The 57,671-nt window shown below is 65.6% G+C and carries 49 protein-coding genes (1 of these 49 cut by a window edge); 27 read left to right on the forward strand and 22 right to left on the reverse strand.

All coding sequences use genetic code 11. From position 1 onward, the window contains the following. The 7 genes from LMQ14_RS08660 to LMQ14_RS08690 all read left to right on the forward strand — a co-directional run. Positions 1–237, forward strand: the end of a protein-coding gene (locus LMQ14_RS08660) for a DUF937 domain-containing protein (RefSeq protein WP_267734342.1). The gene continues 294 nt to the left of window position 1, outside the view; 237 of the gene's 531 nt are visible here — the last part of the coding sequence; its start codon lies off the left edge, out of view; its stop codon occupies positions 235–237. 80 nt (positions 238–317) lie between these two features. After that, positions 318–923, forward strand: a complete 606-nt coding sequence (locus LMQ14_RS08665) for a LysM peptidoglycan-binding domain-containing protein (RefSeq protein ID WP_267734343.1) — start codon at positions 318–320, stop codon at positions 921–923. Positions 924–1,008: 85 nt separating this feature from the next. Next, positions 1,009–3,657, forward strand: coding sequence for a valine--tRNA ligase (locus tag LMQ14_RS08670; RefSeq protein ID WP_267734344.1), 2,649 nt, complete (start codon positions 1,009–1,011; stop codon positions 3,655–3,657). Next, a complete protein-coding gene (gene folC / locus LMQ14_RS08675; protein WP_267734345.1) occupies positions 3,654–5,099 on the forward strand; it encodes a bifunctional tetrahydrofolate synthase/dihydrofolate synthase in 1,446 nt (481 codons plus the stop codon). Before LMQ14_RS08670 ends, folC begins: the two co-directional genes overlap by 4 nt. Continuing rightward, on the forward strand, positions 5,096–5,479 hold the full coding sequence (locus tag LMQ14_RS08680; protein ID WP_267734346.1) for a DUF4233 domain-containing protein: 384 nt from the start codon (positions 5,096–5,098) through the stop codon (positions 5,477–5,479). The genes folC and LMQ14_RS08680 overlap by 4 nt, the downstream gene beginning before the upstream one ends. 29 nt (positions 5,480–5,508) lie before the next feature. After that, positions 5,509–5,919: a nucleoside-diphosphate kinase gene (ndk, locus tag LMQ14_RS08685; RefSeq protein ID WP_267734347.1), complete on the forward strand. Its 411-nt coding sequence runs from the start codon at positions 5,509–5,511 to the stop codon at positions 5,917–5,919. A 309-nt stretch (positions 5,920–6,228) separates the two neighbouring features. After that, entirely contained in the window at positions 6,229–9,036 is a 2,808-nt protein-coding gene (locus LMQ14_RS08690) for an Rne/Rng family ribonuclease (RefSeq protein WP_267734348.1), read from the forward strand. A gap of 7 nt (positions 9,037–9,043) precedes the next feature. On the opposite strand, the gene LMQ14_RS08695 is transcribed toward LMQ14_RS08690, so the two are convergent. After that, the gene (locus LMQ14_RS08695; RefSeq protein WP_267734349.1) at positions 9,044–10,381 is read right to left on the reverse strand and encodes a cation:dicarboxylate symporter family transporter; all 1,338 of its coding nucleotides are present in this window, start codon (positions 10,379–10,381) and stop codon (positions 9,044–9,046) included. A 312-nt stretch (positions 10,382–10,693) separates the two neighbouring features. On the opposite strand from LMQ14_RS08695, the gene rplU reads away from it, so the two are divergent. Genes rplU through proB form a run of 4 tightly spaced genes read left to right on the forward strand, consistent with a single transcriptional unit; the run spans position 10,694 to position 13,872 of the window. Further along, complete coding sequence (rplU, locus tag LMQ14_RS08700; protein ID WP_025736107.1) at positions 10,694–11,005, forward strand: 50S ribosomal protein L21; 312 nt, start codon at positions 10,694–10,696, stop codon at positions 11,003–11,005. A 15-nt stretch (positions 11,006–11,020) separates the two neighbouring features. Further along, positions 11,021–11,287, forward strand: a complete 267-nt coding sequence (gene rpmA, locus LMQ14_RS08705) for a 50S ribosomal protein L27 (RefSeq protein WP_267734350.1) — start codon at positions 11,021–11,023, stop codon at positions 11,285–11,287. Positions 11,288–11,329: 42 nt separating this feature from the next. Further along, on the forward strand, positions 11,330–12,772 hold the full coding sequence (gene obgE, locus LMQ14_RS08710) for a GTPase ObgE (RefSeq protein ID WP_267734351.1): 1,443 nt from the start codon (positions 11,330–11,332) through the stop codon (positions 12,770–12,772). Further along, complete coding sequence (gene proB / locus LMQ14_RS08715) at positions 12,769–13,872, forward strand: glutamate 5-kinase (protein ID WP_267734352.1); 1,104 nt, start codon at positions 12,769–12,771, stop codon at positions 13,870–13,872. The genes obgE and proB overlap by 4 nt, the downstream gene beginning before the upstream one ends. A 4-nt stretch (positions 13,873–13,876) precedes the next feature. Here the strand turns inward: proB and LMQ14_RS08720 are convergent, their stop codons facing one another. Further along, a complete protein-coding gene (locus LMQ14_RS08720) occupies positions 13,877–14,527 on the reverse strand; it encodes a TetR/AcrR family transcriptional regulator (protein ID WP_267734353.1) in 651 nt (216 codons plus the stop codon). Positions 14,528–14,629: 102 nt separating this feature from the next. On the opposite strand from LMQ14_RS08720, the gene LMQ14_RS08725 reads away from it, so the two are divergent. Then, the gene (locus tag LMQ14_RS08725; protein ID WP_267734354.1) at positions 14,630–15,898 is read left to right on the forward strand and encodes a cytochrome P450; all 1,269 of its coding nucleotides are present in this window, start codon (positions 14,630–14,632) and stop codon (positions 15,896–15,898) included. Positions 15,899–15,902: 4 nt separating this feature from the next. Here the strand turns inward: LMQ14_RS08725 and LMQ14_RS08730 are convergent, their stop codons facing one another. Together LMQ14_RS08730 and LMQ14_RS08735 are read right to left on the reverse strand one after the other, a co-directional pair. After that, complete coding sequence (locus LMQ14_RS08730) at positions 15,903–16,751, reverse strand: NAD-dependent protein deacetylase (RefSeq protein ID WP_267734355.1); 849 nt, start codon at positions 16,749–16,751, stop codon at positions 15,903–15,905. Positions 16,752–16,777: 26 nt separating this feature from the next. Further along, positions 16,778–18,703: a serine/threonine-protein kinase gene (locus LMQ14_RS08735; RefSeq protein WP_267734356.1), complete on the reverse strand. Its 1,926-nt coding sequence runs from the start codon at positions 18,701–18,703 to the stop codon at positions 16,778–16,780. A gap of 193 nt (positions 18,704–18,896) precedes the next feature. Here LMQ14_RS08735 and LMQ14_RS08740 point away from each other — a divergent pair, with 193 nt between their 5' ends. Further along, complete coding sequence (locus LMQ14_RS08740) at positions 18,897–20,387, forward strand: FAD-dependent oxidoreductase (protein ID WP_267734357.1); 1,491 nt, start codon at positions 18,897–18,899, stop codon at positions 20,385–20,387. Here LMQ14_RS08740 and LMQ14_RS08745 read toward each other — a convergent pair. Continuing rightward, positions 20,384–21,934: a CoA transferase gene (locus LMQ14_RS08745; RefSeq protein ID WP_267734358.1), complete on the reverse strand. Its 1,551-nt coding sequence runs from the start codon at positions 21,932–21,934 to the stop codon at positions 20,384–20,386. The two genes, LMQ14_RS08740 and LMQ14_RS08745, sit on opposite strands and share 4 nt — an antisense overlap. A gap of 250 nt (positions 21,935–22,184) precedes the next feature. Here LMQ14_RS08745 and LMQ14_RS08750 point away from each other — a divergent pair, with 250 nt between their 5' ends. Then, positions 22,185–23,372, forward strand: a complete 1,188-nt coding sequence (locus tag LMQ14_RS08750; RefSeq protein WP_267734359.1) for a PucR family transcriptional regulator — start codon at positions 22,185–22,187, stop codon at positions 23,370–23,372. A gap of 221 nt (positions 23,373–23,593) precedes the next feature. Here LMQ14_RS08750 and LMQ14_RS08755 read toward each other — a convergent pair whose 3' ends face one another. Both LMQ14_RS08755 and LMQ14_RS08760 read right to left on the reverse strand, forming a co-directional pair. Then, on the reverse strand, positions 23,594–23,920 hold the full coding sequence (locus tag LMQ14_RS08755) for a hypothetical protein (protein ID WP_267734360.1): 327 nt from the start codon (positions 23,918–23,920) through the stop codon (positions 23,594–23,596). Positions 23,921–24,042: 122 nt separating this feature from the next. After that, positions 24,043–24,540, reverse strand: coding sequence for a CHAP domain-containing protein (locus LMQ14_RS08760; protein ID WP_267734361.1), 498 nt, complete (start codon positions 24,538–24,540; stop codon positions 24,043–24,045). A gap of 227 nt (positions 24,541–24,767) precedes the next feature. Here LMQ14_RS08760 and LMQ14_RS08765 point away from each other — a divergent pair, with 227 nt between their 5' ends. Together LMQ14_RS08765 and LMQ14_RS08770 are read left to right on the forward strand one after the other, a co-directional pair. Then, the gene (locus LMQ14_RS08765) at positions 24,768–25,193 is read left to right on the forward strand and encodes a hypothetical protein (RefSeq protein WP_267734362.1); all 426 of its coding nucleotides are present in this window, start codon (positions 24,768–24,770) and stop codon (positions 25,191–25,193) included. Between the two features lie 80 nt (positions 25,194–25,273). Continuing rightward, complete coding sequence (locus LMQ14_RS08770; protein WP_267734363.1) at positions 25,274–27,316, forward strand: NAD(+) synthase; 2,043 nt, start codon at positions 25,274–25,276, stop codon at positions 27,314–27,316. Positions 27,317–27,410: 94 nt separating this feature from the next. Here LMQ14_RS08770 and LMQ14_RS08775 read toward each other — a convergent pair whose 3' ends face one another. From LMQ14_RS08775 to LMQ14_RS08800, 6 genes are all read right to left on the reverse strand, one after another. Then, positions 27,411–27,818: a hypothetical protein gene (locus LMQ14_RS08775; RefSeq protein ID WP_267734364.1), complete on the reverse strand. Its 408-nt coding sequence runs from the start codon at positions 27,816–27,818 to the stop codon at positions 27,411–27,413. A 126-nt stretch (positions 27,819–27,944) separates the two neighbouring features. Further along, entirely contained in the window at positions 27,945–28,490 is a 546-nt protein-coding gene (locus LMQ14_RS08780) for a YbhB/YbcL family Raf kinase inhibitor-like protein (protein ID WP_267734365.1), read from the reverse strand. Further along, a complete protein-coding gene (locus tag LMQ14_RS08785; RefSeq protein ID WP_267734366.1) occupies positions 28,490–29,050 on the reverse strand; it encodes a 3-isopropylmalate dehydratase in 561 nt (186 codons plus the stop codon). Before LMQ14_RS08785 ends, LMQ14_RS08780 begins: the two co-directional genes overlap by 1 nt. Continuing rightward, the gene (locus LMQ14_RS08790) at positions 29,047–30,294 is read right to left on the reverse strand and encodes a 3-isopropylmalate dehydratase large subunit (RefSeq protein WP_267734367.1); all 1,248 of its coding nucleotides are present in this window, start codon (positions 30,292–30,294) and stop codon (positions 29,047–29,049) included. The genes LMQ14_RS08785 and LMQ14_RS08790 overlap by 4 nt, the downstream gene beginning before the upstream one ends. Then, positions 30,285–31,169, reverse strand: a complete 885-nt coding sequence (locus tag LMQ14_RS08795; RefSeq protein WP_267734368.1) for an isocitrate lyase/PEP mutase family protein — start codon at positions 31,167–31,169, stop codon at positions 30,285–30,287. The genes LMQ14_RS08790 and LMQ14_RS08795 overlap by 10 nt, the downstream gene beginning before the upstream one ends. A gap of 10 nt (positions 31,170–31,179) precedes the next feature. Further along, positions 31,180–32,610 carry an MmgE/PrpD family protein gene (locus LMQ14_RS08800; RefSeq protein ID WP_267734369.1) on the reverse strand — a complete coding sequence of 477 codons (1,431 nt, stop codon included), beginning with the start codon at positions 32,608–32,610 and terminating at the stop codon, positions 31,180–31,182. A gap of 77 nt (positions 32,611–32,687) precedes the next feature. Between LMQ14_RS08800 and LMQ14_RS08805 the strand changes: the two genes are divergently transcribed. Further along, positions 32,688–33,506, forward strand: a complete 819-nt coding sequence (locus LMQ14_RS08805; protein ID WP_267734370.1) for a GntR family transcriptional regulator — start codon at positions 32,688–32,690, stop codon at positions 33,504–33,506. On the opposite strand, the gene LMQ14_RS08810 is transcribed toward LMQ14_RS08805, so the two are convergent. Both LMQ14_RS08810 and LMQ14_RS08815 read right to left on the reverse strand, forming a co-directional pair. Next, positions 33,503–34,108 (reverse strand): methyltransferase family protein, encoded by a 606-nt coding sequence (locus LMQ14_RS08810; protein ID WP_267734371.1) that lies wholly within the window; start codon positions 34,106–34,108, stop codon positions 33,503–33,505. The genes LMQ14_RS08805 and LMQ14_RS08810 overlap by 4 nt on opposite strands. After that, entirely contained in the window at positions 34,105–34,983 is an 879-nt protein-coding gene (locus tag LMQ14_RS08815; protein WP_267734372.1) for a ribokinase, read from the reverse strand. Before LMQ14_RS08815 ends, LMQ14_RS08810 begins: the two co-directional genes overlap by 4 nt. A 124-nt stretch (positions 34,984–35,107) precedes the next feature. Between LMQ14_RS08815 and LMQ14_RS08820 the strand changes: the two genes are divergently transcribed. Genes LMQ14_RS08820 through LMQ14_RS08840 form a run of 5 tightly spaced genes read left to right on the forward strand, consistent with a single transcriptional unit; the run spans position 35,108 to position 42,392 of the window. Then, positions 35,108–37,321, forward strand: coding sequence for an adenylate/guanylate cyclase domain-containing protein (locus LMQ14_RS08820; RefSeq protein WP_420714625.1), 2,214 nt, complete (start codon positions 35,108–35,110; stop codon positions 37,319–37,321). Beyond that, the gene (locus tag LMQ14_RS08825) at positions 37,321–38,724 is read left to right on the forward strand and encodes a mechanosensitive ion channel domain-containing protein (RefSeq protein ID WP_267734373.1); all 1,404 of its coding nucleotides are present in this window, start codon (positions 37,321–37,323) and stop codon (positions 38,722–38,724) included. Before LMQ14_RS08820 ends, LMQ14_RS08825 begins: the two co-directional genes overlap by 1 nt. A 58-nt stretch (positions 38,725–38,782) precedes the next feature. Beyond that, positions 38,783–40,030 carry a glutamate-5-semialdehyde dehydrogenase gene (locus LMQ14_RS08830; RefSeq protein ID WP_267734374.1) on the forward strand — a complete coding sequence of 416 codons (1,248 nt, stop codon included), beginning with the start codon at positions 38,783–38,785 and terminating at the stop codon, positions 40,028–40,030. Between the two features lie 38 nt (positions 40,031–40,068). Next, positions 40,069–40,944: an AAA family ATPase gene (locus tag LMQ14_RS08835; protein ID WP_267734375.1), complete on the forward strand. Its 876-nt coding sequence runs from the start codon at positions 40,069–40,071 to the stop codon at positions 40,942–40,944. Then, entirely contained in the window at positions 40,944–42,392 is a 1,449-nt protein-coding gene (locus tag LMQ14_RS08840) for a vWA domain-containing protein (RefSeq protein ID WP_267734376.1), read from the forward strand. The genes LMQ14_RS08835 and LMQ14_RS08840 overlap by 1 nt, the downstream gene beginning before the upstream one ends. On the opposite strand, the gene LMQ14_RS08845 is transcribed toward LMQ14_RS08840, so the two are convergent. Further along, positions 42,393–43,448: a class I SAM-dependent methyltransferase gene (locus LMQ14_RS08845; protein WP_267734377.1), complete on the reverse strand. Its 1,056-nt coding sequence runs from the start codon at positions 43,446–43,448 to the stop codon at positions 42,393–42,395. Between the two features lie 298 nt (positions 43,449–43,746). Here LMQ14_RS08845 and nadD point away from each other — a divergent pair, with 298 nt between their 5' ends. The 5 genes from nadD to LMQ14_RS08870 are packed head-to-tail and all read left to right on the forward strand — an operon-like array spanning position 43,747 to position 47,022. Further along, positions 43,747–44,397: a nicotinate-nucleotide adenylyltransferase gene (gene nadD / locus LMQ14_RS08850; RefSeq protein ID WP_267734378.1), complete on the forward strand. Its 651-nt coding sequence runs from the start codon at positions 43,747–43,749 to the stop codon at positions 44,395–44,397. Then, a complete protein-coding gene (gene rsfS, locus LMQ14_RS08855; RefSeq protein WP_267734379.1) occupies positions 44,394–44,783 on the forward strand; it encodes a ribosome silencing factor in 390 nt (129 codons plus the stop codon). Before nadD ends, rsfS begins: the two co-directional genes overlap by 4 nt. Then, positions 44,780–45,454 (forward strand): glucosyl-3-phosphoglycerate phosphatase, encoded by a 675-nt coding sequence (gpgP, locus tag LMQ14_RS08860; protein WP_267734380.1) that lies wholly within the window; start codon positions 44,780–44,782, stop codon positions 45,452–45,454. The genes rsfS and gpgP overlap by 4 nt, the downstream gene beginning before the upstream one ends. Continuing rightward, positions 45,444–46,181 (forward strand): diglucosylglycerate octanoyltransferase, encoded by a 738-nt coding sequence (octT, locus tag LMQ14_RS08865; RefSeq protein ID WP_267734381.1) that lies wholly within the window; start codon positions 45,444–45,446, stop codon positions 46,179–46,181. The genes gpgP and octT overlap by 11 nt, the downstream gene beginning before the upstream one ends. Positions 46,182–46,185: 4 nt before the next feature. After that, a complete protein-coding gene (locus tag LMQ14_RS08870; protein ID WP_267734382.1) occupies positions 46,186–47,022 on the forward strand; it encodes a DegV family protein in 837 nt (278 codons plus the stop codon). On the opposite strand, the gene LMQ14_RS08875 is transcribed toward LMQ14_RS08870, so the two are convergent. The 6 genes from LMQ14_RS08875 to LMQ14_RS08900 all read right to left on the reverse strand — a co-directional run bounded on the left by LMQ14_RS08875 (position 47,005) and on the right by LMQ14_RS08900 (position 57,648). Next, positions 47,005–49,938: an RND family transporter gene (locus LMQ14_RS08875; protein ID WP_267734383.1), complete on the reverse strand. Its 2,934-nt coding sequence runs from the start codon at positions 49,936–49,938 to the stop codon at positions 47,005–47,007. The genes LMQ14_RS08870 and LMQ14_RS08875 overlap by 18 nt on opposite strands. Further along, positions 49,935–50,363 (reverse strand): MmpS family transport accessory protein, encoded by a 429-nt coding sequence (locus LMQ14_RS08880; protein ID WP_267735418.1) that lies wholly within the window; start codon positions 50,361–50,363, stop codon positions 49,935–49,937. Before LMQ14_RS08880 ends, LMQ14_RS08875 begins: the two co-directional genes overlap by 4 nt. A gap of 200 nt (positions 50,364–50,563) precedes the next feature. Next, on the reverse strand, positions 50,564–51,622 hold the full coding sequence (locus LMQ14_RS08885; RefSeq protein WP_267734384.1) for a dihydrodipicolinate reductase: 1,059 nt from the start codon (positions 51,620–51,622) through the stop codon (positions 50,564–50,566). 73 nt (positions 51,623–51,695) lie between these two features. Further along, positions 51,696–53,453, reverse strand: coding sequence for an AMP-binding protein (locus tag LMQ14_RS08890; protein ID WP_267734385.1), 1,758 nt, complete (start codon positions 53,451–53,453; stop codon positions 51,696–51,698). A 10-nt stretch (positions 53,454–53,463) separates the two neighbouring features. Beyond that, positions 53,464–54,579: an acyltransferase PE gene (gene pe / locus LMQ14_RS08895; RefSeq protein WP_267734386.1), complete on the reverse strand. Its 1,116-nt coding sequence runs from the start codon at positions 54,577–54,579 to the stop codon at positions 53,464–53,466. 57 nt (positions 54,580–54,636) lie between these two features. Then, positions 54,637–57,648 (reverse strand): RND family transporter, encoded by a 3,012-nt coding sequence (locus LMQ14_RS08900; protein WP_267734387.1) that lies wholly within the window; start codon positions 57,646–57,648, stop codon positions 54,637–54,639. Between the last annotated feature and the right edge of the window lie 23 nt (positions 57,649–57,671).

The raw sequence follows: 57,671 nt of genomic DNA on the forward strand, positions 1-57,671 counted from the left end.
CAGCTGTTGCCGGTTGTGCTCCCGATTGTGCTGGCGTACATCGGAAAACAACTAACGGGCGGCTCAGCACCGCAGACGACGCAGGCGCAGTCCGGCGGCCTCGGCGAAGTTCTGGGCAGCATCCTGAGCGGCAGCAGCGGCGACAAGTCGCTGGGCAACATCCTGGGAAACGTGCTGAGCGGCAAAGGCGGCGCACTCGGCGACATCCTCGGTGGCCTGCTCGGCGGCAAGAAGTAGCCAACCGGCGCCCACTCATCGGGCACCGGCAAGCTAGTCCGGCGCCGGCACGCCGGACTAGATGACGAGAGGGAAATGCTATGTCAGACACGCTTACTGAAGGACAACAGCTGCAGCGGGGACAATCGCTGGCCTCCAGCAACGGGGCCTACACCCTGACGCTGCAAGACGACGGCAACCTGGTGCTGGCCGCGCGGGGTGAGGCGCTATGGGCGACCTCGACCAACGGCCAGGACGTGCAGCGCGCCGAAGTGCAGCGCGATGGGAACTTCGTCCTGTACACATCGGACAAGCCGGTTTGGCATACCGACACCAAGGGTAAAAAAGACGTCCGGCTGGTCCTTCAGGATGACTGCAACCTGGTGCTCTATGCCGCCGACGGACCGGCGTGGTCCAGCCACACCGAGACCGATGGTCCGCCACCTCCGCCGCCGGCCGCCGAGCCCGCCGCCGCGGATGTGACAAGCGACACGGCCGAGCCGGTCGCCGAGCCCGCCCCGGAGCCGGTGGCAGACGTCGCACCCGAGCCCGCGCCGCGCACGTACACCGTCGTCTCGGGCGACACGATGTGGGCGATCGCGGAGCGATTTTACGGTGACGGCAGCAAGTATCGGGTGATCGCAGAGGCCAGCGGCGTCGCCGATCCCGACCTGATCCACCCCGGCCAGGTGCTCACGATTCCCTGATCTCGGCTGCCAAACCGACACCGACCGATCACCCGCGTGTTCGGGCGCTTACACACGGGCCCGTCGCGGTTCCTAGAATTGACCGGTGACCGCCAGCCCCAGCTCTGCCGCCGACCTGCCCAAGTCGTGGGATCCCGGTGCGATGGAGACGGCGATCTACCGGAAGTGGGTGGATGCGGGTTACTTCAAGGCGGACCCGACCAGTTCCAAGCCCGGGTACTCGATTGTGCTGCCGCCGCCGAACGTCACGGGCAGCTTGCACATGGGCCACGCGCTGGAACACACGATGATGGACGCCCTGACCCGCCGCAAGCGCATGCAGGGCTACGAGGTGCTCTGGCAGCCGGGGATGGATCACGCCGGCATCGCGACTCAGAGCGTGGTGGAAAAGCAGCTCGCGGTCGACGGCAAGACCAAAGAGGATTTCGGTCGCGAGCTCTTCGTCGACAAGGTGTGGGACTGGAAGCATGAATCCGGCGGCGCCATCGGCGGCCAGATGCGGCGCCTCGGTGACGGGGTCGATTGGGACCGCGACCGGTTCACGATGGACGAGGGCCTCTCGCGCGCGGTGCGGACGATTTTCAAGCGGCTCTACGACGCCGGGCTGATCTATCAGGCCGAGCGACTGGTCAACTGGTCGCCGGTGCTGGAAACGGCAATCTCGGACCTCGAGGTCAATTACGTCGACGTCGAAGGCGAACTGGTGTCGTTCCGCTATGGCTCGCTGGACGACTCGCAACCGCACATCGTGGTGGCCACCACCCGGGTCGAGACGATGCTGGGTGACACCGCGGTCGCGGTGCACCCCGACGATGAGCGCTACCGCCACCTGGTCGGCACCACACTGCCGCACCCGTTCATCGATCGGCAGCTGATCATCGTCTCCGACGAGCACGTGGACCCCGAATTCGGTACCGGCGCCGTCAAAGTCACGCCCGCGCACGACCCGAACGACTTCGAGATCGGGCTGCGCCACGAGTTACCGATGATCTCGATCCTCGACACCAAGGGCCGGATCGTCGACACCGGAACACAATTCGACGGCATGGATCGCTTCGAAGCCCGCGTCGCGGTCCGTGAGGCCTTGGCGGCACAGGGCCGGGTGGTCGCCGAGAAGCGGCCCTACCTGCATAGCGTCGGGCACTCGGAGCGCAGCGGCGAACCGATCGAGCCCCGGCTGTCGCTGCAATGGTGGGTCAGGGTGGAATCACTGGCCAAGGCCGCCGGCGACGCGGTGCGTAACGGGGACACCGTGATTCACCCCGCGAGCCTGGAGCCGCGCTGGTTCGGCTGGGTCGACGACATGCACGACTGGTGCATCTCGCGACAGCTGTGGTGGGGCCACCGCATCCCGATCTGGTACGGGCCCGACGGCGAACAGGTGTGTGTCGGGCCGGATGAGACGCCGCCGGAGGGCTGGGAGCAAGACCCCGACGTGCTGGACACCTGGTTCTCGTCGGCGCTGTGGCCGTTCTCCACCCTGGGCTGGCCGTCGCGCACCGCGGATCTGGAGAAGTTTTATCCGACAAGCGTTTTGGTGACCGGATACGACATCCTGTTCTTCTGGGTGGCCCGGATGATGATGTTCGGCACGTTCGTCGGCGGCGACGACGCGATCACGCTTGACGGCAGCCGCGGCCCGCAGGTGCCGTTCACCGACGTCTTCCTGCACGGGCTCATCCGTGACGAATTCGGCCGCAAGATGAGTAAGTCCAAAGGCAACGTGATCGACCCGCTGGACTGGCTGGAGCTGTTCGGGGCCGATGCGTTGCGGTTCACCCTCGCGCGCGGCGCCAGTCCCGGCGGTGACCTTTCGATCGGCGAGGACGCCGTCCGGGCGTCACGCAACTTCGTGACCAAGCTGTTCAACGCGACCCGCTTCGCGTTGCTCAATGGCGCGCAGCTGGCGCCGCTGCCTCCGGTCGCCGAGCTGACCGATGCCGACCGGTGGATCCTGGGACGGTTGGAAGAGGTTCGCGCCGAGGTTGATTCGGCATTCGACAGCTACGAGTTCAGCCGGGCCTGCGAGGCGCTCTACCACTTCGCGTGGGACGAATTCTGCGACTGGTATGTCGAAGTGGCGAAGGTGCAGCTCGCCGACGGGCTCACCCAGACCACCGCGGTGCTAGCCGCGGGTCTCGACACACTGCTGCGGTTGCTCCAGCCGGTCATCCCGTTCGTCACCGAGGAGCTGTGGCAAGCGTTGACGGGCGAGGAGTCCCTGGTCATCGCCGAGTGGCCGAAGCCGTCGGGCATCAACCTGGATCCTGTTGCGGTGCAGCGTGTCAGCGATATGCAGCGACTGGTGACCGAGGTCCGCAGGTTCCGCAGCGACCAGGGCCTCGCCGACCGGCAGAAGGTGCCGGCCCGGTTGGCCGGCGTCGAGGACTGCGATCTGAACACTCAAGTGGCCGCGGTCACGTCGCTGGCGTGGCTCACCGCGCCGGGACCCGATTTCGGCGCGTCGGTGTCCCTGGAGGTTCGGTTGAGCGCCGGCACCGTCGTCGTCGAACTCGACACGTCGGGAACCATCGACGTCGCCGCCGAGCGCCGGCGCCTGGAAAAGGATCTGGCGGCTGCGCAGAAGGAATTGGCTTCCACCGCAGCCAAATTGGCCAACGCGGACTTCCTGGCCAAAGCGCCGGAACCGGTCGTCACCAAGATCCGCGATCGTCAGCGGCTGGCCCAAGAGGAAACCGAGCGCATCAACACCAGGCTGGCCGGGCTGCAATGACCGAAGAGCCCGACTGGCTCGACCATTCTGGGGCAACCAGTGTGGCTCCCACGCCGGACGAGATCGCGTCCCTGTTGCAGGTCGAGCATCTGCTGGACCAGCGCTGGCCCGAGACCAAAATCGAACCGAGCCTGACCCGGATCAGCGCCCTGATGGATCTCCTCGGCTCCCCGCAGCTCGGCTATCCGTCGATCCACGTCGCGGGCACCAACGGCAAGACCTCGGTGGTGCGCATGATCGACGCGCTGCTGACCGCGTTGCACCGGCGCACCGGCCGAACCACCAGCCCGCACCTGCAGTCGGCTGTCGAACGCATCGCGATCGACGGAAAGCCAATCAGCCCAGCGCAATACGTGTCGACCTACCTCGAGATCGAGCCGTTCGTGCAAATGATCGACGCGCAGTCGCAGGCCGCGGGCGGTCCGGCGATGAGCAAGTTCGAGGTGCTGACCGCGATGGCGTTCGCCGCTTTCGCCGACGCTCCCGTCGAGGTCGCCGTCGTCGAGGTCGGCATGGGCGGCCGATGGGATGCCACCAACGTGATCAACGCGCCCGTCGCGGTGATCACCCCGATCGGCATCGACCACGTGGAATACCTCGGCGAGGACATCGCCGGAATCGCGGGCGAGAAGGCGGGCATCATCACCAAGGCGCCGGACGGCGCGCCCGACACCGTCGCGATCATCGCACGGCAGGTCCCGGAGGCGATGGAAGTGATTCTGGCACAAACCGTTTCGGCCGACGCAGCCGTCGCGCGGGAGGATTCCGAGTTCGCGGTGCTGGGCCGTCAAATCGCGATCGGCGGACAGGTGCTGGAGCTGCAGGGCCTCGGCGGGGTGTACTCCGACGTGTACCTGCCACTGCACGGCGAACACCAGGCGCACAACGCGGTGGTGGCCCTCGCGGCGGTCGAGGCCTTCTTCGGCGCCGGTGCGCAGCGTCAGCTCGACGTCGAGGCGGTGCGGGCCGGTTTCGCCGCCGTCACCAGCCCCGGGCGGCTGGAGCGGATGCGCAGCGCCCCCACCGTTTTCATCGACGCCGCGCACAATCCGGCCGGAGCGGCCGCGCTGGCGCAGTCGCTGGACAGCGAATTCGACTTCCGATACCTGGTCGGGGTCCTGTCCGTGATGGCCGACAAGGACGTCGACGGCATCCTTGCCGCGCTGGAGCCGGCATTCGATTCGGTCGTCGTGACGCACAACGGGTCGCCGCGAGCGTTGGATGTCGAGTCACTGGCACTGGCCGCCCAGCAGCGGTTCGGGCCCGACCGGGTGCTGACCGCCGAAAACCTGCGCGACGCGATCGACGTCGCGACCGCGCTGGTCGACGACGCCGCCGCAGAGGGTGAGGCCGAGGAGTTTTCCGGCACCGGAATGGTGATCACCGGCTCGGTGGTCACCGCCGGAGCCGCGCGCACGTTGTTCGGTCGTGATCCGGAATGACCGATAGCGACCAGAACCCGCCGCCCGCCGACCCCTGGAAGAGCTTCCGGGGAGTGATGGCCGCGACGCTGATCTTGGAAGCGATCGTGGTGCTGCTGGCGATACCGGTGGTCGGCGCGGTCGGCGGCGGCCTTAACGGGGCATCGCTGAGCTATCTGATCGGGCTCGCGTTGCTGCTCATCCTGCTGTGTGGCGTCCAGGGCCGGCCCTGGGCGATTTGGGTGAACCTGAGCGTCCAGCTGGTCGTCCTCGCCGGGTTCGCGGTGTACTCGGGCGTGGGATTCATCGGTGTGCTGTTCGGCGGATTGTGGCTGCTGATCGCGTACTTTCGCGCTGAGGTCCGCCGACGACAGGAGCACGCGCAAACACCGCCGGGCTGAGTGCCGATTCGTTGGGTACGCTGACCGCCGTGACGGAACGGACCCTGGTACTGATCAAGCCCGACGGCGTCGAGCGGCGGCTGATCGGCGAGATCATCAGCCGCATCGAGCGCAAGGGCCTCACGTTCGTGGCGCTCGAACTGCGCAGCGTCACCACAGAGTTGGCCACCCAGCACTACGCCGAGCACGAGGGCAAGCCGTTCTTCGAGTCGCTGCTCGACTTCATCACGTCGGGGCCGGTCGTCGCGGCGATCGTCGAGGGACCGCGCGCGATTGCGGCGTTTCGGCAGCTCGCTGGCGGTACCGACCCGGTGGAAAAGGCCACTCCCGGCACAATCCGTGGCGATTTCGGCCTGGAAACGCAGCTGAATCTGGTGCACGGATCCGATTCGATCGATTCAGCAAAGCGCGAAATCGCGCTATGGTTTCCCGGCGCTTAGACCTCTAGCCCGCTGGGGGTTCCAGGTCAGGCTCGTTTGGGCCTACGGCGTGATGTGGGATACTGACTGCGGGTGAACGTCGCCGGACTGGCGTCGGACACCCGAATGAAGACTTAGACAAGCGCGACCATTGCCAGCTCGCGATGTAGCGCCGCATGTCAGGCCGACATTCAGCACGGCACCGAGTTGGTTCTAGCCGAGTCGCTCGGGGCAAGACCATCACAAGACCGGGAGAAGTGACCCGGGCACATAGCGAAGCCCTCGCGTGGCCGCGTCGATATGACGCGCCCGGGGGCTTGAGGAGAATACGTGGCAGACGGTGACCAAACTTCAGACCCTTCAAATGCGCCGGTCCAGGAAGACCTGCCGGACCGATTGAGAGTCCATTCCCTGGCGCGAGCGCTGGGAACCACCAGCAAGCGAGTGGTGGACGCGCTCAGCGCACTGGACGGACGAATCCGCAGCGCACATTCCGGCGTCGACTACGAGGACGCGATCCGGGTGCGTGATCTGCTGTCGCCCCGGCCGCCGGAGAACCTCGTGGCGTTCAGTAGCGCCGAAGCCGCCTCATCAGGTGAACCTGGGTCCCGGGTGAAGCTGGAGACCGCGATCGACCGCCCGGCCTACATGCCGCTGTTCGTGGCGCCGCAGCCGGTCGCGGCCGACGCCCCAACCCGCGCCGCCGACAGCTCCGACACCGACGCCGACGATTCCGATGACGGTGAGGACGACGACGAGGAGCAGGCCGATCGGCCGGCTAACCGCCGGCGCCGCCGCGGCCGGCGCGGACGTGGCCGTGGCCGCGGCGATCAGGGCGGATCCGACCAGGACGAGGACGGCGACGGCGAGCAGCGCGGCTCGAGATCCGCCGACTTGGATGACTCCGACGACGGCGACGACTCGGATGACTCCGACGATGGCGACTCCGATGACGGCTCGGCGGACGGCGCCACTCGGCGTCGTCGCAGGCGCCGTCGGCGCAAGTCGGGTTCGGCTGACGACAATGACGAGGCCTCGTCGCCCGACGATCCGCCGAATACCGTGGTGCACGAACGAGCACCGCGCGGCAAGGGCGGCTCCTCGGCGGACGGCGGCAGGAACAACGGCTCGAGCAATGCCGAGATCAAGGGCATCGATGGGTCGACGCGGCTAGAGGCCAAGCGGCAACGCCGCCGCGACGGGCGTGATGCCGGACGGCGCCGGCCGCCGGTGCTGACCGAGGCCGAATTCCTGGCGCGCCGCGAGGCGGTCGAGCGGGTCATGGTGGTGCGCGACCGGGTCCGCACGGAGCCGCCGCACCCGGGTGCCCGCTATACGCAGATCGCCGTGCTCGAGGACGGCATCGTCGTCGAGCATTTCGTGACGTCGGCTGCATCGGCGTCGCTGGTCGGCAACATCTACCTCGGCATCGTGCAGAACGTGCTGCCCTCGATGGAGGCGGCGTTCGTCGACATCGGCCGCGGCCGCAACGGCGTGCTGTACGCCGGCGAGGTCGACTGGGAAGCCGCGGGGCTGGGCGGTGCCGAGCGCAAGATCGAAAAGGCCCTCAAGCCCGGCGATTACGTCGTCGTCCAGGTCAGCAAGGACCCGGTCGGACACAAGGGCGCCCGGCTGACCACCCAGGTCTCCCTGGCCGGCCGGTACCTGGTTTATGTGCCGGGTGCGTCGTCGACCGGGATCAGCCGCAAGCTGCCCGACACCGAACGCCAGCGTCTCAAGGAGATCCTGCGTGAGGTGGTGCCGTCGAACGCCGGGGTGATCATCCGGACCGCGTCCGAGGGCGTCAAAGAGGACGACATCCGCCAGGACGTCACCCGCCTGCAGGAGCGCTGGGAAGAGATCGATGCCAAGGCGGGCGAGACCAAAGGGAAGGCTGCCGGCGCGGCGGTGGCGCTCTACGAAGAGCCCGACGTGTTGGTCAAGGTCATCCGCGACCTGTTCAACGAGGACTTCGCCGGGCTCATCGTCTCCGGCGACGAGGCGTGGAGCACCATCAACGACTACGTGAATTCGGTTGCGCCCGACCTGGTTTCGAAGCTGACCAAATACGATCCGCCCGCCGGAGCCGAAGGCCAACCCGGGCCGGACGTGTTCGCCGTGCATCGCATCGACGAGCAACTGGCCAAGGCGATGGAGCGCAAGGTGTGGCTGCCCTCGGGCGGCACCCTGGTCATCGACCGGACCGAGGCGATGACGATCGTCGACGTCAACACCGGCAAGTTCACCGGATCCGGGGGCAACCTCGAGCAGACGGTCACCAAGAACAATCTCGAGGCGGCCGAGGAGACCGTGCGCCAGCTCCGGCTGCGCGACATCGGCGGCATCGTGGTCATCGACTTCATCGATATGGTGCTCGAGTCCAACCGAGACCTGGTGCTGCGCCGGCTGACCGAGGCGCTGGCCCGCGACCGCACCCGTCATCAGGTTTCCGAGGTGACTTCGCTGGGCCTGGTGCAGCTGACCCGCAAGCGGCTGGGAACCGGTCTGATCGAGGCGTTCTCGACTACGTGCCCGAACTGTGGCGGGCGCGGGCTGCTGCTGCACGGTGACCCGGTCGACTCGGCCCCGGCGACCGGTCGCAAGTCCGAGTCCGGCGGCCGGCGTAGCAAGCGATCGAAGAAGAACCGATCCGAGGAACCCGCCGATCAGCCTGCCGTCGCCAAGGTGCCCGTCCACGCGCCGGGCGAACATCCGATGTTCAAGGCCATGGCCACCCGCGACAACGGCGACGCCGAGGATGCCGGCGAGGACACCATCGCCGAGGTCGACGAGCAGACCAAAATAGAGGGTCCCGCTGACCTGGACGCCGACCAGGATGCCTTCGAGGACGCCGAGGACGACGACACCGATCAGGACAGCGACGACGTCGACGAGGAGGACTCGGTGGACGAGGACCTCGACGATGACGACGAGGACCTCGACGACGACGATGATCTCGACGACGACGACGACGACGACGACGATGACGACGAGGATCTCGACCTCGACGACGAAGACCTCGATGACGACGAGGACTCCGACGACGAGAACGGCGAAGACTCCGGTGCAGATCTCGGACGCCCGCGCCGTCGACGCGCGGCCGGCCGGCCGGCCGGCCCGCCCATCCACGCGGACTAGCCAGCCGTCACGCGGCGGTGCGCTGCCGCGCGGCAGGCGGCTCTTCGTCGGGCTCGTCGATCATGGTCAGCTCGTCGAACGGATCGCGATCGTGCAGCACCGCGTCGACCTTGGCCCGATCGATGGTCTTGCTCCAGGTACCCACCAGGACCGTCGCGACCGCGTTGCCGGAAAAGTTGGTGATCGCACGGCCTTCCGACATGAAGCGGTCGACCCCGACCAGCAGCCCGGTGCCACCGAGCAGGTCGAGGCGATGCAGGCCTTCGGCCAATGTGGCCAGGCCCGCACCGCTGATGCCCGCGGCGCCCTTCGACGCGACCATCATGTACAGCAACAGCCAGAACTGGTCGCGCAAGCCCAGCGGATGGCCGAGCGCGTCGGCAATGAACAGCGTGGCCATGGTCAGATAGATCGCGGTGCCGTCGAGGTTGAACGAGTAGCCGATCGGCACCACCACCCCGACGGTGCCGCGTTCGACCCCCAGGTGTTCCATCTTGGCGATCAGTCGCGGTAGCGCCGGCTCCGAGGACGAGGTTGCGACGATCAGCAGGTATTCGCGGGCCAGGTAGCGCACCAGCCGGAAGATCGAAACTCCCGACACCACCCGCAGCAGCACGCCGAGCACGCCGAACACGAACACCGCGCAGGTCAGGTAGAACGCGCCGACCATCATCAGCAGGTTCGTGATCGCGCTCCAGCCCGTCGAGCCGACGACGTCGGCGATCGCGCCGAATGCCCCGAGCGGTGCCAGCCACAGGACTATCCCGAGCACCTGGAAAACCAGTTTCTGCAGGTGGCCGATGCCGACCAGGATCGGCTCGCCCGCGGCCCCCATCGACCGGATCGCGAAACCGACCAGCAGCGCGACAAATACCGACTGCAGCACGTTGCCGACGGTCAGCGCCGTCAACAGCGACGTGGGGACGATGTGGTGAATGAGATCGGTGAAGCCGTCGGTGTGTTCGACGTGTTCGACGGGTGGTGTGCTCAGTTCGAGGTCGGCGCCCGGTCGGTACAGGCCACTGCCCAGGCCCAGCAGGTTTCCGACGGCCAGCCCAAGCCCCAGCGCCACCGACGAGATCACCAGGAAGCAGCCGACCGCCAGCGCGCCGACCTTTCCGACGTTCTGGGCTTTACTCATGGCGCCGATGCCCAGCACGATCGTGCAGAAGACGATCGGCGCGATCATCATCTTCATCAGGCTGAGGAACATCGTGCCGAGCACCCCGACGCTCTTGCCGATCCCAGGGGCCGCCAGCCCGACGATCACGCCGGCCACGACGGCGGCGGCGACCGCGAAATACAGCCAGCGGGTGCGATCGATGCGCTTGTTGGCCGTCGGCATCGAAAGATTCTACGTGGACGGCTCGCTGTCGATAGTTAGCCAATAGGTAACAAATACCTGAATAGAGCGGTTCTTTACGTTGCCACGATCGGCCGCTCGGGGGAGCGGAGCAGGCCTGGTGCCCGTTGCGGGTCGCCCGGGTGCTGGTTTGACCCTGTAGCCGCTGGTCACGTACCCTTGGACAGTTGTCGTCAAGCCGGGCAGCTGACTTCGGCGGACGACAGGCGGGAAGATTATCCCGCTCCCCAGACCCACCACGCGCATCGCAGCTAGCACGCGCGCGGAAGACGTGAGGAAGAGGCAGGAGCAACGATGGCGACCTACGCAATCGTCAAAACCGGTGGCAAGCAGTACAAGGTCGCCGTCGGTGACGTGGTCAAGGTCGAGAAGCTCGAATCCGAGCCCGGCGCCAAGGTGTCGCTGCCGGTTGCGCTGGTTGTCGACGGTGCCACCGTCACTTCCGACGCGGCCGCGCTGGCCAAGGTCGCGGTGACCGGCGAGGTGCTCGAGCACACCAAGGGCCCGAAGATCCGTATCCACAAGTTCAAGAACAAGACCGGCTACCACAAGCGTCAGGGACACCGTCAGCAGCTGACGGTCCTGAAGGTCACCGGAATCAAGTAGCGGGAGGCGACAGACATGGCACACAAGAAGGGCGCTTCCAGCTCGCGCAACGGTCGCGACTCCAACGCTCAGCGGCTGGGCGTCAAGCGGTTCGGCGGCCAGGTTGTCAAGGCCGGCGAGATCATCGTCCGCCAGCGTGGCACCCACTTCCACCCCGGCGAGAACGTCGGCCGTGGCGGCGACGACACGTTGTTCGCCAAGGAAGCCGGCGCCGTCGAGTTCGGTGTCAAGCGCGGGCGTAAGACCGTCAACATCGTCGCGGCCGGGCAGACCACCGACTGAGGTCGCTGCGCCCGTGCACGCGGGTAGCTGAGAGGACCCCCGATGCCTCGGTTTGTCGATCGAGTCGTCATCCACGCCCGAGCGGGCTCCGGCGGTAACGGCTGCGCCTCGGTTCATCGCGAGAAGTTCAAGCCGCTCGGTGGCCCCGACGGCGGCAATGGCGGCCGTGGCGGCAGCATCGTCTTTGTCGTCGATCCCGCCGTACACACACTGCTGGATTACCATTTCCGTCCGCATGTCACCGCTCCCAATGGCAAGCAGGGGGCCGGCAGCAACCGCGACGGCGCTGCCGGTGCGGATCTGGAAGTCAAGGTCCCCGACGGCACCGTTGTCCTGGACGAGAACGGCCGGCTGCTAGCCGATTTGGTCGGGGTGGGGACCCGCTTCGAAGCCGCTGCCGGCGGCCGTGGCGGGCTGGGCAACGCGGCGCTCGCGTCCCGCGCGCGCAAGGCGCCCGGCTTTGCGCTGCTCGGCGAGCCCGGCCAGGCCCGCGACCTCACCCTCGAACTCAAAACCGTGGCGGACGCCGGGCTGGTCGGATTTCCGTCTGCGGGAAAGTCGTCGCTGGTATCGGTGATCTCGGCAGCCAAACCCAAGGTCGCCGATTACCCGTTCACCACGCTGGTCCCCAACCTCGGCGTCGTCTCGGCCGGCGAGCAGTCGTTCACCGTCGCCGACGTGCCCGGCTTGATCCCCGGCGCGTCCGAGGGCCGCGGCCTGGGGCTGGATTTTCTGCGGCACATCGAGCGGTGCGCGGTGCTGGTACACGTCGTCGACTGCGCCACCAACGATCCTGGCCGCGACCCGATCTCCGACATCGACGCGCTGGAAGCCGAACTCGCCGCCTACACGCCCACCCTGCAAGGGGACGCGGCGCTCGTCGACCTGGCCGAGCGGCCACGGGCGGTGGTGCTCAACAAGATTGACGTGCCGGAGGCGCGTGAGCTCGCCGAATTCGTCCGCGACGAGATCGCCGAGCGTGGCTGGCCGGTGTTTCTGGTGTCGACGGTGACCCGAGAAGGGTTGCAGCCGTTTATCTTTGGGCTCTGGAAGATGATTTCGGAGTACAACGCGGCGCAACCGGCGCCGGTAGCGCGACGCCCGGTGATCCGCCCGGTGCCCGTCGACGACAGCGGTTTCACCGTCGAGTCCGATGGCGAGGGCGGCTTCGTGGTAACCGGGGCGCGCCCCGAGCGGTGGATCGGTCAGACCAACTTCGACAACGACGAAGCGGTGGGCTATCTCGCCGACCGCCTCGCGCGTCTCGGAGTCGAGGAAGAGCTGCTGCGGCTGGGCGCACAACCCGGCTGCGCGGTGACCATCGGTGAGATGACATTCGACTGGGAGCCGCAAACCCCTGCCGGCGTTCAGGTTCCATTGACCGGCCGCGGCACCGACGCGCGGCTGGAACGCACCGAGCGCATCGGCGCCGACGAGCGCAAGGCCGCCCGGCGTCGGCGGCGCGAACGCGGTGACGAGCCGTGAGCGCTCATCGCGAAGCGATCCGAACCGCTCGCAGTCTGGTCGTCAAGATCGGGACCAACGCGCTGACCGCGCCGTCCGGCGTGTTCGACGGGAGCCGGCTGGCCGGGCTGGCCGATGCGATCGAGGGGCGCATGAAAGCGGGCACCGACGTCGTCATCGTGTCCTCGGGTGCCATCGCCGCCGGCATCGAGCCACTCGGATTGTCGCGTCGTCCAAAGGATTTGGCTACCAAGCAGGCTGCTGCAAGCGTAGGCCAGGTCGCGCTGGTGAACGCGTGGAGTGCGGCTTTCGCGCGCTATGGCCGCACCGTCGGGCAGGTGTTGCTGACCGCGCACGACATCTCGATGCGGGCCCAGCACACCAACGCCCAACGCACCCTGGACCGGTTGCGCGCGCTGCACGCGGTGGCGATCGTCAACGAGAACGACACGGTGGCCACCAACGAGATCCGGTTCGGCGACAACGACCGTCTTTCGGCGCTGGTGGCCCACCTGGTCGGCGCCGAGGCGCTGATACTGCTCTCCGACATCGACGGCCTCTACGACACCGATCCGCGAAAGTCCAAGGAGGCGAGGTTCATTCCCGAGGTGGCCGCATCGTCGGATCTCGTCGGTGTGGTGGCCGGCCCGGGCAGCGCGCTGGGCACCGGTGGCATGGCATCGAAGATGTCCTCGGCGCTACTGGCCGCCGACGCCGGGGTGCCGGTGCTGCTGGCCGCGGCAACGGACGCCGCGACGGCGCTCACCGACGCCGCGTCGGGCACGGTCTTCGCCGCCCGGCCCACGCGGATGTCGGCCCGCCGGTTCTGGCTGCGTTATGCCGCCGAGTCCACCGGCACCCTGAGCCTCGATGCGGGCGCGGTGCGCGCGGTGGTGCAGCAACGCCGCTCCCTGCTGGCCGCCGGCATCACCGCGGTGGCGGGCCGGTTCTACGGCGGCGACGTCGTCGAATTGCACGGACCGGACGCCACCATGGTGGCCCGCGGTGTGGTCGCCTATGACGCGGCCGAGCTCGCCACCATGATCGGCCGGTCGACCTCGGAGCTGCCCGACGAGCTGCGCCGGCCCGCGGTGCATGCCGACGACCTGGTCGCGGTCTGACGCCTCAGCCTGCCGACAGTGGCTTGAGATACAAAGTGGCCCAGATGATTTCGGCCAACGTCGTGGATAGCTCGGCATCGTAGGAGTCCGGCGCGCCCGGCAGATTCTGTTGGCATGCCCGCTCGGCCATCCAGGTCAGCGCGCTGGCCGTGGCGGCTGCCGGCAACTCCGGGCGGATGGAGCCGTCGGCCTGACCTTCTTCGATGACCCGGGTCGTCCGCCCGGTGATCGCGGTCAACAGATTGCCGTAGGTCGCGCCAACCACCGGGTCGTAGGCGGCCATCTCGTTCAGCGCGACGAGCACCGGCTGATGTCGGCGATAGCCGGCAACCAGGCCCGCCATCGCGGTCCGGACATCGTTCGGATCGCGGCGCCACGCCACGCTCCACCAGCGATCCGCGCTCTCGGCCAGATCGGCGAAGACCTGGCCGGCAAGCCGGCGCAACAGGTGACCCTTGTCCTCGAAGTAGATGTAGAAGCTGGCCCGCGAGATGCCGGCCTCAGTCGACAGCCGGTCCACGCTGAGCTCGGTGAAACTTGCCCCGCCACGCATCAACCGCTCGGTGGCGTCCAGCAGCTGGCGCTCTATCTCCTCGCGCCGCTGCTGGCGCACCTGCTCGCGCGTGGGCTGCGGTTTGCGCGTGACCGACGGCATTTGCCGAGCATAACCGACCGTTCAACATATTGACTAGACATACTGTCTAGGCATACTGTCGACGAAGTTCTCGACTGGCGGTCACGTGACGGAGGAGCAACGATGGCAGTGTTGGCCGGGCGGTCCAGCCGCCCCCGTGCGTATGACGCGATCGATCTCTCCTCGCGCGCGTTCTGGTCGACGACGGCAGCCGACCGGGAGCGCTCGTTCGCGGTGTTGCGGGCCGAGCGACCGGTGAGCTGGCATCCACCGGTCGAGGACTCCCTGATGCCGGATCCCGACGATCCCGGTTATTGGGCGGTCACCCGGCGCGCGGACATCGTCGCTGTCAGCCGCGATAGCGAGGTGTTCCTGTCCGGTAAGGGGGTGATGTTCGAAAGCATTCCGGTGGAGTTGCTTGAAGCATCGCAATCCTTCCTGGCGATGGACCCACCGCGGCACACCAAGTTGCGCAAGCTCGCTCACGCCGCATTCACGCCGCGGCAGGTGCGCCGGATCGAGGAGTCGATCCAGGCGAATGCCAAGGCGATCGTCGACGAGCTTCGCGACGCCGGCAGCGGGGCGGATTTCGTCGATCGCTGCGCCAAGGAGCTGCCCATCCGCACGCTGTCGGACATGGTGGGCATTCCGGATTCCGAGCGCGAGCGCATGGCACACGCCACGGACGCGTTGGTGTCCTGGGCCGACCCCGAATTCCTCAATGGGCGCCCCGCGCTGGAAGTCATCTTCGAACAGCAGATGTACCTACACCAGGTCGTCGGCGCGCTCGCCGCCGAACGCCGCGAGAAACCGGGCGACGATCTGATCAGCAGCCTGGTACATGCCGAAGTGGACGGCGACCGGCTGACCGATGCCGAGGTGGCGGCGTTCTTCGTATTGCTCTCGGTGGCGGGCAACGACACCACTCGACAGACCATGAGCCACACCATGAAAGCGCTTACCGACTTCCCGCGCCAAAGGGCTTGGCTGCTAGCCGATTACGAGAACAGGATCGGCGTGGCGGTCGAGGAGTTCGTTCGTTGGGCGACGCCTGTCATGACCTTCCGCCGCACGGCGGCAACCGATTTCGAGCTAGGTGGCCAGACCATCGCCGCGGGGGAGAAGGTGGTGATGTTCTATTCGTCGGGCAATTGGGACACCGAGGTGTTCCAACATCCGGATCACTTCGACCTGAGCCGCAGCCCCAATCCGCATGTCGGCTTCGGCGGGGGCGGATTGCATTTCTGCCTCGGTGCCCATGTGGCGCGCGCGCAACTGCGCGCGATCTTCGGTGAGCTGCTGCGTCAGCTGCCCGACATTCAGGCAACCGATGCGACGTACGTGGCGGGCAACTTCGTACACGCCGTGCGCAGCCTGCCCTGCACGTTCTAGCGCACTAGCGCAAGGCCAGCGGCGCCAGCTCGTCGGCGAGCAACACCAGCAATTCCGAGCACCCGCCGTCGAGTTTGACGTCGGCCAAGTCGTCGCCGCGGGTGTGGCCGCGGTTGACGATCGCGACCGGGATGCCGACTGCGGCGGCGTGCCGCACGAACCGGTAGCCGGAGAATACGGTCAGCGACGAGCCCGCGACCAGCAACGCCTCGGCCTCGTCGACCAGTGAAAATGCCTGTGCCACAGTATCTTTAGGCACACTCTCGCCGAAGTAGACGATATCGGGTTTGAGCATGCCGGCACAGCGCGGACAGTCCAGATAGTGAAATGACGTGGTATCGGTGACGACCGCGTCGGCGTCGGGGGCCACCGCCAGCCCGCCGATCGCCTCGGCGCGCTCGATGAATCCCGGGTTGAGTGCTTCGAGTTCCTCGGCAAACGCCGCGCGACTCAACGTGTGGCCGCAGCTCAGGCAGATCACCTGGGCGTACGTGCCGTGCAGATCGATCACGTTTGCACTGCCCGCCTTGGTGTGCAGCAGGTCGACGTTCTGGGTGATCACACCGCTCACCACCCCGGCGTGCTCCAGCGCGGCAAGCGCGCGATGGCCCGCATTCGGCCGCGTCGCCTCCATGTGCCGCCAGCCGACATGGTTGCGTGCCCAGTACCGCTGCCGGAACGCGGAATCCGAGGTGAACTGCTGGATAGTCATCGGGTTGCTCGGCGGCGAATCAGGGCCCCGGTAATCGGGAATGCCCGAATCGGTGGAAATCCCCGCTCCCGTGAGCACCGCGATCCGGCGTCCAGCCAACAGTGCAACCAGCTCCGGTGATTCGGGGCGGGCGGTGGTCACGTATTCGAGGGTACGGACTCGGCCGCTTAGTCGCCGGTGCGTTCGAATTTCACTTCTTCGTCGTAGGAACCGGCACAGCCGTTGCCCCCAGTTACGATTCGGTGTCCGCGGCCCGTTAATAGGGGGATCGGGTTTTGCGGCGGCTGCGGGAGCGGGTATTCCTGGTAAATCTTGGTCGGATTGGATCCGCCCGCGTCGCACGGCTTGGTGCCGTCAAAGTTGAACGTCCATTTCCCGTCCGCGAACGGGTAATTGGCGCCGTGGTGGTCGCTCATGCAGCGGTCGCCGGTACGAAGACAATCGGTCTCGATGGTGGCATCCCACGAAGTCGGTTTGGAGCTGGTGTCGAGCCGCCGTTTCGTGGCGTGGTAGTGACCGTGCCATGCCGCTGCGGGCGATGGAACGAGCGGTGCTTCGCTGGCCGGATCGGGGAGACTGTTCACGTCGACATCTCCGATCCGGATGAACGTCACGGTCCGCTCGGTTTCGCAGTCGTTGAAGCTCGACAGTGCGCGGTATTGGCCAGCCAGCGTGCCGTCCGGCCGCGTTTGCAGCGTGACAACGGTCCAGTAATCGTCGGGGAAGTCGCAACCTTTGAAGCCGGTGACCCCTGGTGGTGGCGATGTCGCTCGGCCTGCGGCGACTGCACGCCATTGCCCACCAACGTCGTCGAACACGAACGCCGACTGCAGGGTAGCTCCGCCCGTGGCCGTCGCCGTTGCCACACAGCCGGTGGGACGACATGCCGAACGGACCGACCACTGCCCACTGGACGGTGTTCCTCCGTCATCCAGCTTCCCGTGGGTGGCCGAAGGGGCGAAGTCGACGCGGTACACGCCGGTGAACGGCCCCGTGTTCGGCGCCGCGACGGGCTTCGGGTTGGCGGCCGGCTGGCTGGCGGGCCCGCTTCCCACGGTGAACACCACGACGACGGCGACGACGATCGCGGCGAGCACGACGGCCCCACCCGCCAAGGCGATCCGACGGTGCTTTCGGGTTCTTGGGTCACCGGCCGGCGATGCCGCCAGGGTGAGCTCGCTTGCGTGTTGGGTCGCGGCGAGGCTGGGGTCGGCGGCCTTGGTTGCGGCCTGCGTCGCGAAAGCTGCTGAAGCGTTTAGGTTTTGGGCGGGCCGTGCGATCGGGTCGGTGATGGCAGCGTTGGCGGCGGTGGCCAACTCGATGGTGGTGGCATACCGCTGATCGGGGTCTTTGGCCATCCCGTTGGCGATGACCGGGTCGAGCGTGGCAGGCACCTTGGGATCGGTGATCGACGGGCGTGGAGGCGGTTCCATGAAGTGCGCGGTGATTTGCTGTTCGGTGTTGTCTCCGGCGAACGGGGTGTCCCCGGTCAGGCACTCATACAGCACGCAGGCCAGCGCGTAGACGTCCGAGCGCGCGTCGACTTGGCCTGCCCGCAGCCGCTCGGGGGACATGTAGGGCCAGCTGCCGATGACGCCGCCGGTGCCGGTCATCCGGGTCTGGTCTGCGCCGCGGGCGATCCCGAAGTCAATCAGGTACGCGAAATCGTCCTCATCGAGCAAGATGTTGGACGGTTTGACGTCGCGGTGGACTAGTCCGATCTTGTGTGCGGCGTGCAGAGCTCGGGCCACCTGCTCGACGATGCGCACTGCCCGGGCCGGGTCCAGCGGGCCGTCACCGATGACCTGTTGCAGGTCGCGGCCCTCGATCAAGCGCATGTTCACAAATAGCCGGCCGTCGATTTCGCCGTAGTCATGAATCGGGACGACGTGGGGGCTGTTTAACTGCGCCGCCGCTTCGGCTTCTCGGCGGAAACGTTGCACGAATGTCTGGTCTTGAGCCAGCTGCGGCGGTAGCAACTTGATTGCGACGGTCCGGTTGGTCGAAGTGTCGTGTGCGCGCCACACTTCGCCCATGCCGCCGCGGCCCAACAACTCGATTAAGCGGTATCGGCCAAACGGAGTTCCGTCCATATCAGCCTCCTTGCGACACGGTCGAAAACACGATAGTTCGGGCGACAAGGTTTGCACATAGGAAACACAAATGTTTGTGCGTCACCCGCGGTACGCCAACGCGGCATCTGAGAGTAGTGGAGTAGTCGACTACTCATCCCCGCCAGCGCGGCGCAGCCAGATACTTGACGCCTCTGCATGGAAAGGCGGGCTGATGTCGGAATCCCAATACTCACGCGTGGAATCCTGCGACGTTTGCATCGTGGGAGCCGGCATCGCCGGGCTCAACGCCCTTTTCGCCGCGAGTCGATACCTGTCGCGGGACCAGAAGGTGATTCTGATCGATCGTCGGGCGCGCTTGGGCGGCATGTGGGTCGACGTGTATTCGTATGTCCGCCTGCATCAACCACACCCGATGTTCACCGCGGGCAACATCGAGTGGACCCTCGGCAAGGATCGCGGCTACTTGGCGACCAAGGGCGAGGTGCTCGACCATTTTGAGCACTGCGTCGACGTGATAAGGGAGCGCGTGCAAGTCGACGAGTACTTCGGCTGGGACTTCGAGTCGCACGAAGAAGCGGACGGAATCGTGCGGGCCACCTGTAGGGCGGTCGACGGCCGGGTACTCGTTGTCGCGGCCAAGCGTTTGATCAAAGCCTATGGCCTGGCAGTCACGCCGAACGAACCGCTGCAAATCTCCAGCGAGCGTGTCCATTCGGTGTCGCCCGACTACTGCGACGTCCGGACCGGTGACATCGGGGAAAGCAAAGCGCCAGTGTGGATTATCGGCGGCGGAAAAACCGCGATGGACACCGCGCACGCGCTGATCACCGCATGCCCCGGTCGCCAGGTAAACCTCGTCGCCGGCCGGGGAACATTCTTCTCCAGCCGCGACAAACTGTTGCCGAGCGGCGCCCGGCGGTGGTTGACGGGCCGAACGCTGAGCACCGTCGCCGCACAGCTGAATCGCCGGTTCGACGGCACGAACGAATCAGAGGTCCAAGATTGGTACCGCGCCACCTACGGCACGTTCTTGACTCCGCAATCGGACAACTTCGTCTTGGGAGTGCTGTCCGAGGCCGAGAACCGCACGATCTCTGCCGGCCTCAACGATGTCGTGATGGACTATCTCGAAGATGTAGTCGATCGCATGTGCACGACCGAGTTGTTATTCCGGAGCGGATCGACGAAGACGATCGAGCCGGGCAGCTGGGTCGTCAACTGCACGGGATACGTCCAGGTCACCGACGAACACCCGTACGAGCCGTACGTTTCACCCAGTGGCGCAGTCGTTTCGATCAATATGCGCTCGGCCGTGCTGCACTTGCCTGCGTTCATGGGGTACTTCCTGGGCCACCTGATGTTCTTGGACAAACTCAGGGAGATTCCGCTCTACGAAGTCGACTGGCAGGAACTGAGGCGCGAATCGCCGATGGCATTTCCGTACGTGCTTTTCGCGCTCGTCCAGCACAACCTCAGCCTGATCTACGACAACGTCCCGAGTGCCGTGTTCAAGGAGAACGGCCTTGATTTCGATCATTGGTTCCCGTTACCGCGCCGCCTGTCGGGTGTGGCGCGATTCGTGCTCACGCACCGCCGGGAACGTGAGCGCCAGCGCCGTGTTCTTGACACGGTGCGGGAGCGATTCCAAATCCGTTGCGGCCCAATAAGTGAGCAGCGCATGCCCAGCGGGCATGCGGTTTAGCCCGCTTTACGGGCTTCTTCCACCAGCTTCATCAACAGCGGTGATGCCAAGCTTAGCCCGCCGCCGCCGTCGCCGCGGTCCTCGATGCCATAACAAGGCACCAATCCACGGATCAGGTTGTCGCGGGCCATCTTCGAAGGGTAGTGCGGTACCTCGGCAGCCTCATCGGAGGTCGCGATTGGTGACCATCCCGCGGTGTCTGGGGTGGTGCCTGGCCAGTTTGAGGTGCGCTCGGCGAACGAGGGAGTGTGGCTGAACATCACCGTGGGTGCCAATCGAGTGAACACACCTGACGGGCCGAGCTGATCGACGCCGAAGTCGACTATGTCCCTCATGCTCGCAGGGGCGTATTCCTCGGCGTCCTGCGGCTCGACGACGGTGAGCGCCTCCATCGAACAGCGGGTCAGCGCGGCGCCGACTTTCCAGTAGCCGCCCTGGTCTTCGCGTGCGGCCAGGGCGGCGATGGCGCCGATCGCACCGAGATAGCCGGTGAGGTAGTCGTTCATCAACACCGACACCACCGTCGGGGCGGCAAGACTCTCGGAGTGGGTGTGCATCACCCCGGTGACAGCCTGGGCGATCTGCTCGAACCCGGGCCGGGCATGCCATGGCGTGCCCTCGGTGTAACACGACGCCGCTGCCACGACCAGGTTTGGGTTGATCCGTTGCAGGCCGGCGTCGTCGAGGCCAAGTCGGGCCAGCGCGCCGGGACGTTGACTGGACACCAGCACATCGGCGCCAGCGAGCAGTTCAGCGAACCGGGCGAAACCGGCGCGCCCCTTGATGTCCAGGGCGATGTTGCGTTTGCCCCAACTGACGTCCAGCCACAACGGCAGCACCCAGTCCCCGATCGGCGGCTGGACCTTGATGACGTCGGCGCCCTGCTCTGCCAACAGCCGCCCGATGGTCGGACCGGCCACCAGATGAGTCAGCTCGACGACTCGTACGCCCTCCAGGGGCCGGTGCCGCGCAGGGCCGAGCCGACGCTGACCGCCGGTTGCCTGACGATCGATCTCGACCATCGGACGCTGGGCAGTCGCAGCACCTTGGGGCATTGCGAGCCATTCCTCGCGGCTGCGTACGACTCCCAACGCCAAACCTGCCTCGGCAGCCTCGTCCTCGAGCTGCTGAGCGGTCTTGGTCGCCACCACTGCTTGAATTGCTGTCGCCGTGTTCGCGCAGTCCAGATAGGACAGCAGAGCATCACGTAGGTGAGGGTGCAGTCCGATCATGTGGACGTAGCGGTCGTCGGCGGTGCGGTAGGTGCCGTTGTCCGGGCCAATTGGCCAGGTGTCCATCAAGGTGCCGTAGCCGTTGAGGAAATGTAACTGACCGGAATTCAGCGCCAGCCCGCAGTGGCGCCGGTTCAGTGTCATCGTCTGCGGGGGCATGCCGCGCAACATGCCGATGTAGTCGACTACCGAACCGAACGCAGCCATCACCCCCACCGCATAGTCGTGGATCTTGATCGGACTGGGACTGTAAGACACGCCGGGTTCGACGGTGATCTTCGCCGGATCGACCGTGAACGGTAGCGCGTCGGTCACAGTGTCATAGACCGATTTCTGAAATGGCTGGGTGATCATCGACTGCCTTTCCCATCGTCAATTGCTTTGCTGAACCGAGAGTTTGGGCTAGCGGCGCGATCGCTTGGGATCTCCGGGAGACGCCGCGCCGATCTAATCGTCGCCAGCCGCGGAGCACAGGTCGATGGACGCGGTGCCAAACCTCGTGCGCTCTGTGTTGTCATGGCGAACAAACCGGGCGCCGCGCCAAGCTCGTCTACCCTCAAGACCTATGGCGGGCGCCGACATGGACGTGCAGGTCGTCAAAATTGGAGAGCTGCTCAACGGGCAGCTCGACGGGCTGGTGGCCAAGGTGGTGACCGCGATTCGCGCTGAAGTCCCGTTCTACAAGAACACCCAGGTAATCCCCGACGACGTGCTCGTACCCGCCACCGCCAACAACCTACGGTTCGTCTTCCAAGCTCTTGAAGAAGGCACCGAGTTCAACACCTCACCCGCGGTGGCCACCGGCGGGACCCGCGCCGCAGCAGGGGTGCCGCTGGCCGTGGTGATGCATGCGTTTCGGGTTGCATCGCACGTGTTGTGGGACGTGATGATCGAGCTGGCCGGAGCGCACCCGGGTATTAGCGGGCAAGCGCTGATCGTGGCGACCTCCAGGTTCTGGCGCGCCCAGGACCTCTACACCGACACGATGGCAGGCGCCTACCGCCAGCAAGCGGCACAACAGGTCATCGACGACGAAGCCGAACGCTCGGCACTGACCGAAGCGCTGCTCGATGGCCGGCCATTGGGCGACTACGGTCTCTGGGACATCGCCCAGCTGCTACGCATCCCCGCCCACGGACCGTATCTGGTGATAGCCGCAACGACCCCGGCCGTCGGCAAGCAGGCCCTGCCCGGGATCACGGCGATGCTGCGCAGCGCCGACATCTTCTCGGCGTGGCGGCTGCTGCCCGATCTGCAGACCGGTATTGCCCACATTCCCTCCACCACTGCTCGGGACAACCTGCTGGCGTTGTTGTCGCGGGTCGCGACCACTCGGGTCGGGGTCAGTCCACTGTTCGACGACCTCGCCGACACCGCCCAGGCGCTGCGATACGCGCGGATCACACTCTCGGCGCGCGCGAAAGGCGGCGGTTACGTAGCCGTATTCGACAACTCCGTCTTGGGCGTTGCCGCTGTGAGCGCACCCGAGGTGAACGGCAAGCTCGCCGAGATCGTCCTTGGAGCATTCAACGACTTCTCCGGCACCGAACGGGAGGTCCTCATTCACACCTTCAATGTCTGGCTCGACAATGGCGGATCAGTTCCCAAAGCCGCAGCCCAGTTGCAATGTCACCCCAACACCGTGCGTTACCGTCTGCGGAGAATCGAGGAACGCACCGGCCGCACACTGGCCGAGCCGCGGCAACTCGCCGAACTATGCTTGGCGTTCGAAATCTATCAACACAAGTCTTGAACCGACATTCCACGAAGGCCGTTGGCGTTCACGGTGATCCGAGAACTCAGTTTTGCGGGTCTCCGATGTCAGCTATTCCGGGACGGTGTTCAATTGTGCTCGGGCTTGGTCGATCTGATCGAGGGCATACCGCGCGGCGTCCGCGCTTGTCATCTTCGCTCCGGCTTCGCTCAGTGACTGGTACACGTTGTCGCCGAGCACTTCCCGCAGATGGGCGATCGTTACTTCGATTTCGGGAACAGCCGCCAGCGCGCGAGCGGTAAGTGCGAAGCCGACGACGGTGGCGGACGCCTCATGCCGTCCGATCCGATCGAAGTGACTGGCGAGAATTGCCAGTGGGCTCGCCAGCTGAGAGTAACTACCGGCATCGAAATAGTTCTTGATCGCCAGGTCAAGAAATCAAGGGCGTCCGTCGGGTCGCAGTTGGAGGCGAAGGCGGGCAGGCCCGTCGCGAGGTAGGACTCGATCATCCGATTGCCGCTGCCCTGAGCGATCGTCAAACCCCGGCGCAGCGCGTCGTATGCCGCCGCCGGATTCGCGTCGCGCATGGCTTAGCCGTACGCGAAAAGTGAAAAGGCTTGAGCGCCAGGATTGTCGATGGCATCGGCCGCATCGAGCGCCACCCACCGATGCGTCGGCGCAGCACATCGCGACTGACTTTCACGGCTTCTCAGGGGATCAGGATGTAGCTCATCCCCGGGGCCTGGGCGACGGTGCGCGTGTCGAATTCGTGGAAGCCGCTGGTGCGGAAACCGTTTGACGCGCTGGCCCCATAACCGGTGTTCATTTCGGTGATCGTGATGTTGCTGCCATTGACGGCGTCGACCCAGGCGACGTGTCCGACGCCCCCGACGAGCGCGCTGCTGAAGACGGCGATCGAGTGGGGTTGCGCTTCGTTCACTACCGTCCAACCTGCGGCTTGCGCTTGGCTAGCCCAGGTTTCGGCATTTCCGGTCAGCGCTCGAATGTAGTAGCCGGTATGGGCGTGTATCTGTTCTTGAGCGCCCCAAGTGCAATAGCCCTCGTAGTCGCCACTAAGCGGGTTGTGGTCGATTGTGCGGCCTATGGCCGCTGCCGGATCCCCGTTGGCCGGGGCCGGCGCCATTGACGCGCCCAGTGAGAGTGCGCTGCTCACCGCGACGGCGGCCACCACTCCGCTGCGCTTCATGCGCGTCCTCTCGTCGGCTCATCAACCCGTTACCTTCCTGTTATCGCCTCGAGACCGGAATTCGTTTCACACGGTCGGGTTCTAGGCGAAGGGGACCACTTCAGTGCTGGCAAACCGGCAGTTGGTCGCGGTGGTGGTGATTGCACGCGAAATTACGTTTCGGGGTTCTGACCAATCAGGACGCCGGTACGGTAACCGCACCATAGTCTTCGGCAAGGAGGCCTCTCGTGCGGCGAAAAATCTTCATGCTTGCGGGAACGGTGGCCATTTCGGTGCTCATCGCGGGTTGCTCGAGCGGCAAGTCGGGGTCGGGGTCGAGTCAGACGCCTTCGTCGAGTTCATCTGCCACGCAAACAAGTTCGGCCTCGCCCCAAGCGCCGTCCGCTTCGACGCAGGCCGCGCCGCCCGACGCGTCGACCTGCCTTGACATCTCCTTTGCCAAAGACAGCCTTATGGTTTCGATGAAACCGGAGGACGCGCGCAAGAACGCCGACATCCTCGAGAAGTACAACCCTCCCGATGTGGTCAAGGCCGCGATTGAGCATTTCGTTACCACCGGCGGCATAACCCCCGCGGACCCCGACGCCGATGCCAACAACCGCCTGATCGCCACCTGGCTCAAGCAAATGTGCCCCAACGTGAACACATACTGATCCACTGGATCCGTCTTCTCGGCCCACGCCTATACCCGGCGCGTGCTTATTCACACTGGTCGGGCGACAATGGAAGGGCCATGGACTTTTACAACAGCTACAGCCAGGGTTTTGTCCGGGTCGCCGCGTGCACGCACCACACCTCGCTGGGCGACCCGGCGGCCAATGCTGCCTCGGTGTTGAGGTTGGCCGGTGAGTGCCACGACGAGGGTGTCGCCCTGGTCGTCTTTCCGGAATTGACGCTGTCCGGCTACTCGATCGAGGACATCGTCCTGCAAGACCTCTTGCTCGACGACGTCGAAACCGCCCTCGCGGATGTCGTCGCCGCATCGACCGATCTGCTGCCCATCCTGGTGGTCGGCGCGCCGCTGCGCTACCGGCAGCGCATCTACAACACCGCGGTCGTCATTCACCGCGGCGTGGTGCTCGGGGTGGCGCCCAAGTCGTATCTGCCCACGTATCGCGAGTTCTACGAGCACCGCCAAGTCGCCCCCGGTGACGACGAGCACGGCATCATCCGCATCGGCGACATCGAGGCGCCGTTTGGTCCGGATCTGCTGTTCGCGGCCTCCGATTTTCCCGATTTCGTGCTGCACGTCGAAATCTGCGAGGACATGTTCGTGCCGATTCCGCCGAGCGCGGAAGCGGCGCTGGGCGGTGCGACGGTGCTGGCGAACCTGTCCGGCAGCCCGATCACGATCGGGCGGGCCGAGGATCGTCGGCTGCTGGCCCGCTCGGCATCGTCACGATGCCTGGCCGCCTACATCTATGCCGCCGCGGGGGAGGGCGAGTCGACCACCGACCTGGCGTGGGACGGGCAGACCATGATCTTCGAAAACGGTGTGCTGCTGGCCGAATCCGAGCGCTTCCCCAAGGGGGAGCGCCGTTCGGTGGCCGACGTCGACACGGGGTTGCTGCGTTCGGAGCGGCTGCGGATGGGTACCTTCGACGACAACCGGCGCCATCACCGGCCGTTGACGGAGTCGTTCCGGCGCATCGAGTTTCGGCTTGATCCGCCTGCCGGCGACATCGGACTACGGCGGACGATCGAGCGTTTTCCGTTCGTCCCCGCCGATCCACAACGGCTGCAACAGGATTGCTACGAGGCCTATAACATCCAGGTGTCCGGGCTCGAACAGCGATTGCGTGCGCTGAACTATCCCAAGGTCGTCATCGGGGTGTCCGGTGGGCTGGACTCGACGCACGCGCTGATCGTCGCCGCGCACGCGATGGACCGCGAGAACCGGCCGCGCAGCGACATTCTGGCGTTCACTTTGCCGGGCTTTGCGACGGGCGAACGCACCAAACGCAACGCGATCGAGCTGGGCCGCGCGCTCGGGGTGACCTTCGCCGAGATCGACATCCGCGACACCGCGGAGCTGATGCTCAAGGAGATGGATCACCCGTTCTCCCGCGGCGAGAAGGCCTACGACGTCACCTTCGAGAACGTCCAGGCCGGCCTGCGCACCGATTACCTGTTCCGGCTGGCCAATCAGCGCGGCGGCATCGTGCTGGGTACCGGCGATCTCTCCGAGCTGGGCCTGGGATGGTCGACATACGGTGTCGGCGACCAGATGTCGCACTACAACGTCAACGCGGGCGTGCCCAAGACGCTGATTCAGCACCTGATCCGCTGGGTCATCGCGTCGGGGCAGTTCGAGTCCGACGTCGACGCGGTGCTGCAGTCGGTGCTCGACACCGAGATCACTCCCGAACTCATTCCCGCCGGTGCGGAAGAGGAGCTGCAGAGCAGCGAGGCCAAGGTCGGACCCTATGCTCTGCAGGACTTTTCGCTGTTCCACGTGCTGCGCTACGGATTCCGGCCGTCGAAGATCGCGTTCCTGGCCTGGCATGCGTGGAACGACCCCGAGCAGGGCAACTGGCCGGCCGGATTCCCCGCGGACAAGCGGCCGTCGTATCAGCTGAAGGAGATCCGGCACTGGTTGCAGATCTTCGTGCAGCGGTTCTACTCGTTCAGTCAGTTCAAACGCTCGGCATTGCCCAACGGCCCGAAGGTGTCCTACGGCGGCGCGCTGTCGCCGCGCGGCGACTGGCGCGCCCCGTCGGACATGTCCGCGCGCATCTGGCTCGACGAGATCGACCGCGAGATACCCGAGGACTGACGCCGCTCGAGCCCGATCGCCGCGAGCGTAGCGCCAGGGCGAGAAATCGGCCGAGAATTCGCCGCAGCGTTACGCTCGCGAACAGCTATCGGGCTTACGTCCTGGCGCGGCGCCAGCCCTGGTACTGCAGCTCCGCGAAGAACAGCGTGTAGATGCCCGATCCCAAGGTGGCGACCACACCGGTGGCGGTCAACGGGAAGACATCGGCGAGCACCAGGACGACGGCGGCCACCGTGTAGAGCAGGTTGCCGAGCACGACGGCCATGCCGGCGCGGCGCACCGACGGTAGCGATGCCAGCCAGAGCACCAGCACGCCATAGGCGATAAAGAATGCGGCCATGCCGTACTCGAATGCTTTCGTGGTGCCGGATGTCGTGGCCAGCCAACCGGCCAGCGGGACGCCGGCCAGGCCGGCCAGACCGGTGATGGCGGCGTCGGCGCGCATCGCGAGGCGCAGCAAACCGTCGCGCGTGCGGTTGCGGTCAAGAGTGGTGGCGGACATGACTTTCCCTTCTGGTTGGGTGCTATCGATGCCACTGACGTTTCTCGGAAAGCACTGCCAGATCGACGCCAGGCGCTGCCAACTACTGCCAACCGCAGGTCAGCGGGTTGCGGAGGGTGCGCGGGCCTAGCGCTCGTAGGTACCGGTCAGTGTGCCGCGGGCGAGCACGTGTCCGGCCATGGCGGCCAGCAGAGCCTTTGCGGTGGCGACGTCTTCCGGGACCGGCGTATCGATCGCGAACACGTGGAAGCGGTAGCGGTGCGGTCCGTGCCCGGGGATCGGTCGCGGGCCGGCATAGCCGCGATGCCCCAGATCCGCACGGATAAACCGTATCCCCGGTGTGCTGGGCCGCAACGCGCCCGCCGCCACGTGGTCCACCGTCGGTTCGATCACCGCGACCGTGTGCAGCAGCGGACGGGGGAGCGGAACGTCGACGTCGTCGATGATCAGGACCGTCTGCCGGGTCTGCGGTGGCACCCCTTCCCAGCGCAGGTGCGGCGAGGTGTTGTCACCCACACCTTTTCCCGCACTCGAGGACGGCATCGCGGCGCCGTCGGCGAACGCCGCGCTGGTGACCGTGATGGATTCGGGCGCATCAAAGTCAGCACCGGACAACGGGCCTCGCTGTGCACCGGCGCGGACGCCGCGCAGCAGCCTGCCCAGCAGCGCCATCAGGCGCCGCTTCCCGCGCCGCGCATGGCGACCGCGCTGGAGCGCAACAGGTCGCCGAGCTCGGCGGGCAGATATCCCTGCGCCGCGAGCCGGGGCATGACGCCACCGCTTTCGATGATCTCGAGAATCAGGTCGGGCAGCCGAGGAACCGTCCCCGACTCTCCGGTGCTGTCATTGCGCCAGCCGCCCTCGGTCAGGTTGAAGGTTCCGGTATCGCCCTCACTGAATATTGTGGTGGCGTTGGGCACGGTGATCGCCGGCAGCCCGGCGTTCACGGCGTTGCGGAAAAACAGCGAATTGAATTCCTCGGCGACGAGCCCGGCGACGCCCAGTTCAGTGAAAAGGGAAGCAACCGGCCGCGACGAACCGAGTCCGAAGTTCTTGCCGGCCAGCACGATATCGCCCGGTGAAACCTGATCGGTCCAGCCCGGTCGGACCTCGTAGAAGATATGTTTGGCCGCTTCGGGCGGATCCATTTTCATCGCGAAGGCGGGGTACATGGCGTCGGTATTGAGGTTGTCACCGAACGCCCAGACCTTGCCGGAGAAGCACACCGTCATGCCGCCACACTCCTTGGGTCGGTGATGTACCCGGTGATCGCCGACGCGGCAACGGTCGCCGGTGAGGCCATGAAGATCTCCGCCTCGGTACTGCCCATCCGTCCGGTGAAGTTGCGCGTGCTGGACGTGATGCACACCTCGCCGGGCCCGATGACCCCCATGTGGTAGCCGAAACACGCGCCGCACGTCGAATTGGTGACGACGCCACCCGCATCGGCGATGTCCTGCAAATAGCCCAACCGCATGGCTTGTCGGTACACCGCCTGCGAGGCCGGCGTCACGAGCAACCGCACCCCCGGGGCAACGGTCTTGCCGCGCAACACCCGTGCGGCGATCTCGAGGTCCTCGAGTTGACCGTTCGCGCACGACCCGATGAACGCCTGGTCCACCTTCTGTCTGCCCAACTGCGAGACGGGCAGCCCGTTGCGGCTGACCGTGCCCGGCCGCGCCACGTAGGGTTCCAGGGCGGACAGGTCGATGTGCCGCACGTCGTGATACGTGGCGTCGGGATCCGGTGCCGCCGAGTCGTATCCGGTGACGCCGGCGTCGTCGAGGAATCGGGCCAGCACGTCGTCGGCGTCGAAGGTGCTGAAATCGGCCGACACCTCGGCGCCCTGAGTCGCGATGGTGCGCCGGTCGTGCATCGGGATGCCGGCCAGGCCCGGGCCGCCGAATTCCAGGTTCAGATTGGCGGCGTCACCGTACTCGTTGGCGATGTGCAAGAAGATGTCCTTGCCGCTCACCGAGTTTGGCTTGACGCCGTCGAGCTGGTAGCGGACCGTCGGCGCGACCTGGAACCAGGTGGTGCCGGTGCACATGATCGAGTAGATCTCGGCGGGGCCCAGTCCACGGGCGGCGGTGTTGTAGGCGCCGGCGGCGCAGGTGTGAGAGTCGGTGCAGGCCAAGACTTCCCCCGGTCGGGCCAGGCCGTTCTCGGCGATGACCTGATGGCAGATGCCGTGCCGGCCGACATCGTAGAAGCGTTCGATGCCGAAGTCGGCCACGAACTTGCGGGCATGCGGGCCGCCGGCGGCATCCTTGATGGTCGGTGCGGGCACTGCGTGGTCCATGACGACCGCCAGCTTGTCGGGGTCGTGAATCCGGTTGGGTTGGATCCACATGGTGGCGAATTGCAGATCGATCAGCACGGTCATATCGACGTCCACGACGACGGTGTCGCCGGGCGACACGGAGTTCAGTCCGGCTTTGCGGGCAAAGATCTTTTCGATGATCGTCATGCCCATGAGGCGTCCTTAGCTGCGTACCTAGTGTCGAGCTCGAGCCACTCGGACATGCCGACCAGATTGAAGAAGTCGGCGGGGCCGGTGGGCAGATGGGTTGCAACGTCGCTGCCGTTGAGCTGGCAAAGGCTTTGCAGCATACCGAATGTCGCTTGCATCAGCAGGTTGCTGGGGTGGATCGCGATCGCGTAACCCAACTCCTGTAGTCGCGACGCCGATTCCAGCGGCGTCAGCCCGCCCAGCACCAGATTGATCAGCAGGGGAGCGTCGACCTCGCGCGCGATGCGCTCGACCTCCTGCTCGTCCTGCGGCGCCTCGACGAAGATGATGTCCGCCCCCGCTTCGGCATAACGATTCGCTCGCTCGATCGCCGCGTCCAGCCCGAGCGGGGCGCGGGCGTCGGTGCGGGCCACGACGAGGAGGCCGTCGTCGGACCTGGCGTCCAGCGCGGCCGCGAGCGTCTGTTCGAACACCGCGGCGTCGACGACCTGCTTGTCGGGTAGATGGCCGCAGCGCTTGGGAAACACCTGGTCTTCCAACTGGATTGCGGCCACTCCCGCCGCCTCGTAAGAGCGCACGGTGCGTACCACGTTCATCGGTGCGCCGTAGCCGGTGTCGGCGTCGGCGATCAACGGGATATCGCCCAACGCGCCGGCGATCATCCGGACCCGGTCGGCCATTTCGGTCGCGGTGACCAACCCGATGTCGGGCAGGCCGAACCCCGAAGCGGCGACACCCGCGCCGGTCATATACGCCGCGACGTGCCCGGTGCGTTTGGTCAGCTGTGCGGAGATGCCGTCGAAAACCCCTGGCGCGACGATGAGTTCGCGCTCGTCCAACAGCTCTCGCAGCCGTTGCCGGGCCGGTGTGCTGGTCATGTCCGTCCTTTCAGTCCAGGGCGCCCGCGACGGGCGCGGCGAGCAGATCGGTCAGGTCGCCGATGTCGTCCAGGTTTTCCAGACCGACCACCGCGCGCTCGATCGCGTCGGCACGGCCCCGGCTGGTCACCCGATCGGCGAGGGAATGAAACTTCGCGACGAGCTCGTCATTGGTGACCGGGTCGGTCGGTGCGCCGTGGGGTAGGTCGACGCGAGCGCGGTGCACCGCGGCGTCACGGGTGGTCACCGTCACGTCGGTGCGGAACCGCTCGGTGATGGGCGCGTTGGCCAATGACTCGTCGAGGTGTACCGACGTGTTGGCGATCAGGGACCAGATGTCGTCGGAGTCCAGCCGGGCTGCGGTGAACTGCTCGGGCAGCACGTTGCCGTCCAGCAGTGCCGCGGCGGTGGCGTACCCAATATTCATCTGGGCGCCGATCGGCGTGAGCGGGCGCTCCGGAACCCACCAGCCGTGCTTGTAGACGGTCTCGCCGACGGTGATGTCGACCTTCGAGATGTCCTCGGGTGCAAACGAACTCCGCAATTGCCGGGCCGCGTCGATCGCGGCGTGCAGGCCGCCCATCGCGGCGTAGGACTTGACCATGATGACCGTGATCTCCCAGCGCTGGCCGAGCTGGCCGGTCAACGGCGCGGCGTCTGGATCGTGGCCCTCGCCGAAAACGCTGAGGAATCCGCCGTATTCACGCTCGAACACCCGCTTGATGCCGGTGTAACCGGCGGCGGCGAGCCCGGCCGCGTAGAAGCCGTTGCGTGCCGCCAGGCCGTGGTGCATGCGCTTGCTCATCGCCTCGTACTGCGCGGCCATCAGCCCCGCCGACTGAGTGCCGGCCAATCCGAGGGCGTCTTCGAGTTGTGCGGGGGACAGGCCGCGCAGCTTGCCCGAGGCCATGGCCGCCGAGTGCGTGCCAAAGACCGATCCCGAGTGCCAGCCGCGATCGAGCATCTGCGTTCCGTGCAACGTGTAGCCGACGCGCGGACCCACTTCGAAGCCGGCGATCGCCCCGAGCAGGAGTTCGGCACCCGTCGTCGAATGTGGCCGCACCGACGCCGTCGTGAGCAATGCCGGGATAAGCAACGAGCAGCTGTGCAGCGGCGCCAAAGGATGGAAGTCGTCGAGCTCGAAGCCCTGGATGAACGTGCCGTTGAGCACCGCGGCCGCGGGTGCCCCGGTGGTACGGCCGGTGCCGACCACCACGGTGTCGCCGGCGCCCTCCAGCCCCAGGATCGCGCCGGTGGCGACGCGGGACCATGGCAATTGAGCACCGACCAGCGCGCATCCCAGCCCGTCGAGCAGGAGATATTTCGCGCGCTCCACCACATCCGGCGGGACATCGTCGAGCGCGAGGCCGGCGACCCAGGTGGCCAATCGCCCGGTCGGGCCGGCCGGATCGGTGGCGACGTGTTGCTGCACCGCGGTCATCGGATCTCCCCAGAGTAGATCAGTTGTTATATATCTATAACAACTGATGCTCAGGCGCAAGGGGACGATGTGGGAGCATGACCACCATGCGGGAGGCCAACGCCGAAAGCAGTCCGGTATCCGCCGGCGCCGGGGTGCCGCTGCACCGGCAACTCTTTTTGGTGTTGCACGACGAGATCGACCGCGGCGTGCTGGCTCCCGGCGACGGGTTGCCCACCGAGCAGACGTTGTGCGATCAATTCGGCGTTTCGCGCATCACGGTTCGTCGCGCGCTGGCCGACCTGGCCGACCAGGGATACATCGAGCGCCGCCAGGGTGTCGGCTCGTTCGTGCGGGAGCACGCCCCGGGCGACCCGCCGGCGGCGGGCGGTTCCTATATGGACGGGCTGCGCCAGGCACAGTTCGAGACCGAGGTCGACGTGCTCGAACTCGACTCGCATCGTCGCCCTGCGCGGGCCGTCGCCGACGCGCTCGAGACGTCGGGCGAGCTGCTGCACATCGTGCGGGTGCGCCGCCAGCGCCGCACCGGTGAACCGTTGATGGTCACCGAAGCTTGGCTGCCAAACGAATTGGCGGACACGTTGACCGAGCCGGCATTGCGGCGCGAGCCGCTTTACGAACTGCTTGCGAAGGAGGGGATCGTGGTGCAGCGGATGCGACACGAGATCACTGCCGAGATCGCGGGCCCGCGCTACGCGCGCCTGCTCGACACCGCGATCGGCGCCGCGCTGCTACGGGTCAACCGCCTCGCGTTCGTGGCGGACCGGCCGCATCACTACCTGTCGATTCTGTTGTCGCCGAACCGCAGTCGGGTGTTGATGAGTCAGTCGGCGGCCGAGCTGGAAACCGGTGATGGCTTGGCGATCGCCCACGACGTGCGCCGAGACTCGCGCTAACGAATCAGTCCGACGCCCGGGATGAAGCGGCCGACGGCTGCCGCGTAGGCCCGGTAGGCATCGCCGTGGGCGCGCAACAGGTGCGGCTCCTCGACACGGCGTACTTGCAGCTCGACGGTGACGACAAGCAGGATAAAGCCAGCGCAGGCAACGAGATTCGGTGTTACCAGTGCGATCCCGAAACCGAACGTGAACATGGCGGTGTAGATCGGGTTGCGCACTTGCCCGAACACGCCGGTGTTCACCAGCGTGGTGGTCTCCCGTTCGTCCACCCCGATCCGCCAAGAATCACCCATCTCGAGTTGCGCGTACACCGTTGCCGCGATGCCGGTCATCGCGATCGCGATACCGGCGACCTGGATCCAGGCGGAGCTCAACGCGGCCAACGGGGCAACGACGTTGCAAAGCTGCAGGATTGGAGCGCTCACCGCGACGAGCAGCGCGAACACGAAGCCGCCGCCCGCGATCCAGTGTATGGCCCCACCTCTGACCCGGCGAAAGCCGGTGGACCCGGTGCGGCGGTATTGCAGCCAACTGCGCCAACCGAATCCGAGCACCCCGAAAGCAGCGAAGAGCACCAGGGCGATGGCGGCGGTGTTCATCGCGCGGGGTCGGGCACTGCCGCGTCGATGGCGTCGGAATCCGGTGCGCAGTCGCCGGCTCCGGGCACCAGTGTCGACAGCGCGGCCGCGGTGCAGGCGCGCTGCAAGGCGGCCAGTCGCTCGGCCCGCGAACCCGGGCCGCATGGCCAATGTGCCGCCAGCACTCCGGCGAAGACGTCGCCGGCGCCGGTGGTGTCGGCCGCGTTGACGGTGGGTGCGGGTACCCAGAGTTCGTCGTCGGGACTCAGGTAGCGGGCGCCGCGGGCACCGAGCGTGGTCACCAAATAGGTTGGCCGCCAGGGCAATTCCTCGGCTTCGGCTTCGTTGGTGATCACCACGTCCGCGAGCTGCGCCAGTTCGGCCAGGGCGCTTCGCTGCTGGTGGCGTGGTGAGGCGTTGACGATGACGATCGCTCCGGCCGTTTTGGCCTCGCGTGCCGCGGCCGTCGCGGTCGCGATCGGAATCTCCAACTGGGTCAACAACACATCGCAGTCGGCGACCGCCCGGGTGGCCGCGGGGGTCAGGGTCAACTGCCCGTTGGCGCCCGGCGCCACCACGATGGTGTTCTCGGCGCCGGCATCCACCACGATGATCGCCGTACCACTGGGTCCGGGCACGGCCACGGTCGCGTCCAGCCCAACGCCGTTGGCCGCCAGGTGCGCCCGCAGCGGTTCGGCCGCGGCGTCGTCGCCGACCGCGCCGACGAATTGCACCTGCGCCCCCGCGCGTGCCGCGGCCACGGCCTGGTTGCCACCCTTGCCGCCGGGTGCGCAATTCAATGACGACGCGAGCACGGTCTCGCCCGGGCGGGGAAGGGCGGCCACGTCGCAGGTGATGTCCATGTTCACGCTGCCCACGACGCAGACTCGAGCCATCTCGCCAACGCTAGTCGCGTCCGGCGTGCCTTTTGCAGGCAATCGCATGGCTCAAACGCCAATTTTGTGATGTCCGCGCGCTAGTGTGCTGCGTGAGCAGCGCCTCTTTGGGAAGGGGAAGCGAGTGACATCGAGTGAGCTGGCCGGCGCCGAATCGACCGCCGAATCCGTCCCGGCCGAAGAGGCAGCGACTCAAGGCAGAGAGCCGCGCAGTATTGCGAGGTTTCGCCGTCGGCGCGTTTTCCGGGTAGGCATCCAGTCCAAGCTGTTGATGACGCTCTTGATCTGCAGCATCTTCTCGGTGGCCGTCGTTGGCCTGATCGGGGCGCTCACCGGGCGCAGTGCGCTGCGGCAGGTCGAGGCCGAGCGGCTGATCGAGTTGCGCGAATCGCAGAAGCGGCAGTTGGACGCGCTGTTCAAGCAAATGACGAATTCGCTCGTCGTCTACAGCGGCGGGTTCAGCGTTGTTCAGGCGATGGAGGCGTTCACCACCGGCTTCAGTCAATTGGGCAACGCGACGATCAGTCCCGCGCAACAGCAGTCGCTCGTCAACTACTACGACAACCAGATGATCAAACCGATCAAACGGATCACCGGTGAAACGATCGATATCAATGCGGTGCTGCCGAGTTCGAACGCGCAGAAATATCTTCAGGCGAATTACACCGCGCCGCCCAGGCCCGGCCCCGACGGGTTGCCCGTCGTGGATGCGGGCGACGGCAGCGCCTGGACGGCGGCCAACGCCCGCTTCGATTTCTACATGCGCGGAATCGTCACCCGCTTCGACTATCGGGACGTGCTGTTGCTCGACAACCAGGGCAATGTCGTCTATTCCGTGGCCAAGGGCCCCGACCTGGGCACCAATGTCTTCACCGGCCCGTATCGCGAATCCAATCTGCGCGATGCATTCCAAAAGGCGTTGCGCTCCAACGACGTCGACTTCGTCTGGATCACCGACTTCCAGACGTATCAACCGGCACTGGACGCCCCCACCGGTTGGGTGGTGTCGCCGATCGGCATGAACGGCAAGGTCGACGGCGTGATGGCGTGGCCGCTGCCAACTCCAAAGATCAACAAGATCATGACCGCCGACAAGCAGTGGGACGCCGCCGGCATGGGCCCGTCGACCGAGTCGTATTTGGTGGGCCCCGACGGCTTGATGCGGTCCGATTCCCGAGAATTCCTCGAGGATCCGGAGGCATATCGTCGCGATGCCATCGCTGCCGGAACTGCGCCCGACGTGGTGAACAGGGCGATCCAGTTGGGCACCACGATCCTCGTTCAGCCGGCCCAAACCAAGGGTTTTCTAGCCTCCCAACGCGGCCAGACCGGAACCGTCACCGCCACCGATTACACGGGCAATAGCGAGATGGAGGCCTATACGCCGTTGACGGTGCCGAATTCCGATCTGCATTGGTCGATTCTGGTGACGCGCGACGACTCCGATGCTTTTGCGCGGCTGGGCAGATTCAGCCAGACATTGGTGGTCGGCGTCGCCTCGATGATCTTCATCGTGTGTGTCGCCTCGATGGTGCTTGCCCAGATCATGCTGCGGCCGGTCCGGCGGCTCCAGGCCGGGACGCAGAAGATCAGCTCCGGTGACTACGAAGTCAGCATCCCGGTACGGTCCCGCGACGAAATCGGGGACCTCACTCAGGCTTTCAACGAGATGAGCCGGAATCTGGCGATCAAGGACGAGCTGCTCAACGAGCAGCGGAAGGAAAACAACCGCCTTTTGCTGGCACTCATGCCGGAGTCGGTGGCGCAACGGTATCGCGAGGGCCAGGAGACCATCGCGCAAAAGCACCAGGATGTGGCCATCATCTTCGCCGATATCGTTGGGCTGGACGAGATTTCGATCGACCTGTCCGGCAACGAACTGGTGGAAATCGTCGACGGACTATTCCGGCAGTTCGACGCGGCAGCCGAAGCCCTTGGCGTCGAACGGATTCGCACCTTCCACAACGGCTACCTCGCCAGCTGCGGGGTCGTCACCCCGCGACTGGACAGCATTTACCGAAGCCTGGACTTCGCTCTGGAGATGCGTCAGATCATCGAGCGGTTCAACAGTCAAACCTCACACGAGCTGAAGCTCCGCGTCGGCATCAACACCGGCAACGTGACCAGCGGACTGGTGGGACGATCAAGTCTCGTCTATGACATGTGGGGCGGCGCGGTAAGCCTGGCCTACCAAATGCACAGTGGCGCACCGCAGCCCGGCATCTACGTCACCTCGAGTGTGTACGAGGCAATGCGGGATGTCCGGCAATTCACGCCGGCCGGCACGATCTCGGTCGGCGGAACAGATCAGCCGATCTATCGGTTGTCGGAGCGGTAATGAACGCATTCCACTCGTCGTGGTTCTACTGGGCAATCGGCGTAGCGATCGGATTTCCGGTCACGCTGATCCTGCTTACCGAGCTGCACCACGCGCTCCTTCGCCGAAACAATCGCCTGGCCAAGCAGGTCAGCCTGCTACGCAACTTCCTGCTGCCGCTGGGCGCGCTGTTGCTGCTGCTCGTCAACGCCGCGCAGATCTCGTCCGGAGACGGCGTGGTGCGCATCCTGTCCACGCTGTTCGGCTTCCTGGTGTTGGTCATGTTGCTGTCCGGGCTCAACGCGACCGTATTTGAGGGCGCACCCCAAGACAGCTGGCGCAAGCGACTACCCACGATTTTCCTCGACGTCACCCGATTCGTCCTGATCGGCGTCGGCCTGGCCGTCATCTTGTCCGTCATTTGGGGTGTGCGGGTCGGTGGTCTGTTCACCGCGCTGGGCGTGACGTCGGTCGTGCTCGGTTTGATGCTGCAGAATTCCGTAGGCCAGATCGTGTCGGGCCTGTTCATGTTGTTCGAACAGCCCTTCCGCATCGACGATTGGCTCGACGCGTCCAATGAGCGCGGGCGCGTCATCGAGGTGAACTGGCGGGCGGTCCACATCCAAACCGGCAGTGGAATACGGGTCGTGCCGAACTCGATGCTGGCCAGTACCTCGTTCACGAACCTCAGTCGCCCGCCCGGGACGCACAAGCTGTCGATCAAGACGACGTTTGCGGCCGCGGACCCACCCGATCGAGTCTGTGCAATGTTGACTCGGGTCGCCTCTGAGCTGCCGCAACTCAAGACGGGCAGCGTTCCCCGTTCGGTCCCGGTCGGCAAGGGCGAGTACGCCACGAGTATCGGGCTGAACTCGCCCGCCGAGGATGGCGGCGCGCGATCAACCTTTCTGCGCTGGATCTGGTACGCCGCACGGCGGGAAGAACTGCACCTCGACGACGCCGACGACGACTATTCGACCAGGGAACGGGTCGAAGACGCGTTGCGATCCGTGGTGGCGCCGGCGTTGCGGCTCAGCGTTGCCGATCAGCAGTCGCTGCACTCCTCGGCGCGCATCGTCCTCTACGGCGCCGATGAAATTGTCGAGTACGCCGGGCAGGTGCCGGCCGGGATGACGTTCGTGATCGCCGGGCGGGTGCAGATGATGGCGACGGCCGAGGACGGGTCGGTGGTGCCGATCAACACGCTGGAGGCGGGCTCCTTCCTGGGCCTGACCGCGCTCACCCGGCAACCGAACCTCGCGAGCGCGTACGCCTTGGAAGAGGTCACCGCGTTGATTATCGATCGCGAACACCTCGAGCACCTCGTGATGCGTGAACCGTTGCTGCTACAGGACTTTGGCAACATCCTGGAAGAGCGGCAAAGCAAAGTGCGGCAAGCCGAGCGTGGTGAGCGCGTCGGGTGAGCCCGACCGCCACCCAGGCCGACTTACCTGGCTGGCTCAAGCCCGTTACCCTGGATCAATGAGTCTGCAAGCGCCATCGCGTCCTGGCCTGCGTCAGGAGGTCCACAACGCCGCCCGCCGCGCCCGCGCCGCGTCCCGTGCGCTGGCGTTGTTGCCGACGGTTGCCAAGGACCAGGCGCTGCAGTCCGCGGCCGAAGCGATCATCGCCAACACCAGGCAGATCCTGGCCGCCAACGCCGAAGATCTGAAGGCCGCCCGGACCGCGGGGACACCCAACGCGATGCTCGACCGGTTGGCGTTGGACCCCAAGCGGGTGGACGGAATCGCCGCTGGTCTGCGCCAGGTTGCGGGGCTCCCCGACCCGGTCGGCGAGGTCCTGCGCGGTTACACGTTGCCCAATGGGCTGCAATTGCGTCAGCAGCGGGTTCCGCTCGGCGTGATCGGCATGATCTACGAGGGCCGGCCCAATGTCACCGTCGACGCCTTCGGGCTGGCGCTCAAGTCCGGCAATGCCGTGCTGCTGCGGGGCAGTTCATCGGCGGCGCGATCCAACCAGGCACTGGTCGATGCGCTGCGGGCATCACTGGTCAGCGAGGACTTGCCCGCCGACGCGGTCCAGCTGCTCTCGGCCGATGACCGGTCTACGGTCACCCACCTGATCCAGGCGCGCGGCCTGGTCGATGTCGTGATCCCGCGCGGGGGAGCGAGCCTGATCGACGCGGTGGTCCGCGACGCCCAGGTGCCCACCATCGAGACCGGTGTCGGCAACTGTCACGTCTACGTGGACGGCGGCGCTGACCTGGATGTGGCGGAACGGGTTCTGCTGAACTCCAAGACCCGGCGGCCCAGCGTGTGCAATGCGGCCGAGACGCTGTTGGTCGACGCCGCGATTGCCGCAAACGCGGTGCCCCGGCTGGTATCGGCCCTGCAAGACGCCGGTGTGACGGTGCATCTTGACCCGGACGAGGACAACTTGCGCCGCGAGTACTTGTCGATGGACATCGCGGTGGCGGTGGTCGACGGCGTCGACGCCGCGATCGCCCACATCAACGAATACGGCACCGGGCACACCGAGGCCATCGTGACTACTAATATGGCTGCGGCCCAACGATTTTCCGACGGGGTCGATGCGGCCGCGGTGATGGTCAACGCATCGACGTCGTTTACCGACGGCGAGCAATTCGGCTTCGGCGCCGAAATCGGCATCTCGACACAGAAGCTGCATGCCCGCGGTCCGATGGGCCTACCGGAACTGACCTCGACCAAATGGATTGCATGGGGTGACGGCCAGGTTCGTCCAACCTGACCCCGATCTACCAAAAGTGTTTTAGGAGAACTGAGATTGTGAGCGTGCCCGCCCGGCCCACCCCGCTGTTCGCGGACATCAGCGACGTCTCGCGGCGATTGGCCGAGACTGGTTATCTGCCCGACACGGCCACCGCGACGGCGGTGTTCCTCGCCGACCGGCTCGGCAAGCCGCTGCTGGTCGAGGGCCCCGCCGGCGTAGGCAAGACCGAGCTGGCTCGCGCGATCGCGCAGGCCACCGGGGCTGGCCTGGTTCGGCTGCAGTGCTACGAGGGTGTCGACGAGGCGCGCGCCCTGTACGAGTGGAACCACGCCAAGCAGATCCTGCGCATCCAGGCCGGCTCGGGCGACTGGGACCAGACCAAAGATGACGTGTTCAGCGAGGAGTTCCTGCTGCAGCGTCCGCTGCTGACCGCGATCCGGCGCACCGAGCCGACGGTGCTGCTGATCGACGAAACCGACAAGGCCGACATCGAAATCGAGGGTCTGCTGCTGGAGGTGCTCTCCGACTTCGCGGTGACCGTTCCCGAACTGGGCACGATCACCGCCGAGCGCACGCCGCTCGTCGTGCTGACGTCCAACGCCACCCGCGAACTGTCCGAGGCGCTCAAGCGTCGCTGCCTGTTCCTGCACATCGACTTCCCCAGCCCCGACCTGGAACGGCGGATCCTGTTGTCCCGGGTTCCCGAGCTGCCCGCGCATCTCGCCGAGGAGCTGGTGCGCATTATCGGCGTGATGCGCGGCATGCAGCTGAAGAAGGTGCCGTCCATCGCCGAGACCATCGACTGGGGCCGCACGCTGCTGGCCCTCGGGCTGGACACCATCGACGATGCGGTTGTTGCCCAGACGCTCGGCGTGGTCCTCAAACACCAATCCGATCAGCAACGCGCGGCCGGGGAACTGAGGCTGAACTAATGCCCCCTCGCCGCGTCCGCCCCACCAGGCCACTCGCCCCGCACGGGTTGCCGGGGCATTTGGTGGGATTCGTGGAAGCGCTTCGCGGAAGCGGAATTTCGGTGGGCCCGTCGGAGACGGTGGACGCCGGCCGGGTGATGGCCACCCTCGGCCTCAGTGACCGCGAGGTGCTGCGCGAAGGCATCGCGTGCGCGGTGCTGCGCCAGCCCGACCACCGCGAGACCTACGACGCGATGTTCGACTTGTGGTTCCCCGCGGCGATGGGTGCGCGCGCGGTCGTCGACGGCGACGACGGTGGGGCCGGCCAAGACAGCGACGCCCTGCCCGCCGACGACGTCGACGCGATGCGGCAGATGCTGCTGGACCTGCTGACCCAGAACGAAGATCTGGCCGACATGGACGAACGACTCGTCGCGATGATCGCGCGGATCGTGGAGGCCTACGGCAAATACAGTTCCAGCCGCGGCCCGTCGTTCTCGTCATATCAGGCACTCAAGGCGATGGCGCTGGACGAGCTAGAGGGCAAGCTGCTCGCGGGCCTGCTCGCCCCTTACGGCGACGAGCCGAGTCCCACGCAAGAACAGATCGCCAAAGCGCTTGCCGCGCAGCGGATTACCCAGCTTCGCAAGATGGTCGACGCCGAGACCAAGCGGCGCACCGCCGAGCAGCTCGGCCGCGATCACGTCCAGATGTACGGCATCCCGCAGCTTGCCGAGAACGTCGAGTTTCTGCGGGCCTCCGGTGACCAGTTGCGCCAGATGCAGCGCACCGTAGCGCCACTGGCCCGGACCTTGGCGACCCGGCTGGCGGCGCGGCGGCGGCGTAGCCGTGCCGGGACGATCGATCTGCGCAAGACGCTGCGCAAGTCGATGTCCACCGGCGGTGTGCCGATCGACGTGGTGCTGGCCAAACCCCGCCCGGCCCGCCCGGAACTCGTCGTGTTGTGCGACGTGTCCGGTTCGGTGGCCGGGTTCAGCCACTTCACCCTGCTGCTGGTACACGCACTGCGCCAACAGTTCTCACGCGTGCGGGTGTTCGCCTTCATCGACACCACCGACGAGGTGACCCACATGTTCGGGCCGGAATGCGATCTGGCCGTGGCGATCCAGCGGATCACCCGCGAAGCGGGCGTCTACAGCCGCGACGGCCACTCCGACTACGGCAATGCGTTCGTCTCGTTCGTCCAGGCCAATCCGCATGTGCTGTCGCCGCGCAGCTCCCTGCTGGTGCTCGGGGACGGGCGCACCAACTACCGCGACCCGGCCCTTGACGTGCTGTCCGACATGGTCACCGCCGCCCGGCACGCGCACTGGCTCAATCCCGAGCCCAGACACCTTTGGGGCAGCGGCGATTCGGCGGTGCCGCGCTACGAAGAAGTGATCACCATGCACGAATGCCGATCTGCCAAGCAGCTCGCCACGGTGATCGACCAACTTCTGCCGGTGTGATCACGTCGTCTTCCGATAGACGAGCCAGCGCATCTCGATCGGGCTCATCTCACGAACGATCGGAAAGGCGTTGATGCCACGGATCCAATCCGGGTACCACCGCGTGGGCGGCCAGGCGCCGTCCGGCAAGTGCGCTTTCTCGTAGGCGTACACCGCGTCGTCGGCGATCAGCTCGAACGGTAATCCGGTTGCCGCAGTGTCGATCTCGCCGCGTGTGAAAACGCCGGTGTGAAAATGCTGTCCGAACTCGCGCGCGGGCTGATCGAGCGCGTGCTCATGGGAAGCCAGAAACGTGTTGAACACCAGTCGCGCACCCGGCGCCAGGCAGCGGCCGGCAAGTTCGAAAAGAAGGCGCAGCTGCTGAGTCGATACGAAATCGGACACCACTTCGGAGAGCAGGATCAGCCGATAGTCCCGTCGGAGTTCGTCAATCATCGAGAACACATCACCGACGATGACTCGCACGTCGACGGATTGTGCTTCGGCGTCGGCGCGAATGACGTCGGCGAATTCTTCGGTCAACTCCACCGCGTCGACCGGGTGCCCGCGCCGCGCCAGGGCCAGGGCATTGCGCCCAATCCCCGCCCCGATATCGAGTACCGGATGCGTCGTGGGTTCGGTTGTCTGCTGAGCCAGCGTCCACACCCGGGCGTCCGGTTGCTTACCGAACAGCGATGGCCCGGGGCGGTACAGCCAGCGCGCGTAGTAGCGCTGCAGGGTCTGCGGGTGGGCGGTGATTTGCGACTGCACCGGGCGGCCGCGGAAAGCCGCGACCACCACCCGGACGATCGAACGCGTCGAAGCCGTATGGGCCTCGGCCAACCGTCGCGTGAGCCGTCGCCGGACACGAGCACGTTCGTCGTCGGACAGCTCCCTGCCGAGATCCGCACAGATCCGGACGCACACGGTCAGGTATTCGTCGAGCAGGCCCGGGATTGCCGGCAGGTCGACCGTTGCGGCGATGTCCCCGATGGTCGCCGCGTCGAGCAGTTGCCGGACGATCGATTCCCTGAGCAGCCGCGGCGCTTGCACCGATTCGGCTGGCCGACTGTCCACAGTGTTCTTCTACACGACCGGGTGTGGTCTCGGTCCGGCTCGGGTGCTGTTGGTCACAGCAGCCACACGAGTGGCTGCCCAGGGCGGGGCTCGCGGTGCCCGCCTTCGAGCGACAATGCCCGGGCGCTCAGCGATCGTGCCACCGACGACGCCGATAGTCGCTCGGAGGCGGGCACCATGCCCACCTCCCAGCGCGGAGACTGATGTGGCGCATGTGACCACAGCGCGGCGGCTGCCCGGCTCGAGCGGCCCGGTAAGCTGGCAAATCGTGCAAAAGCGCCGTCGCAGGCTGGGAGTAATGGGTGGGACATTCGACCCCATCCATTACGGGCACCTGGTTGCCGCCAGCGAGGTGGCCGACCTATTCGACCTCGACGAAGTGGTGTTCGTGCCCAGCGGTCAGCCATGGCAGAAGGTCCGCGATGTCTCCGCCGCCGAGGACCGGTATCTGATGACGGTGATCGCTACCGCCTCCAATCCCCGGTTCTCGGTCAGCCGGGTCGACATCGACCGCGGCGGCCCGACCTACACCAAGGACACCTTGCAGGATCTGCACGCCCTCAACCCGGATTCCGAGCTGTTCTTCATCACCGGGGCCGATGCGCTGTCGTCCATCCTGTCCTGGCAGGGCTGGGAAGTGCTGTTCGAATTGGCGCGGTTCATCGGCGTCAGCCGACCCGGCTACGAGCTCCGTCATGAGCACATCACCGAGGTGCTGGGCGAGCTGGCCAAGGATGCACTGACCCTGGTTGAGATTCCGGCACTGGCGATCTCGTCGACCGATTGCCGTCAGCGTGCCGCCGAACGCCGTCCGCTGTGGTACCTGATGCCCGACGGCGTCGTCCAATACGTCTCCAAGCGCCGGCTCTACCGCGGCCCCGTCGAGGGAGAGGCCAAGGCGACACTCGGCCCGACGCAGTCCAGCCTGTCGGCGGGGAACAACACATGAGCGCCAACCAGGAAGCCATCGACATGGCGACGATCGCGGCGAACGCGGCGGCCGCGAAGCTCGCCAACGACGTTGTGGTGATCGACGTCTCGGGGCAACTGGTCATCACCGACTGCTTCGTCATCGCCTCGGCGTCCAACGAGCGGCAAGTCAACGCGATCGTCGACGAGGTCGAAGAGAAAATGCAGAAGGCCGGCTACAAGCCCGCACGCCGTGAGGGCGCGCGGGAGGGGCGCTGGACGCTGCTGGACTACCGCGACATCGTCGTGCACATTCAGCACCAGGACGACCGCAACTTCTACGCCCTGGACCGCTTGTGGGGTGATTGCCCGGTCGTCCCGGTCGACTTGGCGGCCGGTTCGCAGGATTCGGCGAGCGCGCAATGAGCATCCGTCGCCTGGTGATGTTGCGGCATGGGCAAACCGACTTCAATGCCGGCAGCCGGATGCAGGGGCAGTTGGACTCCGCGCTGACCGAACTGGGCCGTGCCCAGGCGAATGCGGCCGCCGAGGTGCTGGGCAAGTTGCAGCCGCTGCTGATCGTGTCGTCGGATCTGCATCGCGCCTACGACACCGCGATCAAGCTGGGGGAGCGGACCGGACTGCCGGTGCGGGTGGACGAGCGGCTACGCGAGACGCATCTCGGCGATTGGCAGGGCCTGACCCACACCGAGGTCGACGGGCAGGCCCCGGGCGCCCGGATCACCTGGCGCGACGACGCAACCTGGGCACCGCACGGCGGGGAAAGCAGGGTCGACGTCGCCGCCCGCAGCGTGCCGCTGGTCGCCGAGCTGGTGGCCGGCGAGCCGGAATGGGGAGACGGGGACGAGCCCGACCGGCCGGTGGTGCTGGTGGCTCACGGCGGGCTGATCGCTGCGTTATCGGCTGCGCTGCTGCAGCTTCCGGTCGCCAACTGGCCGATCCTGGGTGGGATGGGCAACGCTAGCTGGGTGCACCTCTCTGGCCACTCGCAGGACTCCGGCGCCGACTTCGACAGCATCCGCTGGCGCCTGGACGTGTGGAATGCTTCGGCGCAGGTCTCCAACGATGTCCTCTGACGCACGACCCACGCTGCTGGTCTTCGCCGATTCGCTGTCTTATTACGGCCCCACCGGTGGGCTGCCCGCCGACGATCCCCGCATCTGGCCCAATATCGTTGCTTCCCAACTTGGTTGGGATGTAGAGCTGATCGGCCGCATCGGCTGGACCTGTCGCGACGTGTGGTGGGCCGCCACGCAGGACCCGCGAGCGTGGGCGGCGCTGCCCAGGGCTGGTGCGGTGATATTCGCTACCAGCGGGATGGATTCGCTGCCGTCGGTGTTGCCGACCGCGTTGCGTGAGCTGATCCGCTATGTCCGCCCGCCGTGGCTGCGGCGCTGGGTTCGCGACGGCTATGGCTGGGTGCAGCCCAGGCTTTCGCCGGTGGCCCGTGCCGCCCTGCCGCCGCATCTGACCGCCGACTATCTCGAGCAGACTAGGGGTGCAATCGATTTCAATCGGCCGGGCATCCCGATCGTGGCGTCGTTGCCGTCGGTGCATATCGCCGAGACCTACGGCAAGGCCCACCACGGCCGCGCCGGGACCGTGGCCGCGATAACGGAATGGGCGCAGCAACACGATGTTCCGCTGGTCGATCTCAAAGCCGCTGTGGCCGAACAGGTTATGAGCGGGCGTGGCAATCCCGACGGTATCCACTGGAATTTCGAAGCCCACCAGGCGGTCGCGGAGCTGATGCTCAAGGCGCTGGCCGAAGCCGGCGTGGCGAACGAGAAATCGCGCGGCTAAGCACATGACCGTCGTGGTGGTGACCGATGCCTCGTCGCGCCTCCCGGCCGATCTGCTCGAAAAGTGGTCGATACGCGTTGTCCCGCTGCATGTCCTGCTCGACGGTGGCGACCTGCGCGACGGTGTGGACGAGATCCCCGACCACGTCTACCAGCACCACGCGACGACCGCGGCGGCGACCCCGGCCGAACTCGAAGCCGCCTACCGCCAGGCGTTGACCGACTCCGGCGGGGATGGTGTAGTGGCCGTGCACATTTCGTCGGCGCTGTCCGGAACCTGTGGCGTGGGTGAACGGGCAGCGGCCGAAATCGGCTCGGCCGTAAGAGTCATCGATTCGAGGTCGGCGGCGATGGGCACCGGCTTTGTCGCGTTGGCCGCGGCTCGGGCGGCCGCCGCGGGCGGCGACCTGGATGCTGTCGTGGCCGCCGCGAACTCGGCGGTAAGCCGCAGTCACGCGTTCATCGTGGTGCACGGTCTGGACAACCTGCGGCGCAGCGGCCGCATCGGTGGCGCCAAAGCGTGGCTTGGCACCGCGCTGTCACTCAAGCCGCTGCTGCGCATCGAGGACGGTAAACTCGTTCTGGCCCAACGGGTACGGACAGTCAGCAAGGCGACGGCGGCGATGCTGGACCGGGTCTGCGAAATCGTCGGCGACAGTCCCGCGGCGCTGGCGGTGCATCACGTCGTCAACCCGGACGGCGCGAACGACGTGGCGACCGCGTTGGCCCAGCGGTTACCGGCTTGCGAGCCGGCGATCGTCACCTCGTTGGGGCCGGTGCTGGGCGTGCATGTCGGCCCCGGAGCCGTCGCGGTGTGTCTGGATTTAGCTCCTGGCAGCTGACGCGGCCGGCGCCACCGAGGCTCGCGGCAGACCGTAGTCGCCGCGCGGATGCACGACTTGCGGCCACCAGAACCAACGTCCGAGCAGCGTGGCGATCGACGGCATCAACAGCGTGCGCACGATCAAGGTGTCGAGCAGCAGACCGATGCAGACGGTGGACCCGAACTGGCCCAACACCCGCAAGTCACTGCCCAGCATCGACGCCATCGTGAAGGCGAACACCAAACCCGCGGCCGTGACGACCCCACCGGTGCCGGCCATCGACCGGATGATTCCGGTCTTGAGTCCGTGATGGATCTCCTCCCGGAACCGGGAGACCAGTAGCAGGTTGTAGTCGGACCCGACGGCCAGCAGGATGATCACCGAGAGTGCCGCGACGATCCAGTGGATCTTGATGCCGAACAGATCCTGCCAGATGAGCACCGACAGCCCGAACGACGCGGCAATAGAACTGGCCGCGGTACCGACGATGACCAGTGCGGCCACCACGCTTCGGGTGAGCAGCAGCATGATCATGAAGATCAGCGTCAGCGCCGATACCACCGCGATCATCAGGTCGTATTTCTCGCCGTCGGCCATGTCCTTGAACGTCGCGGCGGTGCCGCCCAGATACACCCTCGCATCGGACAGCGAGGATTGCTTCAACCCCTCCTGCGCCGCGGTGCGTTCGGCCGCGACTCGCGAAATGCCTTCCGGCGTCATGGGATCGCCCTGATGGGTGATGAAGAAGCGCGCCGACTTACCGTCCGGCGACAAGAACATCCGCAGACCCGTCTGGAAATCGGGGTTGTCGAACGCTTCGGGCGGCAGATAGAAGAAGTCGTCGTTCTTCGACTGGTCGAAGCTTTGGCCCATCACGATGGCGGTGTTGCTCATCGCCTCCATCTGGTTGATCATCGCCTTGAACGTCTGGTAGAGCGTCAGCGTGATGCCCCGGGTGGTCTTCAGCGTCGTGATCAGGGTGGGGAAAAGCGCATTCAGGTCGTGGGTGGCCTGGGCGGTGTGCTTGATGTCGGCCGTCAGGTAGTGGAACTGCTCGGCGAGCTGGTCGAAGCCGTCCAACGTATCGAACAGGGATCGCAACCCGAAGCACAACGGGATGTCGAAACAGTGCTTCTCCCAGTAGAAGTAGGTGCGCACCGGCCGGAAGGTGTCGTCGAAATCCGCGATGTGGTCGCGCAAGCTGTCGGTGATTTGCGACGTGACCGCCGTGGTGTTTGCGCTGTCGTCGGCGGCATGGGCCAGATCCAGCGACACCTCGTACTGGCGCTGCGTGGTGTCGATCTGGGTCTGCAGGTCATCGGCCATCTTGAGGATGTCGTTCATGCGCTCCTTGAGAAAGCCCATGTTCTGCATCGTCGTCTGACTCTGGATGCTGTTCTGGAACGGAATTGAGCTGTGCTGGATCGGAATGCCCAGTGGTCTGGTGATGTCCTGGACCATCGCGATGCCGAGCGTGCGCATCTCGTTTTTGGCTACCCGGTCCAATACCAGCATGTCGGCCGTGTTGCGCATGTCGTGGTCGGATTCGACCATCAACAGGTCGGGGTTCATCCGGGCCTCGGAGAAATGCCGGTTCGCGGCCTCTTGCCCTTGGTTGGACGGGGCCGAGAGCGGTAGGTAGTGGCGGTCGTTGTAGCTCGTGGTGTAGCTCGGCAGGGCGATCATGCCCACCAGCACGACCGCGGCGCTGACGGCCAGAATCGGTGCGGGCCAACGCACTACCGCGGTGCCCACCCGGCGCCACAGCCGCCCTTGTTTGGCGGCGCTCTTGGTCTCGAAGAGGTGGAAGCGGCTGCCGACGAAGATAACGGCCGGGCCCAGTGTGAGGCCGGCGGCGACCACGACCAGCATGCCGATCGCCACTGGAGCGCCCATGGTGTTGAACCAGGGCAGCCGAGAAAAACTCAGGCAGTAGGTCGCACCGGCAATCGTCAGGCCCGACCCAAGCACAACCGGGGCTACTCCCTTAAATGTGGTGTAGTACGCGGTTTCTCGATCTTCGCCCGCTCGCAGCGCCTCTTGATAGCGGCCGACGAGGAAGATCCCGTAGTCGGTTCCCGCGGCGATCGCCAACATGGTGAGGATGTTGGCTGCGAAGGTGGTCAGGCCGAATGCGTTGTTATACGCCAAAACCGCGACGACTCCCCGCGAGCATGCCAACGCGACAAAGGTCATGAACAGCTGGACCAGCGTGGTCACGATGGACCGGTAGACCAGCAGCAACATGATCGCAATGGCACCCAGGGTGAACAGCGTGATCGTGGCCAGGCTGGCGTTGCCGATGATGTGCATGTCGTCGGAGAGTGCCGCGGGACCGGTCACGTAGGCCTTCACGCCGGGCGGCGCCTTGTTCTCCTCGATCACCTTGCGAACGGCCTCCACGGACTCGTTCGCCAGCGTGGTGCCTTGGTTACCGGCGAGGTTCACCTGTACATAGGCACCCTTGGCGTCGGCGCTCTGGGCGCCCGCGGCGGTCAGCCGGTCTCCCCAGAAGTCCTGGATGTGCTGGACGTGCTTGGGATCCTGGCGCAGTTGCCGAATTAGCTTGTCGTAGTACTGATGTGCATCGGGGCCCAGCGGCTGCTGGCCCTCCAGCACGATCATCACGGTGCTGTTGGAATCGAACTCGTGGAAGTTCTGGCCCAGGCGCATCATCGCCTTCATCGACGGCGCGTCCAGCGGTGTCATCGGTGCCGAATGCGCCTCGCCGACGACTTCCAGGGTCGGAACGGCGACGTTGACCAGGACCGTCACGGCCACCCAGATCAGGATGATCGGTACCGCGAAGATCCGAATGGTGTGGGGGAGGTATGGGCGGTGGCCGCGTTCGGGCTTACCCGAACCCTGGGTGCTGATCGGCCCGGTGTCGGCGTCGTCGACACCCAGATGGCTCTTGCTACTGAGATCGCTCATGCGGACTTCACCAGGCAGAAGGTCTGGGCGTTGTGACCATCGGAGTTCTGCTGATCGCGGACCACGCCGTCCACGGTGATCTTGCAGCTGATTCGGCTGCCGTCACTTTGCGCCATGATGTTGGCGCTCACCGACGGCAGCGTCGTTGAGATCGTGGCGGTCCACGGTAGCGAGGCGTTGTTGATCTGGTGCGTGTTGGCGTTTTCGTCCCAGTAGTTGATGTTCGCGGTCGCACCTGCCGGGCCCGCGATCTCGTAGACGACGACCTTCGGGTTGAACTGCACGATCTCGATCCCCTTGCCGGCATTCGCGTTGAGGTCCTGCGAGCCGAAGATCTTGTGCAGTCGCGACACGACCAACGCCGAGACGGCCAGGACCACAATCAGCAGCAAAGGAATCCAGCCTCGTCTGAGTGCCCGGGTAATGGCATCCGAGTTCGGCGAAGCCCTCACCTTGACCGCCTTCCGCTCGCCGCTGCGGGGGCCTGCCGTCCTGCCTTGGAAAGCTCACCACCGTCGTCGACAACATTAATTGTCGGCGGAACCTTTGCTCGGCTAAGCACTCTAAACCTTAGAGGACGGAACCGTTCCTCCGGGGTGCCCGGTATGTGGTCAACGCCATAGCGTTACCGGGCCAGGCGGCCGGTGACCGGCGGCAAGTCGGCAAGGGTCACGATCCCGGGCTTGGCGGCCACCACGCCGGGGACCGCGTTGGTGACCGGCATCGCGGTATAGATCATGCCGAGCCCCATGAACCCGGGCTCCGTCCAGTCTTTCGGCGGCAGGCAGTGCAGGACTGTCCGCATGTTGGGCATTCCGAAGACCTGAATGACGTGGCCGTGCTCGAGCGGCTTGGGCGGGGCGACGTGGTTACCCATGGTCCAGTTGAATCCGACGCTGACGACGTTGCGGTCGCCTTCCCAGCCACGGTGGAAGCCGTACACGCCGCCGACCGTGCCCGCGGGGATCTTCATGAAGCCCAGATCCGAGTCGCCGGTGGCCGCGGTGAACGTGACGTCGAAGGTCATCTTGTCCAGCTTGGCGCCGATCGCGTCGGCCATCATCGCCGCCGACTCGGCGAAGACTTCGCTTTCCCGCCGCACGTTCTCCGCCAGCCCGGGTGTGTCGGGATCTTGTGAGAACCCCATCGCTGTTTGGGTTTCCGCGGATTCGTAGGTCGAGCAGTCCACCGATTCGGTGATCCGGATTTCGTCGACGCGCTCGCAGGAGGCGGACAGCACCATGCCGACCATGTTCGTCATGCCGGGATGCGCCCCGCTGCCGAAGATCGTCGAATTGCCTTTCTGGCAAGCATCTTCGATGCGTTTACGGTCCTGCGGCGTCTGCTTGCCGCCGGTGATCCAGGCCGCGCTGGAGCACACGTTGACGCCTGATTCCAGCAGCCGCACCAATTCGTCGATGTTGGGCCACAACGGGTTATAGCAACACGCGTCGGCGCCCAGGGCGATCAGCGCGTCGATGTCATTGGTGGCTTGCACGCCGGTGGGCTCCGGCCAGCCGGAAAGTTCGGCGGCGTCGACACCGACCTTGTCCGCCCCGTGCGCGTACACCCCGACCAGCTCCATGTCGGGCCTGCCGATGATCGCGTGCAGCGACCGCCGTCCGATGTTCCCCGTCGTCCACTGGATGACGCGTAAGGGACGGTCTGTACTGGCTGTGCTCATCGTGGCTCCTTTGCCGGTGCGGGATGGACCCATTATGCGAAGCGCGCTTCGCCACCGTGCGCGGGCGTCGAGCTTAGGCGTCCAGCCGAGCGAATTGGTCCTGCCGGTACTGCTCGACACAGGCGGCGCGCCGGATCTTGCCACTCGTCGTGGTGGGAATGGACCCGGGAGGTACCAGCACCAGATCGCCGACATTGAGCCCGTGTGCATTGGATATCGCCGACGTCACCTCGCTCTTGACGTCACCGAGCCAGGCCGTCGCGTCCTCGTCGGAGTCGGTCCGCTTCTTGAGCTCGATGACGGCGACCAACTGCTCGGTACCGTCCACCGGAACCGAAATAGCCGCGACCCGGCCACGGGTGATCGCTTGGACCGTCGCCTCGATGTCCTCGGGATAGTGATTACGCCCGCGGATGATCAGCAGGTCCTTGATGCGGCCGACGATGAACAGCTCACCGGAGTAGACGAAACCCAGGTCGCCGGTTCGCAACCACGGCCCGTCAGGCGTGCCGGGCGACGGGTCGACAAGTGTTGCGCCGAAGCAGCGCTGCTCGGATGGCGGCTTGCGCCAATAGCCGTCGGCGACATTCTCGCCGTGCACCCAGATTTCACCGATCAAGTCCGGCGGGCATTCGCGATTCGTCTCGCTGTCGACGATCCGCACCGTGGGCGATTGCGGCACTTGGTACTTCACCAGAGCCGTAGCGTTTCCGGCTGCCGTGGCTCTCCCGGCTCCGCACGGCTCAACACGGCCCGCGCCGAGCGCTGCGGTATCGAAGCGCGCCGCCGGCGCCGATTCACTCCAGGTGCCGGTCGCCACGAAGACCGTGGCCTCGGCCATCCCGTAGGAAGGCCGCATCATGTGGTCCCGAAAGTTGAAGTGCGCAAACCGATCTACGAAGCGCCGTAAGGTGACCGGCTCGACCCGCTCGGCGCCGCTGATGATGCCCAGCACATCGCCGAGGTCGAGCCCGGCCAGATCTTTGTCGGCGGTCTTGCGGGCGGCCATGTCAAAGGCGAAGTTGGGCGCCGACGACCACGCGCGCGGATTTTCGGCCAACGCACGCACCCATCTGGCCGGCCTCTCCAAGAATCCCACCGGACTGGTCAACTCGGCACGATGGCCACTCAGGATTGGAGCGCAGACTCCCAGCACCAAACCCATGTCGTGGTAGAAGGGCAACCACGACACGATCGTGGCTTCCGACGGAATTTTGGTTCCGGAGTCCACGAAGAAGCTGCGCATCAGCTGCTCGAAATTCACTTCGAGATTTCGGTGCGAGATCGTCACACCGGTCGGCGTTCGGGTCGAACCCGAGCTGTACTGCAAATACGCGATGTTAGGCAAATCGGCTGTCCGAACACTTGTTTCGCCATCGACGTCCAGATTCATCGAATCGATTTCGACGATCTTCGGAACATCGTCCATGCGTGCTCGATCGACATAGTCGGCGACATCGTCCGCGAAAGCCGACGTTGTGAGAACAACCGAGGGCGAGGTATCGGCAAGGACCGCACTTACCCGCTCGTGACTCGAGCCGCGATGTGGCATCGGAAGTGGAACTGCGATGAGCCCGGCCTGCATGGATCCCAGGAACGCCGCGATGTAGTCAAGGCCCTGAGGAGCCAGGATTACCGCCCTGTCTCCGACCGATCCGTGCGGGCCGAGATCGCGTGCCACATTGAGTGTTCGGCGAGATATCTGCGACCAGGTGAGGCTCTCGCGAACGCCGTCCCAATTGCCCTCGAAGTTGGTAAACGTGTACGCCAGATCATGCGGACGCAGACTGGCCCGCCCGTGCAGCATGGCGAGAATCGATGACGCAGACATAGGCGCGTTGTCAGCCGGTGCCGTGGGACAACACGGACGTGGCACCACTGAGGATTTGTGAAAGTGGGTCGGCGCCGCCGCCGAATGTCGCCTGGTTGGCTGGGGCGGTGACTTCGGCCGGGTCGAAGCCGTGCACCGGGTCCACCTGAACCGGAGCGGTCGACGGGTCGTCGTTTCGGAAGTAGCCCGCGTTCACCCGAGGGATCAGGATTGCGTCCAACTTGTTGAGCGTGTCTTCGTCGATCCCGACGTATTTCAGCGGCATGACAAGGGGCAGATGCTTTTCCGGGACCATGATCGTGGTGTCTCTCGCGCCTCGGGAGTTGATCGTCGTCCTGATGTTCTGCGGCGGCACCATGCTCGGGTTCGTGAAGGCCACCGCGGTATGGCCCGTGGCGAGACCGAGGAGCGTGTTGGCGAGAGCGAACATGTTGTCCGGGCGGTCGGGGAAGTCCGCGATCGAATCGTATGCGGCCACGAATCTGTTTGTGTCGTACTGACTCTCGTACGGTGGTGGCATGGTGTAGTCGAGTGCGGGGACAACGCTGCCGACCGGGAACATGGCGCTCAGGAAGCTCTGACCGAAGGCGTGACGCCCGATCGGGTCGCCGAATGTGGCGAAGTTCAGTTTGTCCGGCGGGGGAGCAGTCGGGTCACTCGCCAGTCGTGCCTGCTCGCCATCGACCACGAACCCGCCCTCGGACAAGCCGATCGCCGTTCCGGGGCGACCCGCGCGGATCGCCGCATCGAGGTTGTCCACACCCACGTCGACCGACTCGCCGACGCTGGGGCCGTCCAGGCCCAGGCCGGGGAAGAGTTGATCGAACCGGCCGATGCCCGGGAACAGCCGCTCCAGCACGTGACCCTGAACCTGGCCCGCCGGGTAGCGGACGATTTCGCGCTGCTGACCGGGGAACCATTCGGCGCCCTCACGGCGGATGTACTCGTCGTAGGGGATGCCCAGAACGTGAGCGCCGCCGAGTGCGAACGCGGTCTGGTCGCCCGGCGCCCCCGGGGTCGGCGGGCCGCCGATGGGCGTATCGTCGGCCGACGCGGTGCCGACGCCGAAATATGCTGTGGCGCCGACAGTTACCAGCGCCGAAACTCCTGCGAGTAGTTTCTTCATTCCTAATCCTGACCGCTCGGATTCGTCTCGTAGTTTCACATAAATCATGCCTAGTCCCTAACCGGGTTGTGGCTCGGCGCGTCGGACGGGCGCCCGCCGCCCGCTCACGTGCGCACCCCCTTGGGAAGGCCACCAGTTTGCCCGTCCGACCAGCGTGGCGATGGCCGGAACCGTGATGGTGCGGACCAAGAAGGTGTCCAGCAAAATTCCCACGCCGATCACGAAACCGCCCTGGACCACGGTGCCGATGCTGGAGAACAAGAGGCCGCACATCGAGGCCGCGAAGATCAGCCCTGCCGCAGTGATCACACCGCCCGTCGAGCTCAGGGTGCGAATGATGCTGTAGCGCATGCTATGCGGCGATTCCTCACGCATTCGCGAGACGAGCAGCATGTTGTAATCGGCTCCCACCGCGACCAGCACCACAAATGCCAGCGGGGGCACGCTCCAATGCAATTGCTGGCCCAGCAGGTATTGAAATACGAGTACGCCGATACCTACCGCCGACAAATACGAAATGACGACGGAAGCAACCAGATACAGCGGCGCGACAATCGCGCGCAGCAGCGCGATCAAGGTCACCAGTACGACGAGAAGGGTTACCGCGATGATGAACCGGATGTCGTGTTGGTAGTAGTCGCGGGTGTCCTTCAGGCCAACGGTGTATCCCGCCATCGAAATCGTGGCGTCCGCCAGTGCGGTATTCGGTTGTGCTCCCCGAGCGGCGGCACTGATCGCATTGACCTGATCCATGGCTTCGGTGCTGAACGGATTCAGTTTGGTTTGAACCAAATACCGCACCGAGTGGCCGTCCGGCGAAATAAACACCTTGGCGGCCTTCTGGAACTCCTCTAACTGCAGCAGCTGGGGCGGGATGTTGAACCCGGCCATTGCCGGTTGTGCGGCATCGCGTTTCAGTGACAACAGAAACGTCGCTGACTCGCCGAGCCCGGCGCCGAGCTGTTTGACTTGGTCGACGAGTTGAGCCACGGCGTCGGCTATTTGCCGGCTGCCTCCGGCGAGTCGGTTTGCGCCGTCTTGCACACTGTTCAGATTCGTCTGCAGGCCACCGGGTTTGTCCATCCCCATCGAGTGCATCACCTTGGTGAGCTTGCCCAGCGCGGCACGCACGCGGTCGGTCGACGCCTTCAGGGCTTTTTTGTCCTGGTAGTCCTGCAGTTGGTGGGCCAAGTCATTGATCGCGTCGAGGTCTGCTTGATCGCGCGAACCCACGAGTTGCTCAAATGTTCCGCGGGTGGAGCTGCACGACGGATCGGCATCGCACACCGGGTTGCCCTGCAGCGCTGCCAGCACCGGGCCTATCCAGGCGAATATGTTCTTGGCCGCCGAAAAGTTCCAGCCCATGGCGTTGCTCAGCGCGTTGACATGGTCGACGAGCTGGGCAGCGATGTCGACCTGTTTGACCAGCGCGTCGCCGCTGTATTGGTTCTTCGCCGAGGCGAAGGCACCCTCCAGTTCCTGCAGGCTGGCCGCAAGTTGGGAGACCTGGCCGCGGACATCGCCGAGGCTGTTGGCCAGCGTGCCGGCCCCGGTGACCAGTCGGTTGAGGTCATTGGTGTGATCGTTGATCATGGTGGATCCGCCGGCCAACAGGGTGCCGATAGCGCCCGCCTGATAGGTGGCCCGGAATTGTTCGGGCACATTTCCGGTGGGACGCGTAATGCCGCTGACGGCAGCGATATTCGGTAGTTGGCTGACCCGGTCCGCCAGCTGTTCGAGGTCTGCCAGAGCTTTCGGCGTACGAAGGTCATGCGGTGACTGGATAAGGATGTACTCCGGAATGGATTGATTGACCGGGAAATGACGATCCAGCGCGGCATACCCGATGGAACTCGGCGCGGCAGACCGCAGGGCCTTGCGATCGTCGTAGTTGTAGCGCACCAAGCCGGCGCAGCTGGCCAGGATGATCAACACCAGCACACTGGCAACCAGATTGGCCTTGGGCCGGCGCACGATGCGGATTCCCGAACGCCGCCAGAACCGCGCGGTCAGCTCGCGCCGTGGCTTGACCCAGCCACGCGGCCCCGCGAGCACCAGAATTGCCGGCAGCAATGTCACCGCGGCGAGGAATGCCACGCCGACTCCGATCGCCGACGACGCGCCGACCGTTTTGAATATCCCCATTCGGGCGAAGCTGATGAGCAGAAATGTGATTCCGACGGTGGCCGCGGATGCGCCGATCACTTTTCCGATCGAGATCATTGCGCGTTTGATCGCTTGATCGAAATCCGCACCCGACCGCAGATAGTCGTGATAGCGACTGATCAGAAAGACGGCGTAATCCGTTCCGGCCCCGGCCATTATGGCACTCAGAAATACGATGGACTGGTTCGAGACGCCCGAGCCGGTCAGTTGGGAGTAACCCGCCACCACCGCCTGCGCGATGACCAGGGAGATGCCGATCGTCAGCAACGGCAGCAGCATGGTAACCGCGCTGCGGTAGATCACCAGCAGGACGATGAGCACCAGGACGGCGATCGCCAGCTCGATCGGAAGCCGATCCTTATCGCCCGCGACCGTGAGGTCGGCGACGGTTGCCGCGGGGCCGGTGAGGGTTACCGTGAGGGGAGTTCCGGCGACCGAGTGTTTGACGACGTCGCTGATCCGGTTGAAAGCGGCATACGACTGTGGGGTGCCCAACTCGCCCGCGACGCCGACCGGAATCACCCATGCCTTGTGATCCTTGCTGGTCACGACCGAGCGCAGCGGCGGCGTGCTGATGAAATCCTGCACCATCACGACGTCTCGGGTGTCCTGGCGCAGCGTGTCCACCAGTTTGCGGTAAGCGGCTTCGTCGGCGGGGCCAAGCCCCTTGTCGTCCGTCAGGACCACCAATAGCAGGTCTTCTGAGCCCGATTCGTGAAACGCCTTGGTCATCTCTCGGGCGGTGACGCTCGATGGTGCATCGCTGGGCAGGATGGCGAGCGGATGCTTCTCGGCCATCTCGCTCAGCGAAGGCAGTGTCAGTGGTAGTGCGACCGCAACCGCGACCCAGAGCCCGATTACGACCCACGGCCACCGCACCACGAAATCGGCTAACCGTCGCATATCGCCCTCGCCCCCGGTCGGCG

The organism is Mycobacterium sp. Aquia_213 (assembly GCF_026625985.1).
Taxonomy (GTDB): Bacteria; Actinomycetota; Actinomycetes; order Mycobacteriales; family Mycobacteriaceae; genus Mycobacterium.

What these genes read in the sequence shown, in the direction of transcription:
- LMQ14_RS08665 (WP_267734343.1), top strand. Translation starts at nt 318, where the DNA reads ATGTCAGACACGCTTACTGAAGGACAACAGCTGCAGCGGGGACAATCG.
- folC (WP_267734345.1), top strand. Translation starts at nt 3,654, where the DNA reads ATGACCGAAGAGCCCGACTGGCTCGACCATTCTGGGGCAACCAGTGTG.
- LMQ14_RS08680 (WP_267734346.1), top strand. Translation starts at nt 5,096, where the DNA reads ATGACCGATAGCGACCAGAACCCGCCGCCCGCCGACCCCTGGAAGAGC.
- LMQ14_RS08695 (WP_267734349.1), bottom strand. Translation starts at nt 10,381, where the DNA reads ATGCCGACGGCCAACAAGCGCATCGATCGCACCCGCTGGCTGTATTTC.
- rplU (WP_025736107.1), top strand. Translation starts at nt 10,694, where the DNA reads ATGGCGACCTACGCAATCGTCAAAACCGGTGGCAAGCAGTACAAGGTC.
- rpmA (WP_267734350.1), top strand. Translation starts at nt 11,021, where the DNA reads ATGGCACACAAGAAGGGCGCTTCCAGCTCGCGCAACGGTCGCGACTCC.
- obgE (WP_267734351.1), top strand. Translation starts at nt 11,330, where the DNA reads ATGCCTCGGTTTGTCGATCGAGTCGTCATCCACGCCCGAGCGGGCTCC.
- LMQ14_RS08720 (WP_267734353.1), bottom strand. Translation starts at nt 14,527, where the DNA reads ATGCCGTCGGTCACGCGCAAACCGCAGCCCACGCGCGAGCAGGTGCGC.
- LMQ14_RS08725 (WP_267734354.1), top strand. Translation starts at nt 14,630, where the DNA reads ATGGCAGTGTTGGCCGGGCGGTCCAGCCGCCCCCGTGCGTATGACGCG.
- LMQ14_RS08735 (WP_267734356.1), bottom strand. Translation starts at nt 18,703, where the DNA reads ATGGACGGAACTCCGTTTGGCCGATACCGCTTAATCGAGTTGTTGGGC.
- LMQ14_RS08740 (WP_267734357.1), top strand. Translation starts at nt 18,897, where the DNA reads ATGTCGGAATCCCAATACTCACGCGTGGAATCCTGCGACGTTTGCATC.
- LMQ14_RS08750 (WP_267734359.1), top strand. Translation starts at nt 22,185, where the DNA reads ATGGCGGGCGCCGACATGGACGTGCAGGTCGTCAAAATTGGAGAGCTG.
- LMQ14_RS08755 (WP_267734360.1), bottom strand. Translation starts at nt 23,920, where the DNA reads ATGCGCGACGCGAATCCGGCGGCGGCATACGACGCGCTGCGCCGGGGT.
- LMQ14_RS08760 (WP_267734361.1), bottom strand. Translation starts at nt 24,540, where the DNA reads ATGAAGCGCAGCGGAGTGGTGGCCGCCGTCGCGGTGAGCAGCGCACTC.
- LMQ14_RS08770 (WP_267734363.1), top strand. Translation starts at nt 25,274, where the DNA reads ATGGACTTTTACAACAGCTACAGCCAGGGTTTTGTCCGGGTCGCCGCG.
- LMQ14_RS08775 (WP_267734364.1), bottom strand. Translation starts at nt 27,818, where the DNA reads ATGTCCGCCACCACTCTTGACCGCAACCGCACGCGCGACGGTTTGCTG.
- LMQ14_RS08780 (WP_267734365.1), bottom strand. Translation starts at nt 28,490, where the DNA reads ATGGCGCTGCTGGGCAGGCTGCTGCGCGGCGTCCGCGCCGGTGCACAG.
- LMQ14_RS08785 (WP_267734366.1), bottom strand. Translation starts at nt 29,050, where the DNA reads ATGACGGTGTGCTTCTCCGGCAAGGTCTGGGCGTTCGGTGACAACCTC.
- LMQ14_RS08790 (WP_267734367.1), bottom strand. Translation starts at nt 30,294, where the DNA reads ATGGGCATGACGATCATCGAAAAGATCTTTGCCCGCAAAGCCGGACTG.
- LMQ14_RS08795 (WP_267734368.1), bottom strand. Translation starts at nt 31,169, where the DNA reads ATGACCAGCACACCGGCCCGGCAACGGCTGCGAGAGCTGTTGGACGAG.
- LMQ14_RS08800 (WP_267734369.1), bottom strand. Translation starts at nt 32,610, where the DNA reads ATGACCGCGGTGCAGCAACACGTCGCCACCGATCCGGCCGGCCCGACC.
- LMQ14_RS08805 (WP_267734370.1), top strand. Translation starts at nt 32,688, where the DNA reads ATGACCACCATGCGGGAGGCCAACGCCGAAAGCAGTCCGGTATCCGCC.
- LMQ14_RS08810 (WP_267734371.1), bottom strand. Translation starts at nt 34,108, where the DNA reads ATGAACACCGCCGCCATCGCCCTGGTGCTCTTCGCTGCTTTCGGGGTG.
- LMQ14_RS08815 (WP_267734372.1), bottom strand. Translation starts at nt 34,983, where the DNA reads ATGGCTCGAGTCTGCGTCGTGGGCAGCGTGAACATGGACATCACCTGC.
- LMQ14_RS08825 (WP_267734373.1), top strand. Translation starts at nt 37,321, where the DNA reads ATGAACGCATTCCACTCGTCGTGGTTCTACTGGGCAATCGGCGTAGCG.
- LMQ14_RS08830 (WP_267734374.1), top strand. Translation starts at nt 38,783, where the DNA reads ATGAGTCTGCAAGCGCCATCGCGTCCTGGCCTGCGTCAGGAGGTCCAC.
- LMQ14_RS08840 (WP_267734376.1), top strand. Translation starts at nt 40,944, where the DNA reads ATGCCCCCTCGCCGCGTCCGCCCCACCAGGCCACTCGCCCCGCACGGG.
- nadD (WP_267734378.1), top strand. Translation starts at nt 43,747, where the DNA reads ATGGGTGGGACATTCGACCCCATCCATTACGGGCACCTGGTTGCCGCC.
- rsfS (WP_267734379.1), top strand. Translation starts at nt 44,394, where the DNA reads ATGAGCGCCAACCAGGAAGCCATCGACATGGCGACGATCGCGGCGAAC.
- gpgP (WP_267734380.1), top strand. Translation starts at nt 44,780, where the DNA reads ATGAGCATCCGTCGCCTGGTGATGTTGCGGCATGGGCAAACCGACTTC.
- octT (WP_267734381.1), top strand. Translation starts at nt 45,444, where the DNA reads ATGTCCTCTGACGCACGACCCACGCTGCTGGTCTTCGCCGATTCGCTG.
- LMQ14_RS08870 (WP_267734382.1), top strand. Translation starts at nt 46,186, where the DNA reads ATGACCGTCGTGGTGGTGACCGATGCCTCGTCGCGCCTCCCGGCCGAT.
- LMQ14_RS08875 (WP_267734383.1), bottom strand. Translation starts at nt 49,938, where the DNA reads ATGAGCGATCTCAGTAGCAAGAGCCATCTGGGTGTCGACGACGCCGAC.
- LMQ14_RS08885 (WP_267734384.1), bottom strand. Translation starts at nt 51,622, where the DNA reads ATGAGCACAGCCAGTACAGACCGTCCCTTACGCGTCATCCAGTGGACG.
- LMQ14_RS08890 (WP_267734385.1), bottom strand. Translation starts at nt 53,453, where the DNA reads ATGTCTGCGTCATCGATTCTCGCCATGCTGCACGGGCGGGCCAGTCTG.
- pe (WP_267734386.1), bottom strand. Translation starts at nt 54,579, where the DNA reads ATGAAGAAACTACTCGCAGGAGTTTCGGCGCTGGTAACTGTCGGCGCC.
- LMQ14_RS08900 (WP_267734387.1), bottom strand. Translation starts at nt 57,648, where the DNA reads ATGCGACGGTTAGCCGATTTCGTGGTGCGGTGGCCGTGGGTCGTAATC.